The sequence below is a fragment of the Streptomyces sp. NBC_00726 genome, from assembly GCF_045161735.1.
Taxonomy (GTDB): Bacteria; Actinomycetota; Actinomycetes; order Streptomycetales; family Streptomycetaceae; genus Streptomyces.
Window position 1 is genome coordinate 5,942,158 of record NZ_CP108983.1, and the last position, 57,671, is coordinate 5,999,828.

Annotated in this window: 43 protein-coding genes and 1 tRNA gene (2 of these 44 only partly in view); 23 read left to right on the plus strand and 21 right to left on the minus strand. The window is 72.2% G+C overall.

The features are described from left to right. The 4 genes from ligA to secD all read left to right on the plus strand — a co-directional run. A protein-coding gene (ligA, locus tag OG338_RS26445) for an NAD-dependent DNA ligase LigA (protein ID WP_405939727.1) crosses the window boundary here: on the plus strand, nucleotides 1–766 show its 3' end. It extends 1,334 nt beyond the left edge of the window; the window shows 766 of its 2,100 coding nt (coding positions 1,335–2,100); its start codon lies beyond the left edge, outside the window; the stop codon is at nucleotides 764–766. A 155-nt stretch (nucleotides 767–921) separates the two neighbouring features. Then, nucleotides 922–1,713 (plus strand): rod shape-determining protein, encoded by a 792-nt coding sequence (locus OG338_RS26450; protein ID WP_405939728.1) that lies wholly within the window; start codon nucleotides 922–924, stop codon nucleotides 1,711–1,713. Then, on the plus strand, nucleotides 1,710–2,240 hold the full coding sequence (locus OG338_RS26455) for a hypothetical protein (RefSeq protein WP_405939729.1): 531 nt from the start codon (nucleotides 1,710–1,712) through the stop codon (nucleotides 2,238–2,240). Before OG338_RS26450 ends, OG338_RS26455 begins: the two co-directional genes overlap by 4 nt. Before the next feature lie 44 nt (nucleotides 2,241–2,284). Beyond that, a complete protein-coding gene (secD, locus tag OG338_RS26460; protein ID WP_405939730.1) occupies nucleotides 2,285–4,576 on the plus strand; it encodes a protein translocase subunit SecD in 2,292 nt (763 codons plus the stop codon). Nucleotides 4,577–4,627: 51 nt separating this feature from the next. On the opposite strand, the gene OG338_RS26465 is transcribed toward secD, so the two are convergent. Next, nucleotides 4,628–5,437, minus strand: coding sequence for a helix-turn-helix domain-containing protein (locus tag OG338_RS26465; RefSeq protein ID WP_405939731.1), 810 nt, complete (start codon nucleotides 5,435–5,437; stop codon nucleotides 4,628–4,630). Between the two features lie 63 nt (nucleotides 5,438–5,500). On the opposite strand from OG338_RS26465, the gene OG338_RS26470 reads away from it, so the two are divergent. Beyond that, nucleotides 5,501–5,806 carry a 4a-hydroxytetrahydrobiopterin dehydratase gene (locus tag OG338_RS26470; protein ID WP_405939732.1) on the plus strand — a complete coding sequence of 102 codons (306 nt, stop codon included), beginning with the start codon at nucleotides 5,501–5,503 and terminating at the stop codon, nucleotides 5,804–5,806. A 3-nt stretch (nucleotides 5,807–5,809) separates the two neighbouring features. Here the strand turns inward: OG338_RS26470 and OG338_RS26475 are convergent, their stop codons facing one another. Next, nucleotides 5,810–6,772, minus strand: coding sequence for a LysR family transcriptional regulator (locus OG338_RS26475; protein WP_405939733.1), 963 nt, complete (start codon nucleotides 6,770–6,772; stop codon nucleotides 5,810–5,812). Between the two features lie 317 nt (nucleotides 6,773–7,089). On the opposite strand from OG338_RS26475, the gene OG338_RS26480 reads away from it, so the two are divergent. Together OG338_RS26480 and OG338_RS26485 are read left to right on the plus strand one after the other, a co-directional pair. Continuing rightward, nucleotides 7,090–7,830 (plus strand): class I SAM-dependent methyltransferase, encoded by a 741-nt coding sequence (locus tag OG338_RS26480; RefSeq protein ID WP_405939734.1) that lies wholly within the window; start codon nucleotides 7,090–7,092, stop codon nucleotides 7,828–7,830. Nucleotides 7,831–7,943: 113 nt separating this feature from the next. Then, a complete protein-coding gene (locus tag OG338_RS26485; protein ID WP_405939735.1) occupies nucleotides 7,944–8,879 on the plus strand; it encodes a class I SAM-dependent methyltransferase in 936 nt (311 codons plus the stop codon). 77 nt (nucleotides 8,880–8,956) lie between these two features. Here the strand turns inward: OG338_RS26485 and OG338_RS26490 are convergent, their stop codons facing one another. From OG338_RS26490 to OG338_RS26500, 3 genes are all read right to left on the minus strand, one after another. Next, nucleotides 8,957–9,793: an aldo/keto reductase gene (locus tag OG338_RS26490; protein ID WP_405939736.1), complete on the minus strand. Its 837-nt coding sequence runs from the start codon at nucleotides 9,791–9,793 to the stop codon at nucleotides 8,957–8,959. A gap of 91 nt (nucleotides 9,794–9,884) precedes the next feature. Further along, nucleotides 9,885–11,684 carry an AMP-dependent synthetase/ligase gene (locus OG338_RS26495; protein ID WP_405939737.1) on the minus strand — a complete coding sequence of 600 codons (1,800 nt, stop codon included), beginning with the start codon at nucleotides 11,682–11,684 and terminating at the stop codon, nucleotides 9,885–9,887. 254 nt (nucleotides 11,685–11,938) lie between these two features. Continuing rightward, a complete protein-coding gene (locus OG338_RS26500) occupies nucleotides 11,939–12,823 on the minus strand; it encodes a LysR family transcriptional regulator (RefSeq protein ID WP_405939738.1) in 885 nt (294 codons plus the stop codon). 125 nt (nucleotides 12,824–12,948) lie between these two features. Here OG338_RS26500 and OG338_RS26505 point away from each other — a divergent pair, with 125 nt between their 5' ends. Beyond that, entirely contained in the window at nucleotides 12,949–13,959 is a 1,011-nt protein-coding gene (locus OG338_RS26505) for a bile acid:sodium symporter family protein (protein ID WP_405939739.1), read from the plus strand. Between the two features lie 31 nt (nucleotides 13,960–13,990). On the opposite strand, the gene fdhD is transcribed toward OG338_RS26505, so the two are convergent. Beyond that, entirely contained in the window at nucleotides 13,991–14,827 is an 837-nt protein-coding gene (gene fdhD, locus OG338_RS26510; RefSeq protein ID WP_405939740.1) for a formate dehydrogenase accessory sulfurtransferase FdhD, read from the minus strand. Between the two features lie 270 nt (nucleotides 14,828–15,097). On the opposite strand from fdhD, the gene OG338_RS26515 reads away from it, so the two are divergent. From OG338_RS26515 to OG338_RS26545, 7 genes are all read left to right on the plus strand, one after another. Further along, nucleotides 15,098–16,051 carry a beta-ketoacyl-ACP synthase III gene (locus OG338_RS26515; protein ID WP_405939741.1) on the plus strand — a complete coding sequence of 318 codons (954 nt, stop codon included), beginning with the start codon at nucleotides 15,098–15,100 and terminating at the stop codon, nucleotides 16,049–16,051. 144 nt (nucleotides 16,052–16,195) lie between these two features. Further along, nucleotides 16,196–17,377, plus strand: coding sequence for an ROK family protein (locus OG338_RS26520; RefSeq protein ID WP_405939742.1), 1,182 nt, complete (start codon nucleotides 16,196–16,198; stop codon nucleotides 17,375–17,377). A 61-nt stretch (nucleotides 17,378–17,438) separates the two neighbouring features. After that, the gene (locus OG338_RS26525; protein WP_405939743.1) at nucleotides 17,439–18,965 is read left to right on the plus strand and encodes a sugar ABC transporter ATP-binding protein; all 1,527 of its coding nucleotides are present in this window, start codon (nucleotides 17,439–17,441) and stop codon (nucleotides 18,963–18,965) included. Further along, nucleotides 18,962–19,996, plus strand: a complete 1,035-nt coding sequence (locus OG338_RS26530) for an ABC transporter permease (protein ID WP_405939744.1) — start codon at nucleotides 18,962–18,964, stop codon at nucleotides 19,994–19,996. The genes OG338_RS26525 and OG338_RS26530 overlap by 4 nt, the downstream gene beginning before the upstream one ends. Before the next feature lie 59 nt (nucleotides 19,997–20,055). Continuing rightward, on the plus strand, nucleotides 20,056–21,096 hold the full coding sequence (locus OG338_RS26535) for a substrate-binding domain-containing protein (RefSeq protein ID WP_405939745.1): 1,041 nt from the start codon (nucleotides 20,056–20,058) through the stop codon (nucleotides 21,094–21,096). A 50-nt stretch (nucleotides 21,097–21,146) separates the two neighbouring features. Then, nucleotides 21,147–22,361, plus strand: a complete 1,215-nt coding sequence (locus OG338_RS26540) for a Gfo/Idh/MocA family protein (protein WP_405939746.1) — start codon at nucleotides 21,147–21,149, stop codon at nucleotides 22,359–22,361. Between the two features lie 14 nt (nucleotides 22,362–22,375). Further along, entirely contained in the window at nucleotides 22,376–23,386 is a 1,011-nt protein-coding gene (locus OG338_RS26545; RefSeq protein ID WP_405939747.1) for a sugar phosphate isomerase/epimerase family protein, read from the plus strand. A gap of 25 nt (nucleotides 23,387–23,411) precedes the next feature. Here OG338_RS26545 and OG338_RS26550 read toward each other — a convergent pair whose 3' ends face one another. Beyond that, on the minus strand, nucleotides 23,412–24,716 hold the full coding sequence (locus OG338_RS26550; protein WP_405939748.1) for a DUF2254 domain-containing protein: 1,305 nt from the start codon (nucleotides 24,714–24,716) through the stop codon (nucleotides 23,412–23,414). A gap of 171 nt (nucleotides 24,717–24,887) precedes the next feature. Between OG338_RS26550 and OG338_RS26555 the strand changes: the two genes are divergently transcribed. Next, nucleotides 24,888–24,972: transfer RNA gene (locus OG338_RS26555), tRNA-Leu, on the plus strand. A gap of 110 nt (nucleotides 24,973–25,082) precedes the next feature. Next, complete coding sequence (locus OG338_RS26560; protein WP_405940534.1) at nucleotides 25,083–25,904, plus strand: RNA methyltransferase; 822 nt, start codon at nucleotides 25,083–25,085, stop codon at nucleotides 25,902–25,904. An 88-nt stretch (nucleotides 25,905–25,992) separates the two neighbouring features. Here the strand turns inward: OG338_RS26560 and OG338_RS26565 are convergent, their stop codons facing one another. The 3 genes from OG338_RS26565 to OG338_RS26575 form a co-directional block, all read right to left on the minus strand. Next, nucleotides 25,993–27,600 carry a protein kinase domain-containing protein gene (locus OG338_RS26565; protein ID WP_405939749.1) on the minus strand — a complete coding sequence of 536 codons (1,608 nt, stop codon included), beginning with the start codon at nucleotides 27,598–27,600 and terminating at the stop codon, nucleotides 25,993–25,995. A gap of 158 nt (nucleotides 27,601–27,758) precedes the next feature. Further along, nucleotides 27,759–27,968: an ATP-binding protein gene (locus tag OG338_RS26570; protein ID WP_405939750.1), complete on the minus strand. Its 210-nt coding sequence runs from the start codon at nucleotides 27,966–27,968 to the stop codon at nucleotides 27,759–27,761. A gap of 388 nt (nucleotides 27,969–28,356) precedes the next feature. Continuing rightward, nucleotides 28,357–28,581, minus strand: a complete 225-nt coding sequence (locus OG338_RS26575; protein ID WP_405939751.1) for a hypothetical protein — start codon at nucleotides 28,579–28,581, stop codon at nucleotides 28,357–28,359. Nucleotides 28,582–29,821: 1,240 nt separating this feature from the next. Between OG338_RS26575 and OG338_RS26580 the strand changes: the two genes are divergently transcribed. Then, complete coding sequence (locus tag OG338_RS26580; RefSeq protein ID WP_405939752.1) at nucleotides 29,822–30,940, plus strand: glycosyltransferase; 1,119 nt, start codon at nucleotides 29,822–29,824, stop codon at nucleotides 30,938–30,940. Nucleotides 30,941–31,095: 155 nt separating this feature from the next. Here OG338_RS26580 and OG338_RS26585 read toward each other — a convergent pair whose 3' ends face one another. The 9 genes from OG338_RS26585 to OG338_RS26625 all read right to left on the minus strand — a co-directional run bounded on the left by OG338_RS26585 (nucleotide 31,096) and on the right by OG338_RS26625 (nucleotide 45,765). After that, nucleotides 31,096–34,281 carry a type I restriction endonuclease subunit R gene (locus tag OG338_RS26585; protein WP_405939753.1) on the minus strand — a complete coding sequence of 1,062 codons (3,186 nt, stop codon included), beginning with the start codon at nucleotides 34,279–34,281 and terminating at the stop codon, nucleotides 31,096–31,098. Continuing rightward, the gene (locus tag OG338_RS26590; protein WP_405939754.1) at nucleotides 34,278–35,501 is read right to left on the minus strand and encodes a restriction endonuclease subunit S; all 1,224 of its coding nucleotides are present in this window, start codon (nucleotides 35,499–35,501) and stop codon (nucleotides 34,278–34,280) included. Before OG338_RS26590 ends, OG338_RS26585 begins: the two co-directional genes overlap by 4 nt. Then, nucleotides 35,498–37,615, minus strand: coding sequence for an N-6 DNA methylase (locus OG338_RS26595; RefSeq protein WP_405939755.1), 2,118 nt, complete (start codon nucleotides 37,613–37,615; stop codon nucleotides 35,498–35,500). The genes OG338_RS26590 and OG338_RS26595 overlap by 4 nt, the downstream gene beginning before the upstream one ends. Before the next feature lie 85 nt (nucleotides 37,616–37,700). Next, on the minus strand, nucleotides 37,701–39,863 hold the full coding sequence (locus tag OG338_RS26600) for an N-6 DNA methylase (RefSeq protein ID WP_405939756.1): 2,163 nt from the start codon (nucleotides 39,861–39,863) through the stop codon (nucleotides 37,701–37,703). A 149-nt stretch (nucleotides 39,864–40,012) separates the two neighbouring features. Beyond that, complete coding sequence (locus tag OG338_RS26605; protein ID WP_405939757.1) at nucleotides 40,013–40,609, minus strand: class F sortase; 597 nt, start codon at nucleotides 40,607–40,609, stop codon at nucleotides 40,013–40,015. Between the two features lie 89 nt (nucleotides 40,610–40,698). Beyond that, nucleotides 40,699–41,064, minus strand: a complete 366-nt coding sequence (locus OG338_RS26610) for a sortase-dependent protein (protein ID WP_405939758.1) — start codon at nucleotides 41,062–41,064, stop codon at nucleotides 40,699–40,701. 104 nt (nucleotides 41,065–41,168) lie between these two features. Then, on the minus strand, nucleotides 41,169–43,169 hold the full coding sequence (locus OG338_RS26615; RefSeq protein ID WP_405940535.1) for an ATP-binding protein: 2,001 nt from the start codon (nucleotides 43,167–43,169) through the stop codon (nucleotides 41,169–41,171). Between the two features lie 115 nt (nucleotides 43,170–43,284). Beyond that, entirely contained in the window at nucleotides 43,285–44,013 is a 729-nt protein-coding gene (locus tag OG338_RS26620; protein ID WP_405939759.1) for a response regulator transcription factor, read from the minus strand. 21 nt (nucleotides 44,014–44,034) lie between these two features. Further along, complete coding sequence (locus tag OG338_RS26625) at nucleotides 44,035–45,765, minus strand: AAA family ATPase (protein ID WP_405939760.1); 1,731 nt, start codon at nucleotides 45,763–45,765, stop codon at nucleotides 44,035–44,037. A gap of 219 nt (nucleotides 45,766–45,984) precedes the next feature. Here OG338_RS26625 and OG338_RS26630 point away from each other — a divergent pair, with 219 nt between their 5' ends. From OG338_RS26630 to OG338_RS26650, 5 genes are all read left to right on the plus strand, one after another. Continuing rightward, the gene (locus OG338_RS26630; RefSeq protein WP_405939761.1) at nucleotides 45,985–49,050 is read left to right on the plus strand and encodes an Eco57I restriction-modification methylase domain-containing protein; all 3,066 of its coding nucleotides are present in this window, start codon (nucleotides 45,985–45,987) and stop codon (nucleotides 49,048–49,050) included. A gap of 123 nt (nucleotides 49,051–49,173) precedes the next feature. Further along, the gene (locus tag OG338_RS26635) at nucleotides 49,174–51,240 is read left to right on the plus strand and encodes a phosphocholine-specific phospholipase C (protein WP_405939762.1); all 2,067 of its coding nucleotides are present in this window, start codon (nucleotides 49,174–49,176) and stop codon (nucleotides 51,238–51,240) included. Nucleotides 51,241–51,419: 179 nt separating this feature from the next. Further along, entirely contained in the window at nucleotides 51,420–52,715 is a 1,296-nt protein-coding gene (locus OG338_RS26640) for a cytochrome P450 (RefSeq protein WP_405939763.1), read from the plus strand. Continuing rightward, the gene (locus OG338_RS26645; protein ID WP_405939764.1) at nucleotides 52,712–53,965 is read left to right on the plus strand and encodes a cytochrome P450; all 1,254 of its coding nucleotides are present in this window, start codon (nucleotides 52,712–52,714) and stop codon (nucleotides 53,963–53,965) included. Before OG338_RS26640 ends, OG338_RS26645 begins: the two co-directional genes overlap by 4 nt. A 191-nt stretch (nucleotides 53,966–54,156) precedes the next feature. Next, the gene (locus OG338_RS26650; protein WP_405939765.1) at nucleotides 54,157–55,164 is read left to right on the plus strand and encodes a LacI family DNA-binding transcriptional regulator; all 1,008 of its coding nucleotides are present in this window, start codon (nucleotides 54,157–54,159) and stop codon (nucleotides 55,162–55,164) included. A 48-nt stretch (nucleotides 55,165–55,212) separates the two neighbouring features. On the opposite strand, the gene OG338_RS26655 is transcribed toward OG338_RS26650, so the two are convergent. Next, nucleotides 55,213–55,920 carry a glycoside hydrolase family 12 protein gene (locus OG338_RS26655; RefSeq protein ID WP_405939766.1) on the minus strand — a complete coding sequence of 236 codons (708 nt, stop codon included), beginning with the start codon at nucleotides 55,918–55,920 and terminating at the stop codon, nucleotides 55,213–55,215. Between the two features lie 31 nt (nucleotides 55,921–55,951). Further along, nucleotides 55,952–57,671 carry the 3' portion of a glycosyl hydrolase family 95 catalytic domain-containing protein gene (locus OG338_RS26660; RefSeq protein WP_405939767.1) on the minus strand. The gene runs 518 nt beyond the window's last position, so only the last 1,720 of its 2,238 coding nucleotides appear in the window; its start codon lies off the right edge, out of view — the gene reads right to left on this strand; its stop codon occupies nucleotides 55,952–55,954.

A 57,671-nucleotide genomic window follows, 5' to 3' on the forward strand; every position in this document is an offset into this window, starting at 1 on the left:
CTCCGTCTCGTACGCCGCCGGGCGCGACCAGCTCGACATCGAAGGGCTCGGCACGACCCGGGTCGTCCAGCTGGTCGACGCCGGTCTCGTCACCGACTTCGCGGACCTGTTCATGCTGGAACGCGAACAGCTGCTCACGCTCGACCGGATGGGGGAGACCAGCACCGACAATCTGCTCGCCGCGATCGACACGGCACGCTCGCAGCCGCTCTCCCGGGTCTTCTGCGCCCTCGGCGTGCGCGGCACCGGGCGCTCCATGTCCCGCCGGATCGCCCGCTACTTCGCGGAGATGGACCGGATCCGGGCCGCCGACGAGGAGGAGTTGCAGCGCGTCGACGGCATCGGCAAGGAGAAGGCGGCCGGAGTCGTCGCGGAGCTGGCCGAGCTCGCCCCGCTCATCGACAAGCTGGTCGCCGCCGGGCTGAACATGACCGAGCCGGGCGCGACCCCGCCGCCCCCGCCGGGCGAGGAGGCCGACGAGGAGACGGCCGCCGGTGCCGAGGGCGCTCCGCTGGCCGGGATGACCGTGGTGGTCACGGGGGCGATGACCGGCGCGCTGGAGAAGCTGTCGCGCAACCAGATGAACGAGCTGGTCGAGCGGGCCGGCGGCAAGTCCTCCTCCAGCGTCTCCAAGCGCACGACGCTGCTGGTGGCCGGCGAGAAGGCGGGCTCCAAGCGGACCAAGGCGGAGGGCCTGGGGGTGCGGATCGCGACGCCGGAGGAGTTCGCGGAGCTGATAGCGGAGTTCCTGCCGGTCGACGCGTGACGCGGGGCGCGTGACCGCGCGGGGTGAGTCCTTCGATTTTGGTGGGGAGTGGCTTTCTTTGCCTCCCTATTGCATAGTGAGGGCTCGGCCATGCCTCGCGATCAGCGGGTCACTGGGTGTGTACGGCCGCGGCTGCGTGCCGGGGGTGAGGGGCGATGCGTTCTTTGCGCGACGGACGGCGGCACTACCGGGGCGCCACCCGGGGCCTCGCCCTCGACCTCGGCAGTTCCCGCACCCGGGCCTGGGTCCCCGGCCGGGGCGTCGTCGCGGACACCGTCCACGGCACCGGTGAGTCCGGCCCCGGGCGGCCCGTCCGGCGCGGCCGCATCGTGGACCCGGAGTCGTGCGGCCGGATGCTGGCCCGCATCACCGGCCGGGCCCTGGGCGAGCGCCGCGAGGACGCGGTCATCGTGCTCAGCCACCCGGTGCTCGCCGGGCCCGGACACCGGGCCGCCGCCCGCGACCTGCTCCGTGCGCTCGGCCCCTCGGACGTCATCGTCCTGGACAGCGCCCGTGCCGCCGCCGCGTGCGCCGGGCCGGGGGACGGCGGTCCCCTCCTCGTCCTCGACATCGGCGCCGAGCTGACCGAGGCGACCCTGCTCGTGGACGGCCTGGTGCGCGACGCCCGCCTCGCCGAGACCGGGCTCAGCGACCTGGACCCGGGCGAGCCGCCCACCGCCGCCGTCCGCGCCGTCCTGGACATGGTCATGGCCATGTGGCGGCAGGACCCGCACGGCGCGCTGCTCGGCGCCCTGCGCAGGGGCCCGCTGCTCACCGGAGGCGGTGCGCTGCGCCCGGACGTAACCAACCGCATCGCGGTCCGCCTCGGCGTCCCGGTCCGGCGCACGGACGACCCGGCGACCACGGTCGTGCGCGGCGCCGGCCTGGTCCTCAGCTCCGTCCTCCGCCACGCCGAGGCGCCCGCCCTGCCCGGCCGCTCCCGATGACCCCGCTCCCGGGGAACGCGCACCCCGGCCGCCCGTCCGCCGCACCGCGGTACCTCGTCGCGCTGCTCCTCGCCGTGCTCGCCCTCGTCGGCGGCGCGCCCGCGACGGCCGGGACGGGCCTCCCCGTACGCGCGTCGGCGGCGCTTCCCACGACGACCGCGACGACCGCGCCCAGCATCCCCGTACAACAGGCGACCGCCGAGGCACCCCGGACCACTCCGCCGGCCCCGCCGCCCGCCACCGTCGACCGTGGCCCGGACACCACACCGTGGGCCGCCGCCGAGCACCCCCGTATCGCACACCAGTTGCCCCCGCCCGGCCCCGGCGGGCTCGTACCGTGCCCCGCGCGGGCCCCGCTTCCGCGTTCCGTCCCCTGGTCCGTCCGTACCGTCCCCGCCTCCGCCGTCCAGCGCCCGCGCGTGGCGCTGCCCGGCGTGCGCGGGCCTCCGAGTGCCGGTGTCCACCGGCCCGGGGACCGATCGCCGGTCCCGCAATCCATCAACGCCGTGCCGTTCCCGCCGTCCTGACCGGGTGAGGGGCGTGCCCGGCGCCCCCTCGGAGGAATCCCGCAATGACGCGCGCCACCACGGTGCGGGCGGTGCTGGCTGCGGCCGTGCTGCTCGTTTCCGTGTTCATCACGCTGACCATGTCACCCAGACTCGGCCTGGATCTCCAGGGCGGCACCCGTATGGTGCTCCAGGCCCAGGACTCCGACACCGCGAAGGCCGATCGCGAGAGCACCGACCGCACCCTGGAGGTGCTGCGCGGGCGCATCGACTCACTCGGGGTGACGGAGCCGACTCTGACCCGGTCCGGTGAGGACCGGATCATCGTGGAGCTTCCGGATGTCCAGGACCCGCGCAAGGCGGCCGAGGTCATCGGCAAGACCGCTCAGCTGACGTTCCACGCCGTCCAGGGCCCGGGCGAACCGGGCGAGGACGGCAAGGGACTGACGCTGCCCGACGAGCAGGGCCGCGAGCTGGCCCTCGGGCCCGTCGCGCTCTCCGGTGCCGGGGTCAAGGAGGCGTCCGCGTCCTTCGACGCCCAGCAGGGCGCCGGCTGGACCGTGTCGCTCGACTTCCACAAGGACGCCGGGCGGGACTGGACCCGGCTGACCGGTGAGGCGGCCTGCCACCCGGTGCAGGACGAGCGGCGCCGGGTCGCCATCGTGCTCGACAAGCGGGTGATCTCCTCGCCCCAGGTCTCGCCGACCGTCTCCTGCGGTTCGGGCCTGCCGTCCGGCTCCACCCAGATCACCGGCTCGTTCAGCGCGGACGAGGCCCGCGAACTCGCCCTGCTGATCGAGGGCGGCGCGCTGCCCGTGCCCGTCGAGATCGTGGAGCAGCGGACGGTCGGCCCGACGCTCGGTGCCGCCGCCATCGACGCCAGCGCGCGGGCCGCCCTGATCGGCGCGGCGGCCACCGCGCTGTTCATCATCGTGATCTACCGCCTGTTCGGCGCCCTCGCCGCCGTGGCGCTCGCGGCGTACGGAGTGATCTCGTACGCGGCCCTCGTCGCCCTCGGCGTCACGCTGACCCTGCCCGGGCTCGCCGGTTTCGTGCTGGCGATCGGCATGGCGGTCGACGCGAACGTGCTGGTCTTCGAACGGGCCAGGGAGGAGTACGCCGGGCGGCCCGGGAAGAGCCTGCGGTCCTCGCTCGCCGCCGGGTTCAAGGGCGCCTGGACAGCCGTCGCCGATTCCAACGTGACGACGCTCATCGCGGCCGGGCTGCTGTTCTTCCTCGGCTCCGGACCGGTCAAGGGGTTCGGTGTCACGCTCGCCATCGGTGTCCTGGCGTCGATGTTCTCCGCGCTGGTCATCGCCCGCGCCCTCACCGAGATCGCGGCGCACTCGCGGTTCGTCGCGGACTACCGGGGCGTCAACGGCATCGCGATCCCGGGCCGGGTGCGGACCTGGCTCACCCGGCGCGACCCGCAGCCGATGCGCTTCCCGCGCCGCTGGCTGACGGTCTCCGCCGTCCTGATCGCGGTGGCCGTCGCCGGCATCGTGGTGCGCGGGGTCAATCTGGGCGTCGAGTTCACCGGCGGCCGGCTGGTCGAGTACTCCACCAGCCGCCCCGTGGACGTCGAGACCGCGCGCACCGCCCTCGCGGGCGCCGGGTTCGGGGACGCCGAGGTCACCACGGCCGGTGCGGGTGACATCTCCGTGCGCACCGGAGACCTCGACAACGACGGCGAACACGCGCTGCGGGCCGCCCTGGCCGAGGAGGGCGGCGAGACCACCAAGGTCCGCGACGAGCTGATCGGCCCCAGCCTCGGCGACGAACTGCGGCGCAACGCCCTGATCGCCCTGGCCATCGCCGTACTCGTGCAGCTGGCCTATCTGGCGGTCCGGTTCCGCTGGACGTTCGCCGTCGCCTCGGTCGCGGCGCTCGTGCACGACGTGATCATCCTGATCGGGGTGTTCGCCTGGCTGGGGCGCACCGTCGACGGCATCTTCCTGGCGGCGCTCCTCACCGTCATCGGGTACTCCGTCAACGACTCGGTCGTGGTCTTCGACCGGGTGCGGGAGCTGTGGGCGAAGGCCCGCCGCAAGCCCCTGGCGGAGGTGGCGAACCGGGCGGTCCTGCAAACCGTGCCCCGGACGGTGAACACCGGGATGGGCGCGCTGTTCATCCTCGCCTCCCTCGCCGTGCTCGGCGGCGACTCGCTGGAGGACTTCGCGCTCGCCCTGCTGATCGGCATCGTCGTCGGCACGTACTCCTCGGTGATGACCGCCGTACCGGCCGCGCTGCTGCTGGAACGCACCAGCAAGGTCCCGCCGCCCGCCCGCACCCGGGCCCCGCGCGCCCGGCAGCGCGCCGGACGCCGTGACCCGCACGACAACGGGGCGCGGGTGTAGCCGCCACGGGCCCGTGCCGGCCGAACCGGCGGGCACGGGCCCGGTCCGTCCTCAGGGCGTCAGCGAGCGCAGATACCCGGCGGTGTCCGCGTCGGCCGGCAGCAGCGTCTCGATGGCCAGCTCGGCCACCGTCACGTCCATCGGCGTGTTGAACGTGGCGATCGAGGCGACGAACGACAGCACATGCCCCTCGTGCTCGATGACCAGCGGCAGGGCGAACGGCACCGACGTCGAGGGCGGCTGCCAGTCCTCGCCCCCGGCCGTTCCGGCCGGCAGCGGATATCCCGCCACCTCCTCGTACAGCTCACGCAGCTCCGGCGAACGGACCAGCGCGATCTGGCGTTCCATCTGGGCGAGGAGGTCCGCCCGCCAGGCGCGGAGGTTCCGGATGCGTGGGGCCAGGCCCTCCGGGTGCAGGGTGAGCCGCATCGCGTTGAGCGGCGGGGCCAGGAGGCGTTCCGGGACGCCGGTGAGCAGCCGGGTCATCCCCTGATTGGCCGCCACCACGTCGTACGTGCCGTTCACGACGAACGCCGGATACGGTTCGTAGCCCCGCAGCAGCCGGTCGAGGCCGTCCCGGAGCGCCCCCATCGCCGGGTCGTCGAGCGCGGTCTCCGCGTAGTGCGGGGCGTAACCGGCCATCACCAGCAGGGCGTTGCGTTCCCGTACGGGCACGTCCAGGTGCTCGGCGAGCCTCAGCACCATCTCCTCGCTGGGGCGCGAGCGCCCCGTTTCGATGAACGAGATGTGCCGGGCCGACGAGCCGGCCCGCAGCGCGAGCTCCAGCTGACTGACCCGGCGCCGCTCCCGCCAGCTGCGCAGCAGCGGCCCTACCCCCGTGTCGAGCGCGACAGTTGTCATACCGAGACCGTAACGTCACCGGCACCGCCGACCGGCATCACCCACCAGTGAGGGAGCCGCCCCATGTCCGCCGCACCGCTGCCGCAGCACGAGATCGAGGACCGGCTGCGCGAACTGCCCGGCTGGTCCCTTGAAGGGGACCGGATCGCCCGGACCTACCGGCTGCCCTCGCACTTCGCGGCCGCCGCGTTCGCGATGCACATCGCCGCGATCCAGGACGAGCTGAACCATCACAGCGATCTGACGCTCGGCTACAACACCGTCGCCCTCGCCGTGAACTCGCACGACGCGGGCGGCAAGGTCACGGAGAAGGACCTCGGCCTCGCCGCCCGGGTCGCGGCGGTGGCACCCGGCCACGGGGCGGAATAGCCGTCAGGCCGCGGCACCGAACCGGGGGTGCGTGGCGAGCCAGCGCGTGTAGCTCTCGCTGCGTTCCACCGCCTGGGCGTACGCCGCCCGGGTGTGCCCGCTCACCGCACCGGCCGCCGCCGAAGCGGCGGCCGAGCGCGGGTGCCAGCCCAGCAGGTGGCGCCAGCTGAGCGGCGCCCCGGTGACCGGCAGCGTCACCACCCCCGGCGTCGGCGGGAACGTCGCCCGGCACAGCCCCACCGCGCGCCCCACCTGGACGAGATGGACGACGGACGAGGTGTCCGTCTCGTACACCGACACCGGCCGGAAGCCGGCCCGCGCGCACGCCGCCACGAAACAGTCCGCGAAGCAGCCGTCGCCCGGCACGTCCGCCCAGCACTCGTCCGACAGCTCGGACAGCTCCAACTCGCCCCGTCCGGCCAGCGGATGGGTCTCCGGCAGCATCACGAAGACCGGATCGACCCCGACCACCTGCCACTCCAGCCGGTCCGCGTCCGGCGGGGCGCTCTCGCCGCAGGTCCCGATGAGCGCGAAGTCCAGCCGCCCGTCCACCAGTTGCGAGGCGACCTCGGCCACCGACCAGGAGGTGTACGTGGACACCGGTGCCGCCGGGTGCGCTTCGGCCAGCCGGTCCACGAGGCCGCCGAGGAGCGGGCCGTGCGTGCCGCCCAGCCGGAACCGCTCCATGGTCCCCATCGCGTTGGCGAACCGGACGGCCTCCTCCTGGAGTTCGCTGACGGCGGGCAGCACGATCCGGGCCCGCTCCAGGACCAGTTCGCCCAGCGGCGTGGCCCGCGCGCCCGTGTGGTCGCGCTCGAACAGCGGGCCGCCGAGCGCCTTCTCGATCCGCCGCAGCTGTGCGCTGAGCGCGGGCTGAGCGAGGCCCAGCGCGGTGGCGGCCTTCGTCAGGCTGCCCGTTTCGGCGATGGCACGTACGGTTCGCAGATGGCGCAACTCCAGCTCCATCACCGCACGTTATGGCCCCCGTGGCCGCACGGCAATACATCGGTGGTACAGACCTCTGGTTCGCACCCATGACTGGCGGACATGGCTAGGGCGTGTCCGCAAAGTCCCGTCTGGCCCGTGACGCCTGGCACGCACTCTCGCCGCACCGGCCGCAATCCCTAGTACATCCAGTACGAGGGATTGCGGCCGGCACGCCGAGGAGTGGGGTCTCCCCTGTTCGAGCGAAGCCGAGAACTTGGGGATGCGCCATGCGCCGCAGGCCACGCCCTTCGGGCGTACGACGGGACTTTGCGGACACGCCCTAGAATCGCCTCCCGATGCTCGATTACAGCCAAGAGGCCACGGTCTACGACGCCACGCGCGGCGGACTGCCCCGCGCCGAGGCGGCGGCGGCCGCCGTGCTCGGCCTGATCCCGGATACCGCGCGCTCCCTGCTGGACATCGGCTGCGGTACGGGACTGGTCACCGGCCGCATCGCCGCCGGCCGCCCCGGGCTGCGGGTGACCGGCTCCGACGCCGCGCACGGTATGGCCGTCGTCGCCCGGCAGCGCGTCGGCGCCGTCGTGCTCGCCGACGCCCGGCGGCTGCCGCTGCCCGACGCGGCGGTGGACGCGGTCAGCGCCGTCTGGCTGCTGCATCTGCTGCGCGAACCGGGCGCGGTCCGGGCGGTGGTGGCCGAGGCGGCGCGTGTGCTGCGGCCGGGCGGGGTGTTCGTCACCACCGTCGACAAGGACGCCGCGCACGACGTGGGCAGCGACATCGACGCCGCGTTCGCCCCGTATCTGGCGCCGACCCCCGCCGACGGCACGGACCTGGTCGTCGCCCACGCGGCGGAGGGCGGTCTCGATGTGGCGGGCGACGCGTTCTTCACCGGACACGGGCAGGGCCGGTCGCCGGTGAGCGCGGCACGCGGGGTCCGGCGGGGCTACTACACCTCCCGGCTGGTCCTGCCGGGGGACACCGCCGAACAGCTCGTCCGGAGCCTGGCCGCCCTGCCGGACCAGGACCGCGGGCGGGCGGACCCGGAGTACCGGCTGCTGGCCTTCCGGCGCGGATAGCGGGCCCGCCGGCCGCCGCCCACCGGCCTTCCGGTGAAGGTGGCCCACCCGGACGGCTTGCCGGAACGGCAAGGATGTTTGCCTGAGCCGCCGCGTCTGGTGACCCTGGTGCCATGAGCAACCACTCCACCCACGGCCACCACCACGACGCCCACCAGGGCCTGCACCATGAGCCCTCCGCGCACGGGCACCACCACGGCGGGGCCGAACCCGACTGGGACGTTATGGCCCCGCTCCTGGAGCGCAACGCCGAGCTCAGCAGCGCGCAGTACACCGAGGCGGCCCGCTGGATCGCCGCCCTGCCCACCGCCCCGAAGGTCCGCCGGGTCCTCGACGTCGGCGCCGGACCCGGGGTGGTCGCCTGCCTGCTCGCCGAGGTCTTCCCGGACGCCGAGGTCGTCGCCGTCGACGGCACCCCCGCCCTCCTCGAACGCACCCGGGACCGGGCGCGCCGGCTCGGGCTCGACGGCCGCGTCACCACCCTGCACGCCACCCTCCCCGACGAGCTGCCCGCCCTGGGCGAGGCCGACCTGATCTGGGCCGGCAACACCCTGCACCACATGGGCGACCAGCACGCCGCGCTCGCCGGACTCGGCGGGCTGCTGCGCCCCGGCGGCACCGTCGCCCTGGTCGAGGGCGGGCTCCAGGCCCGGCAGCTCCCGCGCGACCTGGGCTTCGGCAGGCCCGGGATCGAGGCCCGGATGGAGGCCGCCGAGGCGGAACTCTTCCAGGAGATGCGCGCCGAGCTGCCCGACGCCCGGCGCGAGGTCGAGGACTGGGCGGCCCTGTTCGGCGCGGCGGGACTCACCCCGCAGGGCACCCGCAGCTTCCTGCTCGACCTGCCCGCGCCCCTCGGAGACGCGGCCCGCGAACAGGTGATCGCCGACTTCACCCGCCGCAGCGGCGGGCTGCGCGACCACCTGGACGCCGAGGACCTTGCCGTGCTCGACCGGCTCCTGGACCCCGAGGACCCGGCATCCCTGCACCACCGCCCGGACGTTTTCCTGCTTCTGGCCCGCACCCTGCACCTGGGCCGGCGCGCCGCCTGAGCCATCCCCGTAACGACGAAACCGCCGCCCCCGGTCACGTACGAGCGGGGGGCGGCGGTTCCGTAAAACCGTGGCGGTCAGGCGCCGGCGTTGAACTCGCCCGGGTTCGGGCCGAGCCGCTTGCCCTCGTCCAGCGCCGCGAACGCGGCCAGGTCGTCGGCGTCCAGCTCGAAGTCGAACACGTCGATGTTCTCCGCGATCCGTGACGGGGTCACGGACTTCGGGATCACCACGTTGCCCGTCTGGAGGTGCCAGCGGAGCACCGCCTGGGCGGGCGTGCGGTTGTGCTTGCGGGCGACCGCGAGGACCGTCGGGACCTCCAGCAGGCCCTTGCCGGAACCGAGCGGCGACCATGCCTCGGTGAGGATGCCGTGCTTGGCGTGCAGGGCACGGGACTCGGCCTGCTGGAGCTGCGGGTGCAGCTCGATCTGGTTGAGCACCGGCACCACGGAGGTCTCGCCGAGCAGCCGCTCCAGGTGCTCCGGGAGGAAGTTCGACACGCCGATGGCCTTCGCCCGGCCGTCGGCGTGGATCTTCTCGAACGCCCGGTAGGTGTCGACGTACGCGTCCTTGGCCGGTACCGGCCAGTGGATCAGATACAGGTCCACGTAGTCGAGGCCCAGCTTCTCCAGCGAGGCGTCGAAGGCGCGCAGCGTCGAGTCGTGGCCCTGGTCGCTGTTCCACAGCTTGGTGGTCACGAACAGCTCGTCGCGGGCGACGCCCGAGGCGGCGATGGCCTTGCCCGTGCCCACCTCGTTCTGGTAGATCGCGGCGGTGTCGATGCTGCGGTACCCGGACTCGATGGCGGTGGCGACCGCCTTCGTCGCCTCGTCGTCCGGCACCTGCCAGACTCCGAACCCGAGCTGGGGCATCTCGACGCCGTTGTTGAGGGTGAGGGAGGGGACCTGGCTCACGAGCTGAGCATCCTTACGTTGAGGGGTGGGACTCCCAGGGTCAACGGTCGGGAACGCGTACGCATTCCCGACCGCCCCGATCCGTCCCCGCTCAGCGGTACAGCGCCTCCACCTCGGTCTCGTACGCCGCCTCGATCGCCTTGCGCTTCAGCTTCAGCGACGGGGTGAGCAGACCGTGCTGCTCGCTGAACTGGTGCGCCAGGATGCGGAACGTACGGATGGACTCGGCCTGCGAGACCGCGGTGTTCGCCGCCACCACCGCCCGGCGCACCTCCATCTCCAGGTCCGGATCGCGCACCAGCTCGCCCGGGGTCAGCTGCTGCCGGCCCCGCATCGTCAGCCAGTGCTCCACGGCCTCCTGGTCGACGGTGACCAGCGCCGCCACATAGGGCCGGTCGTTGCCGACGACGATGCACTGCGCCACCAGCGGATGCGCCCGCACCCGCTCCTCCAGGGCGGCCGGCGACACGCTCTTGCCGCCGGACGTCACCAGGATCTCCTTCTTCCGCCCGGTGATCGTCAGATAGCCGTCCTCGTCCAGCGACCCCAGGTCCCCGGTGGCCAGCCAGCCGTCGTTGAGGACCGCGTCGGTCGCCTTCGGGTCGCCGAGATACCCGCCGAACACATGGCCCCCGTGCACCCACACCTCCCCGTCCTCCGCGATGTGCACCGTGCTGCCGGGGATCGGCTGCCCCACCGTGCCGTACCGGGTGCGCTCCGGCGGATTGGCGGTGGCCGCCGCCGTCGTCTCGGTCAGCCCGTACCCCTCGTACACCGTCACCCCGGCGCCCGCGAAGAACAGGCCGAGGCCGCGCTCCATGCCCGAGCCGCCCGACATGGCGTGCCGGATGCGGCCGCCCATCGCCTCGCGGACCTTCTTGTACACGACCTTGTCGAAGAACTGGTGCTGCATCCGCAGCCCGGCCGAGGGCCCCGGGCCGGTGCCGAAGACGCGGGCCTCCATCGCCTCCGCGTACTTCACCGCGATGTCGACGGCCTTGTCGAACGGCCCCGCCCTGCCCTCCGCCTCCGCCCTGCGCCGGGCCGCGTTGAAGACCTTCTCGAAGATGTACGGCACCGCCAGGATGAACGTCGGCCGGAACGAGACCAGGTCCGGCATCAGGGCCTTCGCCGACAGCTCCGGCTGGTGCCCCAGCTTGACCCGGCCCCGGATCGCGGTGACCTCCACCATTCGCCCGAAGACGTGCGCCAGCGGCAGGAACAGCAGCGTCACCGCCTCGTCGCCCGGCCGGGAGTGGAACACCGACTCCCAGCGCGACGCCATGGTGTCCGCCTCGAACATGAAGTTGGCGTGCGTGAGGACGCAGCCCTTGGGGCGGCCCGTGGTGCCCGAGGTGTAGATGACGGTCGCCACCGACTCCGGGGTCACCGCCCGCCGGTGCCGGTGCACCACCTCGTCCTCGACGTGCCCACCCGCCTCGACCAGCTCCGCGACCGCTCCCGCGTCCAGCTGCCACAGCCGCTTCAGCTGCGGCAGCCGGTCGATGACCGAGGCCACCGTCATCGCGTGGTCCTCGTGCTCCACCATCACCGCCGACACCTCGGCGTCGTGCAGCATCCACAGCACCTGCTCGGCCGACGACGTCGGGTAGACCGGCACCGACTGGGCGCCCACCGCCCACAGCGCGAAGTCGAACAGGGTCCACTCGTAGCGTGTACGCGACATCAGGGCGACCCGGTCGCCGAACCGCACCCCGTGCGCGATCAGCCCCTTGGCCAGCGCCAGCACCTCGTCACGGAACGCGGCCGACGTCACGTCCTGCCAGTTCCCGTCCGCGTCTTTCCGGCCGAGCGCGATCCGGTGCGGTTCCTCGTCGGCATGGTCGAACACCACATCGGCGAGGCCGCCCACGAGGGGTGCGGCCGCCATGGGCGGGACAGTGAATTCGCGCAATGACCTGCTCCTTGAGGTGCTCCGCACAGCGCCGCGACGCTACCCCACCGGGCGTTGGCGCGGGAGGGTCCGGAACGGTCCGTACCACTTGGTATATGCACAGGTCAGGGGCCGAAATCCGGCCAGATGGGCAAGGCTCGGGCGCGCTTGGGACCGCGGGGTAAGCGGCTCGCGCGGGAATCTCCACCGAATCTGTACGCCGCGATCATTCTCCCCGGCGGAGCGGCCGGTCATGCCGGTTCACGCCCACGAACCGCGCGGATCAGCCGGTCGCCGCCCGCCAGGATCGCCTGCGCCAGCGCGTCCGCCGCCTGCTGCGCGCCGCCCCCGCGCCTGCCGTGCAGCAGCACGAAGCCGACCCCGCCCAGCTCCGGCAGCCCCGCCCGGGCCGGCACCGGCTCCAGACCGGGCGGCACCAGGCCCCGGGTGTGCGCCATCACGCCGAGCCCCGCGTGCGCGGCCGCCACCAGCCCGCTGAGGCTGCCGCTCGTGCACGCGATCCGCCAGGAGCGGCCCTGCTCCTCCAGCACTTCCAGGGCCCGCGCCCGGGTGATGCCCGGCGGCGGGAAGACGACCAGCGGCACCGGACGGTCCGGGTCGAGCCGCAGCTCCGGCGCGCCGATCCAGACCAGGGCGTCCTGCCAGACCAGCTGCCCGTGGGTGTCCCCGGCCCGCCGCTTGGCCAGCACCAGATCGAGCCGGCCCGCCGCCAGCTGCCGGTGCAGGGTCCCGGACAGCTCCACGGTCAGCTCAAGCTCGACCTCCGGATGGTCGCGCCGGAACGTCTGAAGGATCTCGGGCAGCCGGGTCTGCACGAAGTCCTCCGATGCGCCGAACCGCAGCCGCCCGCGCAGCCGCGTCCCGGTGAAATAGGCCGACGCCCGCTCGTGCGCCGCCAGGATCGTCCGGGCGAAGCCGAGCATCGCCTCGCCGTCCGCCGTGAGATCGACGCGGTGGGTGTCCCGGGTGAACAGCTGCCGCCCGGTCGCGTCCTCCAGCCGCCGCACATGCTGGCTCACCGTCGACTGCCGCACCCCGAGCCGGCGGGCGGCGGCGGTGAACGACAGCGTCTGGGCGACGGCCAGAAAGGTACGCAGCTGCGCGGGGTCGTACATGCCGGGCAGGCTATCGCTGAACGTGATGACAGTCAGAGCGGTGTACGTGTTTCCCGATCGGAGGGCGTCCGAGCAGGATGGGTCCCCGGGCACGCCCGACCCTCACCGAGAGAAACGTGGAGCACATGAGCCGCCGCATCCCGCAGCCGCCGTCCTGGCTGCCGGTCGACCCGTACATAGCGGCGCTGATCGGCACCGTCGTCCTCGCGGCGCTGCTGCCGGCCTCGGGCCCGGCCGCCGAGGTGGCCGGCGGGGCCTCCACGGGCGCGGTCGCGCTCCTTTTCTTCCTGTACGGGGCGCGCCTGTCCACGGCCGAGGCACTGGACGGGCTCCGCCACTGGCGGCTCCACCTCACGGTCCTGGCCTGCACCTTCGTCGTCTTCCCGCTGCTGGGGCTGGCGAGCGCGGGCCTCGTGCCGTACGTCCTGTCGCCGCAGCTCCAGAGCGGCTTCCTCTTCCTGTGCCTGGTCCCCTCGACCATCCAGTCGTCGATCGCCTTCACCTCGATCGCCCGGGGCAACGTCCCCGCCGCGATCTGCGCCGGGTCCTTCTCCTCGATCGCCGGGATCTTCCTCACCCCGCTCCTGGCCGCCGCGCTGCTCGGCGGCAGCGGGGGCGGGTTCTCCGGCGACGCCCTGCTGAAGATCGGCGTCCAGCTGCTGCTGCCGTTCGCCCTGGGCCAGCTGCTGCGCCGCCGCATCGGGGGCTTCCTCGCCCGCCACCGCAAGGTCCTCGGCCTGGTCGACCGGGGCTCGATCCTGCTCGTCGTCTACACCGCGTTCAGCGAGGGCATGGTCGCCGGCATCTGGCACCAGGTGACCCCGGCCCGGCTCGGCGCGCTCCTCGCCGCCGAGGCGGTCCTGCTCGCGCTGATGCTCACCGTGACCTGGTACGGCGCGAAGCGCCTCGGCTTCGGCCGGGCGGACCGCGTCGCGATCCAGTTCGCCGGGTCCAAGAAGAGCCTGGCCTCCGGGCTGCCCATGGCCAGCGTCCTCTTCGGCGCCCAGGCGAGCCTGGCGGTGCTGCCGCTGATGCTCTTCCACCAGATGCAGCTGATGGTCTGCGCGGTCATCGCCAAGCGGCGCGCCCGCGACGGCCGGGACGCCGTGTCGCCCGAAACGGTGCCGGTGTCCTAGCCCGAGTCCGCCGCGAAGCCGTGCCGGTGGCTCAGCCCGCGTCCAGCGCGATGCGGTGCTCTCCCGCGTACACGTTCATCGACGGCCCCCGTAGGAAGCCGACCAGGGTCAGGCCCGTCTCGGCGGCCAGGTCGACGGCGAGGGACGAGGGCGCCGAGACGGCCGCCAGTACGGGTATCCCGGCCATCACCGCCTTCTGCGCCAGCTCGAACGAGGCCCGCCCCGACACCAGCAGGACCGACCGGGACAGCGGCAGCCGCCCGTCCGTCAGCGCCCGGCCCACCAGCTTGTCGACCGCGTTGTGCCGCCCGACGTCCTCCCGTACGTCCATCAGCTCGCCGGTCTCCGAGAAGAGCGCCGCCGCGTGCAGGCCCCCGGTCCGGTCGAAGACCCGTTGAGCGGCCCGCAGCCGGTCCGGCAGCCCGGCCAGCAGCGCGGGCGGCAGCAGCAGCGGGGGCGTGTCGGCGACGGGGTGCCGGGTCGTGGTGCGGACGGCGTCCAGGCTCGCCTTGCCGCACAGCCCGCAGGACGACGTGGTGTAGACGTTGCGCTCCAGCGTGATGTCGGGGACCTCGACGCCCGGGGCGAGCCCGACGTCCACCACGTTGTACGTGTTGACCCCTTCTGCGGTCGCGCCGGCGCAGTACACGATCGACCGCACATCGCCCTGGTCACCGATCACGCCCTCGCTGACCAGGAAGCCCGCGGCGAGGGCGAAGTCGTCGCCCGGCGTGCGCATGGTGATGGCGAGCGGCTTCCCGTTCAGCCGGATCTCCAGCGGCTCCTCGGCGACGAGGGTGTCGGGGCGGGCGGAGACGGCCCCGTCCCGGATGCGGATGGTGCGGCGGCGCTCGGTGACCCGTCCCATGACCGTTGAACCTGATTTCTGTAGGCGAGGGGGCCGGTATTTCCGTGGTGTTTCCGTGGTTGAAGGGGCCCGGTACGCCCCGACGCCGCCATTCTCCCGCACCGGCGACACGGCGGCGCAACCGGATGGCCGGGTCCCGGATCACCGGGGGCTGCTGCCGAGCCCTCCAAGCCGGAGCCGGGATTCCTGTGGGATCACCTGCCCCCGTACCGGGCGGTAGCGACCAAGACTGGTTGGTTCCTGACAGATGGAGCGAGGGGACCCCGTTTTATGACCGGCTCACGTGTCGTGGCGCTCGGCCACTACCAGCCCGCCAAGGTGCTCACCAACCATGACCTGGCGGCCATGGTCGACACCAGTGACGAGTGGATCACCAGCCGCGTCGGCATCAGGACCCGCCACATCGGCGGCCCCGACGAGCCGGTGGACGAGCTGGCCGCGCACGCGGCCGCCAAGGCACTCGCCGCGGCGGGTCTCCAGCCGGCCGACATCGACCTGGTGCTGGTCGCCACCTCCACCGCCATCGACCGCTCCCCGAGCATGTCGGCCCGGGTCGCCGCCCGGCTCGGCATGGAGGCGCCCGCGGTCATGGACATCAACGTGGTCTGCTCCGGCTTCACCCACGCCCTCGCCACCGCCGACCACGCACTGCGCGCCGGTGCCGCCACCCGCGCCCTGGTCATCGGCGCCGACAAGATGGGCGACATCGTCGACTGGACGGATCGTTCCAGCTGTGTGCTGATGGGGGACGGCGCCGGAGCGGCCGTCGTCGTCGCCGACGAAACGCCTGACCCGGAGCGCCCCGGCATCGGACCGGTGCTGTGGGGGTCGGTCCCCGCCATGGGGGACGCGGTCCGCATCGAGGGCACGCCGCCGCGCTTCGCGCAGGAGGGCCAGTCCGTCTACCGCTGGGCCACCACCCAGCTGCCGCCCATCGCCCGCAAGGTGTGCGAGAAGGCGGGCCTCACCCCGGAGGACCTGGCCGCCGTCGTCCTCCACCAGGCCAACCTGCGGATCATCGAGCCGGTCGCCCGGAAGATCGGCGCGGTCAACGCCGTCGTCGCGCGCGACGTGGTCGACTCCGGCAACACCTCCGCCGCCTCCATCCCCATGGCCCTGTCCAAGCTGGTCGAACGCGGCGAGATCCCCGGCGGAGCGCCGGTCCTCCTCTTCGGTTTCGGCGGCAACCTCAGCTACGCGGGACAGGTGATCAGCTGCCCGTAGGCCCCGGGCGGCACCTTTGTCCTCGGAGTGGCGAAAGTCCGCCGGATTTCCGCGCGACTTCTTCCCAGCCCCGGCAACCGCTGCTACGTTCCCCTCCCAAGCCCGGCGGACAGGCCGACGAGGCGGGAGGGGCGCGTGAGACGTATGACGGCACGACCCGCGAACGCCCACCAGGCGCGCCTGCTCAAGCTGTTGCGCGACGGTGGGCCCAACTCCCGGGCGAAGCTGGGCGATCGGGTCGACCTCTCCCGGTCCAAGCTGGCCGTCGAGGTCGACCGGCTGCTGGAGACCGGACTCGTCGTCGCCGACGGGCTCGCCGCGTCCCGGGGCGGCCGCCGCTCGCACAACATCCGGCTCGCCCCGCACCTGCGCTTCCTCGGCGTCGACATCGGCGCCACCTCCGTCGACGTGGCGGTCACCAACGCGGAGCTGGAGGTCCTGGGACACCTCAACCACCCCATGGACGTACGCGAAGGGCCCGTCGCCGTCTTCGAGCAGGTGCTGTCCGTGGCGGCGAAGCTCCGGGACGCCGGGCTCGCCGACAGCTTCGACGGCGCCGGGATCGGCGTCCCCGGACCGGTCCGCTTCCCCGAGGGCGTCCCCGTCGCACCCCCGATCATGCCCGGCTGGGACGGCTTCCCGGTCCGCGAGGCACTCAGCCAGGAGCTGGGCTGCCCGGTCATGGTCGACAACGACGTGAACCTGATGGCCCTGGGGGAGCAGCAGGCGGGCGTCGCCCGCTCCGTCGGCGACTTCCTCTGCGTCAAGATCGGTACGGGCATCGGCTGCGGCATCGTCGTCGGCTCCACCGTCCACCGGGGCGCGACGGGCAGCGCCGGCGACATCGGCCACATCCAGGTCGAACCCGGGGGCCGGCTCTGTGCCTGCGGCAACCGGGGCTGCCTGGAAGCCCACTTCAGCGGCGCCGCGCTGGCCCGCGACGCCGAGGACGCGGCCCGCGCCGGCCGGTCCGAGGAGCTCGCGGCCCGGCTGGCGGCGTCCGGCCGGCTCACCGCCGCCGATGTGGCCGCCGCCGCGGCCGCCGGGGACGCCACCTCACTCGTCCTGATCCGCGAGGGCGGCAATCGCGTCGGCCAGGTCATCGCGGGCCTCGTCAGCTTCTTCAACCCCGCCCTGGTGGTGATCGGCGGCGGGGTGACCGGACTCGGCCACACCCTGCTGGCCGCCGTCCGGGCCCAGGTCTACCGGCGCTCCCTGCCGCTGGCCACCGGCAACCTACCGATCGTCCTGGGCGAGCTGGGACCCGCCGCCGGAGTCACCGGCGGCGCCAGGCTCATCAGCGACCACCTGTTCTCACCCGCCTGACCCGCCCGGCCGCCCACACGGCCCCCACATACCCACACCTCGTCCGCCGAGGGGATTCGTCATGGCTCCGCAACCACCGCTGCTCACCATGTCCGGCATCACCAAGTCCTTCCCCGGTGTCCGTGCCCTCGACGGCGTCGACCTGGAGGTCCAGGCCGGCGAAGTCCACTGCCTCCTCGGCCAGAACGGGGCCGGCAAGTCCACCCTCATCAAGGTCCTCGCCGGCGCCCACCAGCCCGACGACGGCGAGATCACCTGGCGCGGCGCCCCCGCCGAACTCCGGTCCCCGCCGGCCGCGATGCGCCTCGGCATCGCCACCATCTACCAGGAACTCGACCTGGTCCGGGGCCTGTCGGTCGCCGAGAACGTCTTCCTGGGCCACGAGTTCACCAGCGCCGGATTCGTCGTCCGCGCCCGCCGCGCCCGCACCGAGGCCGCCGCCCTGCTGGCCCGGCTCGGGCACCCGGAGATCGACCCGGCCCGCCCAGCCGGTGAACTCTCCGCCGCCCAGCAGCAGATCGTCTCCATGGCCCGGGCGCTCTCGCGCGACGTACGGCTCATCGTGATGGACGAGCCGTCCGCCGCGCTCGATCCCGACGAGGTCGGCAACCTCTTCCGGATCATCGCCTCGCTGACCGCCGAGGGCGTCGCCGTCGTCTACATCTCGCACCGCCTGGAGGAGATCCGCCGCATCGGCGACCGGGTGACGGTGCTCAAGGACGGCCGGGCCGTCGCCGCCGGGCTGCCCGCCGAGACCACCCCGACGCACGACATCGTGGCGCTGATGACGGGCCGCAAGGTGGAGTACGTCTTCCCGCCCCGCACCCCGCCACCCTCCGGACGCGCCGGGGCCGCCCCCGTACTCACCGTCGAAGGGCTGGCCAGGGACGGGGAGTTCGCCCCGGTCGACCTGGAGGTGCGGCCCGGGGAGATCGTCGGCCTCGCCGGGCTCGTCGGGTCCGGGCGTTCCGAGATCCTGGAGACGGTCTACGGAGTGCGCCGGGCCACCTCGGGGCGGGTCACCGTCGACGGGAAGGCGCTGCGGCCCGGGAGTGTGCGCTCCGCCGTCGCCGCCGGCATCGGCCTCGCCCCCGAGGAGCGCAAGGCCCAGGCCCTGCTGATGCTCGAATCCGTCACCCGTAACGTCTCGCTGTCCACCGTGTCCCGCTACTCCAGGGCAGGTTGGCTGGACCGCGGTGCGGAACGCGAGGCGGCCGGCGAGGCCACCCGCGTCCTGTCGCTGCACCCCGACAACCCGGACACCCCCGTCCGCACCCTCTCCGGCGGCAACCAGCAGAAGGCGGTCCTGGCCCGCTGGCTTCTGCGCGGCTGCCGGGTGCTGCTGCTGGACGAACCGACCCGTGGCGTCGACGTCGGCGCCCGCGCCGAGCTGTACGCCGTGATCCGCCGGCTGGCCGACGAAGGGCTGGCCGTCCTGCTCGTCTCCAGCGAAGTGCCCGAAGTCCTGGGCCTCGCCGACCGGGTGCTCGTCCTGCGCGAAGGGCGGGTGATGCACACCGCCGACGCCACGGACCTGGACGAGCACCGCGTACTCGACCTCGTGATGGAAGGGAGCCCGACGCCATGACCCACCCCGTTCCCACGGCGCGGCAGAGCGGGCCGGACCGGGGCCCCGCCCCGGTGACCCTGAAGAAGTACGGACCCCGGCGCACCCTCGGGCGGCGGCCCGACCTGCACATCCTGTCCCTGCTCGGCATCCTCGCCGTGCTGGTGGCCGTCGGCGGATTCACCGAACCCGACGCCTTCCTGGACACCGGAAACCTCCAACTCGTCCTGACCCAGGCATCGGTGATCGGTGTCGTCACCGTCGGCGTCACCTTCGTCATCACCTCGGGCGGCATCGACCTCTCGGTCGGCGCCATGGTCGCCCTGGCCTCCGTCTGGGCGAGCACCGTCGCCACCCAGGAATACGGGCTCGCGGGCATCCTGTTCACCGCCGTGCTCGTCGGCCTCGGCGCCGGTCTGGTCAACGGGGTGCTCATCGCGTACGGGAGGGTGGTGCCGTTCATCGCGACGCTGGCGATGCTCGCATCGGCGCGCGGCGTCGCCCTCATGATCACCGACGGCAGGACCCAGATCGTCACCGTCGACGCGGTCCTGGACCTCGGCCTGCCCGGCTCCTACGTCCTCGGCATCCCGCCGCTCGTCCTGATCTTCGCGGCGGTCACCGTCGCCGGCCGGCTGCTGCTGAACCGTACGACCTTCGGCCGCCGCACCGTCGCCGTCGGCGGCAACGCCGAAGCGGCCCGGCTCGCCGGCATCGACGTCCGCCGCCAGCGGCTCTACCTCTATCTGCTGTCCGGGCTCTGCTGCGGCATCGCCGCCTTCATGCTGATCATCCTGTCGGGCTCCGGCCAGAACACCGCCGGCAACCTCTACGAACTCGACGCCATCGCCGCCGCGATCATCGGCGGCACCCTCCTCAGCGGCGGACGCGGCACCATCACCGGCTCCGTCCTCGGCGTGCTGATCTTCACCACGATCACCAACATCTTCGCGCTCAACAACCTCCAGAGCGACGTCCAGCAGATCGCCAAGGGCGCGATCATCGTCGCCGCCGTCCTCGTCCAGAGCCGCACCGCCCGCACCGAGACCTGACCCGCCCGGCCCGTTCATACCCCCGCACACCCACCCACCGGATGAAGGGTTCCACAGCCATGCCGCAAACCAGTCGCAGAGGGCTCCTGTTCGGCACCGCAGCCGTCTCCGCCGGCGCCCTCCTCACCGCCTGCACCAGCAACGAGCCCAAGGAGAAGGACGCCCCCGCGCAGAGCGGGGCGCCCGCCGCCGACGACAAGCCGGGCAAGCCCGTCACCATAGGCTTCGCCGGACCCCAGGCCGACCACGGCTGGCTCAACGCCATCAACGAGAACGCCAGGTCCCGGGCGAAGAAATACTCCGAGGTCACCCTGGAGACCACCGAGGGCTCCAACGACACCGCCGCCCAGATCGGCCAGGTCAAGACCCTCATCAACAAGAAGGTCGACGTCCTGGTCGTCCTGCCCGCCGACGGCAAGGCCCTCACCCAGGTCGGCCTGGAAGCCATGCGCGCGGGCATCCCCGTCATCAACCTCGACCGCGTCTTCGCCTCGCCGCAGGCATACCGCTGCTGGGTCGGCGGCGACAACTACGGCATGGGCCTCAACGCCGGTACGTACATCGGCGAACAGCTCAAGGGCAAGCAGAACGCCAAGGTGGTCGAACTCGCCGGGATCGACAACCTGGAACTCACCAAGCAGCGCAGCAAGGGCTTCGCGGACGCGCTGAAGAACTACCCCAACATCGAGCTGGTGGCCCGTCAGGCGGCTGAATTCACCGTGGAGTCGGGCCAGGCGAAGATGGCGCAGCTCCTCCAGGCGCAGAAGAAGTTCGACGCCCTGTGGAATCACGACGACGACCAGGGCGTCGGCGCACTCCGCGCGATCCAGCAGGCCGGGCGCGACGAGTTCCTGATGGTCGGCGGCGCCGGGGCCAAGTCCGCGATGGACGCCATCAAGGCCGACAACACCGTCCTGAAGGCCACCGTCCTCTACCCGCCGACCATGGCCGCGTCCGCCATCGACCTGGCCCGCGCCCTCGGCCAGTCCAAGGGCGTGTCCGGCCTCGCCGAACTGGAGATCCCCACCAGCCTCACCCTGTACTCCGCCGTCGTCACCAAGGACAACGCCGACCAGTACCTGCCGACGGGCTTCAACTGAGCCGCACCGCCGCCGCACCCGCCGAACCACCGACGAGGAGGAAGCCCCGGATGGCCCAGAGGGATCAGACCCGGCAGGAGACGGCAGCGCCGCCGACGCTCGGGATCGGCATGATCGGATACGCGTTCATGGGCGCCGCCCACTCCCAGGGATGGCGCACCGCCGGACACGTCTTCGACCTGCCCATGCGACCGGTCCTCGCCGCGGTCTGCGGCCGCGACCGCACCGCGGTCCGGGCCGCGGCCGGCCGGCACGGCTGGGCCGCCGCCGAGACCGACTGGCGCGCCCTGATCGCCCGCGACGATGTGCAGCTGGTCGACATCTGCACCCCCGGCGACAGCCACGCGGAGATCGCGGTCGCCGCCCTGAACGCCGGCAAGCACGTCCTCTGCGAGAAGCCGCTCGCCAACACCGTGGCCGAGGCGGAGGCCATGACGGCGGCGGCCGGGCGCGCCGCCGCCCGGGGCCGGTCCGCCTTCGTCGGCTTCAACTACCGCCGGGTGCCCGCCCTCGCCCACGCCCGCCGGCTCATCGCCGACGGCCGCCTCGGCACCCTCCGCCACGTCCGCGCCGTCTACCTCCAGGACTGGCTGACCGACCCCGCGTCCCCGCTCACCTGGCGCCTCGACAAGGACCGCGCGGGCTCCGGCGCGCTCGGGGACCTAGGGGCCCATGTGGTGGACCTGACGCAGTACCTCGCGGGGGAGCGGCTGGTCGCGGTGTCGGCGCTGACCGAGACCTTCGTACGCGAACGCCCCCGGCCCGCCGGACCGGCCGGGGGACTCGGCGGCGGGGCGGCGGCCGGGGACACCGGCCCGGTCACCGTGGACGACGCCGCCGCCTTCACCGGCCGGCTCGCCTCCGGCGCCCTGGCGTCCGTCGAGGTGACCCGGATGGCGGCCGGCCGCAAGAACGCCCTGCGCCTGGAGATCAACGGCGAGCGCGGCTCGCTCGCCTTCGACCTGGAGCGCCTCAACGAACTGTCCTTCCACGACCACACCGAACCCGCCGCCACGGCCGGCTTCCGGCGCATCCTCGTCACCGAGCCCGAGCACCCCTACCTGGCGGCGTGGTGGCCGCCCGGGCACACCCTCGGCTACGAGCACACCTTCGTCCACCAGGCCCGGGACGTGGTGTGCGCCCTCGCGGGCGGCGACGCCCCGCCGGTCCCGACCTTCGCGGACGGCCTCCAGGTGCAGCGCGTGCTGGCCGCGGTGGAGGAGAGCGCCGCGAAGAACTCCGTCCTCACCCCCGTAACCCTCTAGGAGGTCCCGCCCCCATGTCCCGTCCCTTCACCCTCTTCACCGGCCAGTGGGCCGACCTCCCGCTGGAGGAGGTCTGCCGGTACGCCCGCGACTTCGGGTACGACGGCCTCGAACTCGCCTGCTGGGGCGACCACTTCGAGGTGGACAAGGCGCTTGCCGACCCCGCCTATCTGGACGGCCGCCGGGCCCTGCTCGACAAGTACGGCCTGAAGTGCTGGGCGGTCTCCAACCACCTGGTGGGCCAGGCCGTCTGCGACCACCCCATCGACGAACGCCACCAGGGCATCCTGCCCGCCCGCATCTGGGGCGATGGCGAGCCCGAGGGGGTGCGCCGGCGGGCCGCCGCCGAGCTGGCGGACACCGCCCGGGCGGCCGCCGCCTTCGGCGTGGACACCGTCATCGGCTTCACCGGCTCGTCCATCTGGCACCTGGTCGCGATGTTCCCGCCGGTCCCGCCGCACATGATCGAGCGCGGCTACCAGGACTTCGCGGAACGCTGGAACCCGGTCCTGGACGTCTTCGACACGGAGGGCGTCCGCTTCGCCCACGAGGTGCACCCCAGTGAGATCGCGTACGACTACTGGACCACGCACCGCGCGCTCGAAGCGGTGGACCACCGTCCGGCCTTCGGGCTCAACTTCGACCCGAGCCACTTCGTCTGGCAGGACCTGGACCCGGTCGGCTTCCTGTACGACTTCCGGGACCGGATCTACCACGTGGACTGCAAGGAGGCCCGCACACGCCTCGACGGTCGCAACGGCCGCCTCGGCTCCCATCTGCCCTGGGGCGACCCCCGCCGGGGCTGGGACTTCGTCTCCGCCGGACACGGCGATGTGCCCTGGGAGGACGTCTTCCGGATGCTGCGGTCCATCGGCTACGAGGGCCCGGTCTCGGTGGAGTGGGAGGACGCCGGCATGGACCGGCTGGCGGGCGCACCGGAGGCGCTGGCCGCCCTGAAGCGGTACGACTTCGACCCGCCGAGCGCGTCCTTCGACGCGGCGTTCGGCGGCAAGGACAAGGACTGAGGAAACGGGGACCGGACCGGACCGCTCAGCCGATGCCCTGCCGGTCGGGCAGCAGCGAGAACTCCCGCTCGGCGGCGTCCGGCACCGCGTGCTCCACCGCCTGTACGGTGAGGGCGCGGTGCCGGACGAGCGGGCCCCGGCGGTCCGGCCCGGCCAGCGGCATCAGGTCGTCGATCCCGGCGAGCAGCCGCCGCGTCACCTGCGGAACCCCCGCCGCACACCGGCGTACCTCCTCGAAACCCAGGTCCACCAGGTCCTCCCACGACGGAACCTCCTGCACCAGCCGGACCGCGCCCTTGCGGTCCCGGTGGTGCACGGTGCCCAGCGGCAGCCGCACCGCCGCCGCCAGGAACTGCACGATCCGGTCCAGGCACTGCACGGCCGTCGTCGGGTCGTTCGTCGCGGCGGACAGCGCCCGCAGCGCGATGTCCGACAGCTGGCGCAGCCCGAACGCCAGGTCCTGGTGCAGGGTGCGTTCCACGCCCACCGAGACCGTGTACCGCAGGGCGTGCCGGGCCGGCGCCGCCCCGCCGTGCACGGCGAGCACCGGCGTCCCCGGCACCACGAAGTCCCCGAGCCGGGGGACCAGCCGGAGCACCACCCCCTGGCGCCGGGCGGCCCGGACCAGCCGGGCCACATTGACATCGCGGAGGACCCCGGCCCGGCCCTCGTACAGGATCTGCCCGGTCTCCTCGGGCAGCGGCTCCCCGCCCGGGCGTCCTGCGGGCATCCGGCCGAGCACCCGGGAGGTGTCCCGGGTGATGTGGTCGAGGACCGGTCCGATCTGCATCAGGCGCAGCGTGGAGCTCACGTACGCGATGAAGAGGAGCAGGCTCAGCCCGACGAGCAGGGCGGTCAGCACGCTCTGCACGAACGGCAGCGAGGTGACCCGGCGCGGGTCGGTCTCGCTCTCGTACGAGCTGAGGACCAGCAGCGAGAACACGAACGTCGCGAGGAACACCGACAGGGTCAGCTTGCTGATCCGGCTCCGTACGAAGATCCGCACCACCCGGGGTGTGAGCTGGCCGCTCGCCATCTGCACCGCGACCAGCGAGATGCTGAAGACCACACCGATGAAGGTCATCATCGCCGAGCTGACCGTGACGACGATCTGCTTGGTGTCCTCGGCGACCTTCACCAGATCCTGGATCTCGTCGTACGCCTGCTCGTCGCGCAGATACGAGACGATCTGCTCGTCCAGCGCCGAGGCGGCGAACCAGAGCAGGCAGGCGACGACGAGCGTCATGGCCGGGGCGAACCAGAAGGTCTCGCGCAGATGCTCGCGCAGCGGCGACAGCGCACGGGGAGGACGGGAGCCGCGATCACTCATGGTGGCGAACGTAACCCGCCCCGCCCGGCCGCCGGTGGAACCCGCCGCCGACCCTCCGGCGGCACGGTCCGTACGTATGCGCGGGCCGACCACCAGATATGCAGGTGAGAGGCATGACGAATGGCTGGTATTGTTTTCTTGTCGCCGCGGGAAACCGGGGCGGATCACCTGGTCCGGGTGGCGGAATGGCAGACGCGCTAGCTTGAGGTGCTAGTGCCCTTTATCGGGCGTGGGGGTTCAAGTCCCCCCTCGGACACTCATCCAGTTCCCACGGTTCATCGCGAACCGTGGGAATTTCTGGTTTCCGGGGCGGCCCCGCGCCGCCGCCGGAGAAGCCGATCACCCCTTGGAGGACCCCCGGTGGCTGTGCAGCGGATCACGACCCGCAACGCCCGCTTTCAGCAGTTCCAGACGCTGCTCACCAACCGGACCAAGCGCGGCCGCGCCCGCGAGTTCATCGTCCAGGGCGTCCGGCCGATCACCATGGCCGTCGAGCACGGCTGGACGATCCGCTCCCTCCTCTACGACGCGAGCCGCCCGCTCTCCCGCTGGGCGGAGGAGCTGGTGCGCGGCATCAGCACGGAACGCATCGCCATGGCCCCCGACCTGCTCGCGGAGCTGAGCGAGAAGGCGGAGGGCGCCCCGGAGGTGCTGGCCGTGGTCGAGATGGAGCCGGACGACCTGTCCCGCATCCGCGTCGACGAGGGCTTCCTCGGCCTCGTCTTCGACCGCCCCACCCAGCCCGGCAACATCGGCAGCATTGTCCGCTCCGCCGACGCCTTCGGCGCCCGCGGCCTGATCGTCACAGGCCACGCTGCCGACCCGTACGACCCGAAGGCGGTCCGCGCCACCACCGGCTCCTTCTTCGCTCTCCCCGTCGTCCGCACCCCTTCCCACCACGAGGTCGGCGCCTGGCTCGACGAGGAACGCGACCGAGGGCGCCCCGTGGTCGTCGTCGGCACCGACGAGGACGGCGAGTGCGACGCCTCGGAATTCGACCTGACCCAGCCCGTCCTGCTGCTCATCGGCAACGAGACGGCGGGTCTGAGCAGCGCCTGGCGCGACCGCTGCGACCACGTCATCAGCATCCCGATGACGGGCTCGGCCAGCTCGCTGAACGCGTCGAACGCGGCGTCGATCGTGCTGTACGAGGCGCGCCGACAGCGGTTGGCGAAGCGCGGGGGCTGAGCGCGGCCGGTGACCCTACCGGCTCCGCCCCAGCCCCGCCTCCACCAGGAACGCACTCGGCGCCCCCGACCACGACACGTACAGCCCGTCACGCGCCCGGGTGCAGGCGACGAACAGCCGGTCCGTCGAGACCTAGGCCGATCAGGGCCAGCGCCTCGGCCACCTCCTCGCTCAGCTCGTCCTCGGGGCCGAAGACCACGCACAGGTCCTCGTGCAGTGGCCGCAGGATCCGGTCCGCCTCGGCCGCCTGCCCCTGGGCGAGCAGCAGCATCCCGATGTCACGGCGGAGCTCGACCGCCTCCTCGCTCAGGTCGCCGTCGACGGACCGTACGACGGCCAGCAGGGTGCGCAGTTCGGCGAGCGCGTCGGTGGCCCGCCCGAGCTCGGCGCGGCAGCGGGCGGCCTGGGCGCGACAGGCACGCGCCGACGCGCCGGCCGGCCCTTCCGTACGCGCGTACGCGTCGGCCAGCGCATCGAACTCGGGCAGCGCCGCCCGGTAGTCCCCGCCGAGGAGCTGGACCGCCGCCCGGTTCCTGCGCAGCGCCAGCACCCGCTTGCTCTCCGCGCCCAGGGCCCGTGCGGCGGGCTCGATGACCTCGCCGAGCACCTCCGCGGCCTGCGCGAACCGCTCCTCCTCCAGGAGGGCGTCGGAATGGGCGTAGGCCGCGTCGATCTCCTCGCGCAGCCGCGCCGGTACGGGGACGGCGACGGGCGCCTCCGGGGCGTTCGCCGGTGCGGTGGCGCGCCCGCTCCCGGCCCGTGCCCGTGGCGCGTACGGATCGCGGAAGATCCGCGTCGGATCGGGCACACCCGCCGGCCCGGCGTCCCCCGGCGCAGGGCTCTCGCCCGGCGGCGGCAGGAACGGCCGCAGCCGCTCGTACACCTCCTGCACATCGGCCGGACGTGCCTCCGGCGATTTCAGCAGCAGCTGGAGAACCAGCTCCTCCAGGGCCTGCGGCACCTCCGGGCGCAGCACCCGCAGCGGGGTGGGCGCGGCGTTCACATGCTGGTACATCACCAGGTACTCGCTGTCCGCGCTGAACAGCACACGGCCGCTGAGCAGTTCGTGCAGCACACAGCCGAGCGCGTAGAGGTCGGTCTGCGGCGAGATCCGTCCGCCCCGCACCTGCTCCGGCGCCATGTACTGGTAGGTGCCGACCGGGCTCCCGGTCGCGGTCAGCTTGGTGACATCGGTGCGCAGTATGGCGGCGATCCCGAAGTCGAGGACCTTCACCGTCCCGTCGCGCGCGACCAGGATGTTGCCCGGCTTCAGGTCGCGGTGGATGACCGGAACCTCGTGTGCGTGCGACAACACGGTGGCGACCTGCGCCGCCACGGCGACCGCCCAGCCGACCGGGAGCGGCCGGTCCGGGTGGATGCAGGCGGACAGCGGCAGGCCGTCCACCAGCTCCATCACGAGGAACAGCCGGTCGTGGCCGGCGTCGAGCACCGCGTCGTACACCTGCGGCACGCCAGGGTGCTGGATGCGCGCGGTGATCCGCGCCTCGCGCCGGAACCGCTTGGCGAACTCGTCGGCCAGCGTCGGCGAGTCGGCGACGGCCTGCGGCCTGATCCGCTTCACCGCGACGGGCCGGTCCAGCACGGTGTCGTAGCCGCGCCACACGTCGCCCATGCCGCCGTTGGCGAGCGGTTCGATGAGGTCGTACCGGCCTGCGACCGACTGCTGCTGCGGCACATTGCCCCCGGGTGTGCGTACGTGCGGGTGCGGGGCCGGGCACGCGCGGCGCGTGCGGACGGCCCCGGCTCCGGCATCGTCGGGAGTTAGTCTCCCCGGAAGGGTGATCGCCGGTCCAGCGGCGACGGCGTCGGTCGTCGCGGAGGGCCGCTTTCCGGTCACAGGGCGCTGTCCTGCACGGAAAGCGCCTCCACCACGGCCCAGACCGTCTTGCCGGGCCCGTCCGCGCACGGGAACCAGCCCCAGCGATCAGTCAGCGCCGCCACCAGGAGCAGCCCCCTGCCCTCGTTACCGTCCCCGTCCACGTCGCCCCTGGCATCCGGCGGTTCGGCGGCCGGCCGGACGGGGAGGGGCGTGTTACTGGTCATGCTCCTACGCTTTCGCGGTGTCGCTCACGGTGACCAGGGGTGGCGTGCGGTCGCGAGGTGGTTGTACGCGCGGGGGACAGGGAGTGTGGCGAGGTGGCCGAAAGAGACAGGGCCCTGCCGGAGCTGCCCTCACGGATACGTCCGATGGCACGAGGTATCCCTGGCCTCCAGTGGACGTCGGGCAGCCGTCTGCGGGTGTTGTCCGCTCCGAGGCCCGCGGCCGGTCGGTGGCCACATTGCACAGGGGCCATCGACCGGCCGCGAAGCCGGTGCTGCGGAGTGGCCGACGCGGCTGGCGAGTCGACTCTCGTGCGTGGCGTTGCCGCAATGAGTTGAGTCCCCGCCGGAAGACCGGCGGGGACTCAACGCGGAGACGTGAGGTGTGCGGTCAGCTACAGATCGCGTAGACCGTAATGGTGGTGAGAGCGCCCGCCGTCGCGGTCACGGTCCAGTGGTCTCCGTTCGGGTAGGACTGCCCGAGGACGGTGGTGAGGCCGCCGGCAGACAGACCTCCGGAGATGGGAGTGGTGCCTGCCGGGCATGCAGGGGAGTCGTAGGACGCGTTGACGCCCAACAGGACGTCGTAGTCCTGGGAGACGATCTGTGCATCCACCGGTCCGGCGGGTCCGGCGGGTCCGGTGGCGCCAGTCGCACCCGCGGGTCCGGTGGGTCCGGTTGCGCCGTCGGTGCCGTCTGCGCCGGCGGGTCCGGTGGGTCCGGTTGCGCCGTCGGTGCCGTCTGCGCCGGCGGGTCCGGTGGGTCCGGTTGCGCCGTCGGTGCCGTCTGCGCCGGCGGGTCCGGTGGGTCCGGTTGCGCCGTCGGTGCCGTCTGCGCCGGCGGGTCCGGTGGGTCCGGTTGCGCCGTCGGTGCCGTCTGCGCCGGCGGGTCCGGTGGGTCCGGTTGCGCCGTCGGTGCCGTCTGCGCCGGCGGGTCCGGTGGGTCCGGTTGCGCCGTCGGTGCCGTCTGCGCCGGCGGGTCCGGTGGGTCCGGTTGCGCCGTCGGTGCCGTCTGCGCCGGCGGGTCCGGTGGGTCCGGTTGCGCCGTCGGTGCCGTCTGCGCCGGCGGGTCCGGTGGGTCCGGTTGCGCCGTCGACACCGTCAGCGCCGGCCGGTCCGGTGGCACCGGTTGCGCCGTCGACACCGTCAGCACCCGTCGGGCCGGTCGCACCCGTCGGCCCCGTGGGACCCGTCGACCCCGTGGGGCCCGTGGGACCCGTCGGCCCCGTGGGACCCGCCGGCCCCGTCGGGCCGGTCTGGCCCTCGTGGCCGTTATCGCCCTCGTGGCCGTTATCGCCCTCGTGGCCGTTGTCGCCCTTGTGGCCCTTGTGGCCCTGCTCGCAGTGGCTCTGGCCCTCTCGGCACCCTTCGCCACCCGGGTCGGTAGCCGAGGCTATGCTTCCGACGGTCTTGGTGCGCTCCATTGCGAGAGCTGGGCTGGCCATGCCCGTGAGCACGAGAGCGATGGATGCGAGGCTACTGCCCGCAACCCACGCGCTCCGGCCGGGAAGCGGAAGCGGTCCGAGTGAGGAACGTGTCCTGGGGTCAGGACTCATGCGGTTCTCCTGATTTCGCGAAGCCGAATGGTCACGTCGCCCCGGAAGGGGCAACACCCTCATCATTACCATCTGCAACGCTTTGCGCACGTTGTGTGAAGCGAGTGGCTTCGCTCGCACTGCCCGCCGTCGATCGTAATGCGCATGTCATTTCCTGACCCAGGTCGCTCATAACAAGAACCGGCGTTGCGTCGACAATCCTTGGTGTCGAAGTGTCTAAAGTGATTGCGGCGACTTCCTCCACGCGATTCAGGCTTTTATCGGCATGCTCGATTGGGAACTCGAAGGTAGGGCCAGGACAATGAAACCGACCATCTGCCTGTGCATGATCGTGAAGAACGAGTCGGCCGTAATTGAGCGGTGTATCGCCTCGGTGCGTGACATCGTCGACACCTGGATCATCTCTGACACGGGCTCGACGGACGGGACCCAGGATTTGATTCGCAAATCCTTCGATGGCGTCCCTGGTGAGCTGCACGATGACCCCTGGGTTGACTTCGGGACAAATCGTACGCTGAACATCCAACGCGCCCGAGGGAAAGCCGACTACCTGCTTCTGATCGACGCCGACATGACCATTCGGCTAGAAGGGCCATTGCCTCCTCTGACCTGTGCGTCCTACATGATCCGGCACGCCGGCAGCCTCGCCTACCGGATCAAGCGTCTTGTCCGTGGCGATTTGCACTGGCGCTACGAGGGTGTGACGCACGAGTACCTGACAGCCGACGAGGTGCACGACGAGGAGAACCTCGACGCCCTCGTGATCGAGCACTTCGCCGACGGCGGCTCCCGGCACGACAAGTTCGAGCGGGACGTGGCCCTGCTCAGCTCGGAGCTCGAACGCGATCCCGCGAACGCGCGCAGCACGTTCTACCTGGCCCAGACCATGCGTGACATGGGCCGCGTCGAGGAGGCGATCGCCCTTTACGAACGCCGTGCGGAGATGGGCGGCTGGGGAGAGGAGGTCTATTACTCGCTCCTGCAGTCAGGAATCCTCAAGGATGAGTCCGGTGACTGGCCGGGAGCCATGGATACCCTCTCGCGGGCATGGGAGCAGCGGCCGCAGCGTCTGGAAGCGTGCTTCGAGTTGGTTTCACGGCTGCGGAAGCGTGGAAACTATCGCGCCGGTCATGCCTTTGCGTGTGCGGGGATCAATCGCACGGAGCCTGACGATATCCTCTTCACTCACCCATGGGTCTATAAGTGGGGGCTGCTCTTCGAATATTCCATCGTTTCCTACTGGGCAGGGGATGTGGAGGGTTCCCTCGATGCGTGCGACCGTCTCCTGGCCATTCCTGACCTGCCGGAAGCGCATCGCACGCAAACACTGCGGAATCGCGATTTCGCCCTCGCTCGTCAAGCCGAAAAATCGAACAGCATCGAGGGGGAGGCGTCCGGGCGGCCCGCGGCCGAAATTTAGCCTCGCCCGCGGACTCGAAGTCAACCTCGATCACCGCGAACTGCGGCGCGAGGCCGACGCTGCGCCCGGGCGCGTGGTGGGTCAGCGGAAGCTCAGGGAGAAGGAGCCGGGTTCGGCGGTGATCGAACTGGGGCCCTCCCACACCCCCAGGCGGACTACTCGTCCACACCCTCGTCGCGGCGGATCATCCGCCACGCCGCCCGCCGCGCACTGCGGTCGAGGCTGGAGCGGAAGCTCTTGTCGGGGCCGAAGTACTGGCGCCCTATGCCGGCCGTCGTCTCGATGTGGTCGGCCATGTTGTCGGCGAAGGCGCGGTCGAAGACCTTGCCGAAGTTCTGCTCGTCGTTGACGACGGCGGCGGCCCGGACCTTCGGGTCCTCGGTCGTCTTCCTGAACGGTGCGCGGACGTCGTCCTCGGTGAACTCCGTGCCGAACTTCGCGTTGAACGCCTCGATCAGCTCCGACAGCAGCGACTTCTCCGGCTCGGCCGCGCCGCCCGTACCGTCCCCGAAGCCGGGCAGCTCGGCCGGTCCATCGGGGGAGAGCGACACGTCGTACTCGCCGGTCCTCTCCACCCGCAGGTGGCTGAGGTCGATCTCGCCTATGTCGACGCCGCCGTCCGCCCGGCGGGGGAGGCGGTTGAGGAGGTAGCGGCCGTAGAGGTGCAGCCGTTCCAGCTCCGGGTCGCGGTACGGGACGATCTGGGCGAGGAAGCCGTACTTCCGTACGTAGTCGTTGAGGTTCGCCCGGAAGTCCTCGGCCGTCTCGACGTCGTCCTCCTCCTCGCTCTCCAGCAGGGGCGTGAAGCGGGCGACGGCGGGGGAGAGCAGCCGGTACAGCTCGGCGTGCAGCTTCTCCCACTTCGCCTGCGAGCCGGCCGCCTTCTCCTTCGCCGCGAAGTACGCGGCGGCGAACCCGTCCATCTCCGGCTCGGAGATGACCGGCGCCGACATGACCCGGCTCTGCGCGGTGTAGAGCAGGTTCGGGTCGGAGGGAAGGGTGTTCGCCTCCTCGAAGTACGGGCGGAACGCGTCCTGGACGTCCTCGGCGTCGTTCGCGAAGTCCAGGACCGCCAGGTCGGCCTGCGTCTTGCGGTCGGCGGTGCGGTTGAGGCGGGAGAGCGTCTGGACGGCCGAGATGCCGGTGAGCTTCTTGTTGACGTACATGGTGGTCAACAACGGCTGGTCGAAGCCGGTCTGGTACTTCTCGGCGACCACCAGGATCTTGTACTCCTGCTGCCCCCGCCCGCCCGCGCCGGCCGTCTTGTCGTCGGCCCGGGTGTACGCGAACGCCTTCGGCAGCGCGCTCTCCGCGATGCCGCCGTTCTCCTTCGACTCGGTCGTCTCGTCCTCGTCGTCATCGGTCTTCAGCGAGCCGGAGAACGCCACGAGGACGCCCAGGTCCGGGTACTTGGTGTGGTAGTCCCGGTCCTGGATGTAGCTCCGGATCGCCCGGGCCGTCGCCACGGCCGACTTGCGGGAGGCCGTGACCACCATGGACTTGGCGCGTCCGCCGAGCCGGCCCCGGGAGTGTGCCACGAAGTGCTCCACGATCACCTGGGCGTGCTGGGAGACGGTGGACTCGTGAGTGAGCGCGAACCGGGCGAGGAGGCCGTTGGCCTTCGAGGGGTCCACCTCGCGCTCGTCCGGGTTGCCGTTCACCAGCTTCCAGTACGTGTTGTACGTGACGTAGTTCCGCAGCGGGTCGAGGATGAACCCTTCCTCGATGGCCTGGCGCATGGAGTACGTGTGGAAGGGGCGGTAGACCGCCTTCCCGTTCACGGTGTCCTCCGTGCCGAAGAGTTCGAGCGTCTTCGCCTTCGGTGTGGCGGTGAACGCGAAGTAGGAGAGGTTGGCGGCCTTCGAGCGCTCCGCGGCCTTCTGCTTCAGCTTCTCGTACACGGTCAGGGTGCTCGCGCCCTTGTCCTCGGAGTCCGCGTCCAGACCGAGGTCCCGCAGGGCGGCCTTGACGGCCGTGGAGGCGTCACCGGACTGCGAGGAATGGGCCTCGTCGATGACGATCGCGAAGTTGGTGCCCTTGATCTCCGTCGGGTTGCGCTCGATGTAGTCGATGAGCGCGGGGAACGAGTGGAGGGTGACCGTCACGATCTTGCCCGTGTCGCGGGACAGCGCGCGGGCGAGCTGCTCGCTCTTCGCACCGTGCTTCTCGTCCACCTTCACGACCAGGCCCTCGGTCTGCGAGAAGCTGCCCACCGTTTCGCGGAGCTGGGCGTCGAGGTTGCGGCGGTCCGTGATGACGATGACCTTGTCGAACACGGGTGAGCCCGGCTTGATCCGCCCGGCCGCGAGGGCATCGGGGTCGAGCGCGCGGGGGTCGGTGCCGGCGTGCAGGTCGCTCAGCCGGTGGGCGAGCCAGCCGATGGTGTTCGACTTGCCGGAGCCGGCGGAGGCCATGACGAGGTAGTTCTGCCCCACGCCGTGGAAGGAGGTGTGCGCGGTCAGCCGCCTGACGACGTCCCACTGGTGGAAGCGCGGAAAGATCGTGGACTTGGTGGTCCCGCCGCCCGGGGTCCTCGTCTTCTGCTGGTGCACATAACGCTGAAGCAGGTCCAGCCAGTTGTCCCGCGCCCAGACCTGCTCCCACAGGTAGGAGGAGGCGTACGTGCCATACGCGGTCGGGGCCGGGTTTCCGGCGCCGCCGGGGAGGCCGGCGCCGTTCGATCCGGTGTTGAACGGCAGGAAGCGGGTGTTCTTGCCCCGGAGCTGGGTGGCCACGAAGACGAGGTCCGGGTCCACCGCGAAGTTCGCGACGACCCGCCGGGTGAAGATCAGCTCGGTGGGGTCGCGGTCGGTGCGGTACTGCTCCTTCGCGTGCTCGACACCCTGCCGGGTGAGCGGATTCTTCAGCTCGGCGGTGGCGACCGGGATGCCGTTCAGGAACAGGGCCAGGTCGAGCTTGTTGCCCCAGTCGGCCTGCTTGGTCGCGTAGACGAGTTCGCGTACGACGGTGAGCCGGTTGGCGCGGTAGCCGTCGAGTACGGAGTCGTCGGCGACCAGGTTCGGCTTGAAATAGGCCACGCGGAGGCGGACGCCCCGGTCCTTGACGCCGTTCCGGAGGACGTTGAGGAGACCGTCCTCGCTGATCGCCTTGTCGAGGCGCTGGGCGAAGCCGCGCTGGGCGGCGTTGAGGTCCTTGCCGTAGACGGAGAGGAGTTCGGCCCACTCGCGGGGCTGGCTCTCGCTGAGGAAGGTGTACAACTCGTTGGTGTCCAGGCCGAGGTCGGCCTGATAGTCCCCGGCCCGGGCTTCACGCCAGCCGCGCTCGGCCATGGCCGCGACGATGGCGTCCCCGAAGGCGGACTCGCTGTGGATGGGGCTCATACGGTCGGCACTCCGTCCGTTACGTTGCGGCCGCCGGCGGTGGACACGTCGAACTGGCCGGTTACTGCGGCGGTGATGAGGGCCCGGCGGCGTTCGGCGAGGAGGGTGACCTGCCGGTTCGTCAGGCGAGCGACCTGCTCCGAGAAACTCAGCGCCTCTGCGACCTTGTCGACCACGCGACGCTGCTTCTCCACTGAGGGAAGCGACGCGTACACCTGCGAAAGGTGAGTCGGGCCGAAGTGCTGCATGGCAGCCCCGGTCTTCAGCGTATCGATTTGCCGCAAGAAACGTGAAGATTTCAGGAATGCTTCAACATAGTCCATCTCCACGCCGGATCGAGCCGGGCGGAGAATCATAAGGCCAGTGTAGGGAATCGATCCGACGACTTCGGGGTCATCGACAAGGGAGACCGACCCCATTGTTGCGCTTCCGCTGATAAGGCGATCACCGAGTTGCAGCCGAAAGTGCTGCCATTGACGGGCCACCTTTTCCGGGTCCAGGAAGTTGCATCCCCGCAACGTCACCTTCCCTTCCTGGAGGCCGGAGATGCGGATGAGTGGAACGCCTTCCTGATGGAAATCAACAGCCATGATGCCAGGCCCCTCTCGGAACCTGATGATGTAGCGAAGCGGAGTATCGAGGGGCTCTCGGTCAATTTCTGCATCGATCATGGTCTGCGCGCGTTCCGAGGCGAGGCTCTTTACGCGATCGTAGGCTCTGACCAGTGCGTCGATTCGGGTGGTCTCGGCGTCGAGGAAGTCGGCGATGCGGCGTTGTTCATGTGGAGGGGGCACACTGACAGGGAACGACGCGAGCTTTTCCGACGAAAGTTCTGCGAATGTCGTCCCGAGCCCTTCCGCCCGGATGCTGTCCGCCCGTGCTTCCAGCTGATATCCGAAGAAGCGGGGGTCGCAGGGGATTCGAGGGACAAGAGCCCGGCACCCTTGATTGAATGCCATGTCCTCGCGAGCGAGCGCCACGTAGCCGATTGGTGCACGGGTGGACACCAGAATCGATCCTGACGGTGCGACAGTGGAGCCTGTGGCCGCGCCGACAGGTGTCAGACTCCTCCGTGTGGCACTGAGGTGTGAAAACTGGGCTCCGAAGTCGGCCGGGGTGGCCCAGGGAATACGTCCGTTCCAGTTCGCCTCATCGGCCGTGGGGGTTCCCCCATTGACTACCTTGAAAACACGGCGGATGGGGAGTGCTGAGAAGCTCACTCGGTCACCTCGCCCAGCAGCGCCTGGATCTCCGCCTCAAGCGCCTTCAGCTCCGCGTCGATCTCCGCCAACGGCCGCGGCGGCTCGTACACGTAGAAGTGCCGGGTGAACGGGATCTCGTAGCCCACCTTCGTCTTCGCGTGGTCGATCCACGCGTCCGGCACGTGCGGGTGCACCTCCCGCTTCAGGTACTCCTCCACGTCCTCGCCCAGCGGCACGTTCTCGTAGTCCCGCAGCTCCGCGTCCGGTTCCTTCGCGTCGCCCTTCAGGAGCTGCACCTCCCCCTCCGGGTCGCGCACCCCCACCGCATCCCGCAACGCCTTCGCGAACGGCGCCCCCGTCGGCCCCGGCACGCCGGCCTCCGCCATCGCGGTCCGCACCGCCACCTGGGTCTCCGACTTGGTCGTCCACTCCGAGCCCAGCAGCGGGCTCAACGCGTCCCGGAGCACCGCCACCTCCGCATCGGCCAGCTTCCGGAACCGGGTCTCCTCGTCCTCCGTCAGCTTCCGCCGGGCCTTCGTCTTCGCGGCCAGCTCCGGCTCGCGCGGCAGGAAGCGTTCCTCCGCCCACTTCTGCACCGGCTTCGACGCGAGCAGGGCGGCAAGCGTCTCCTCCGTCAGTTCGAAGCGCAGCTTCAGCGGGCGCTCCACCGTGACGCGCTGGTAGCCGAACGCCGTGTTGTCGAAGACCTTCACGTTGGCGTGCATCGGGTGGTCCGGGTTCGCGGCCGCGTCCACCGCTTCCCCGTACAGGCGGGTGATGTCGCCGATGTGGTTCGGCTTGCCGCCCGTGCCGTCGCCGAGTTCCTTGCGCTTGTCGCCGAGCGACTTCCGCATCTTGATCCACTGGTCGCGCGCGTCCAGCAGCACGACCTTGCCCTTGTGCTGGGCGTCCTTGCGGTTGGTCAGAATCCAGAAGTACGTGGAGATACCGGTGTTGTAGAACAGCTGGTCCGGCAGCGCGACGATCGCCTCCAGCCAGTCGTTCTCCAGGATCCAGCGGCGGATTTCCGACTCGCCGGAGCCGGCCGCGCCGGTGAAGAGGGGGGAGCCGTTGAAGACGATCGCGATGCGCGAACCGCCCTTGGCGTTCACGTCCACCGGCTTCATCTTGGAAATCATGTGCTGGAGGAAGAGGAGCGAGCCGTCGTTGATGCGGGGGAGACCCGCGCCGAAGCGGCCGGAGTCGCCGAGGTGGTCGTGCTCGTACTCGACGGCCCCCTTGACCTTCTTCCACTCCACGCCGAACGGCGGGTTCGCCAGCAGGTAGTCGAAGGTCTCCCGCGCGTGGCCGTCGTCCGAGAAGGAGTTGCCGAACGCGATGTTCTCCGGGTCCTGCTCCTTGATCATCAGGTCGGACCGGCAGATCGCCCAGGACTCCGGGTTGAGCTCCTGTCCGTACACCTCGACGGTGGCGTCCTCGTTGTACGACTTGATGTGCTCTTCGGCCGCGCTGAGCATGCCGCCCGTGCCGCAGGCCGGGTCCATGACCGTGCGGACGACACCCGGCAGGCTGAGCGCGTCGCCGTCCGGGGCGATCAGCAGGTTGACCATCAGTTTGATGACTTCGCGCGGGGTGAAGTGCTCGCCCGCGGTCTCGTTCGACTGCTCGGAGAAGCGGCGGATCAGCTCCTCGAAGATGTAGCCCATGTTGTGGTTGGGCACGGTCTCCGGGCGCAGGTCCAGGTCCGTGAACTTGCCGATGACCTGATAGAGCAGGTTCGCACCGTCCAGCTTGCGGACCTGCTGGGCGAACTCGTACTTCTCCATGACCTCGCGGGCGTTGGGGGAGAAGGCCCCGATGTACACCTGGAGGTTCGCGGCCGCGTTGCTCGCGTCGCCCGCGATCTTCTTCAGGGTCAGGCTGCTCGTGTTGTAGAAGGTGTGGCCCGAGGCCCGGCGCAGGAAGTGATCCGTGTCGATGTCCTGGCGCTCGAACCGGGCGGCCGTCTCCGCGACCTTGTCCCGCGTCGGCTCCAGTACGCATTCGAGGCGGCGCAGTACCAGGAACGGAAGGATCACCTTCCCGTAGTCCGACTGCTTGTAATCGCCGCGCAGAAGATCGGCGACGGACCAGGCGTGGTTCGCCAGCTCCGTGTGCTTGCTGCTGTTCAAGTCGTTCCCCGGTTCCCTGTCGATCCCGCTCCGCCGGAGCGGGTACGGGCAAGTGTGGTGGTTACGTGAAGGGCGTGGCGCCGGTTCAGGCCGATTCGGCGCCCGCTGTCCTGTCGTTCGCGGCCGGCGGCGGTGACGGGATCAGGCCGCCACCGGTGAGGCCGCTCGCCAGCAGCCGGGCCGTCGCGTCGGCCAGCTCCGTGGCGCGCGCGGCCTCCGCGCGCAGCGTGTGCACGCGGCGGAAGGCTTCGCCGTACCGTCTCTGCTCCTCCAGCGGCAGCAAGGGCACCCGGAGCCGGCCCGGGCTGACGTGCACGACGGTGCTGCCCGTCGAGGCGGCGGCGATGTTCTCCGCGGATCCCAGGAATCCGGCGAGGAACCACGCGTCGAGCCGGGCCGGGTCCGGGTGGAACAGGTGGACCTGGGGGCCGAGCAGCGCCCCCGCGTCCGTCTCGTCGGCCACCCGGGACATCGCGCCGCTGCCTCCGGCGACCGCCCGGACCAGGACATCACCGGTCGCGATCACCGGCGCCGAGTCCGTCCGCAGGGTGCCCGGGTCGCCGGACGGGGCCGTGCCCCGGGCGATGTCCTGGCCGGTGAGCACGGGTGGCGCGGCCGTCGCCGCCGCGCCCGCGGTCTCCCGTGTCTCCGGGGCCGTACGCAGCAGCGTCAGCGCACCGCCTCGTGCCAGGTCGGCCGCGGTGGCCGTGCGCCACTCGCGGGGCTCCGGGCCGGCCGCGCCCCAGTCCGTGTAGCGCGCGGCCTCGCCCAGCGACGCGGCGCCGGCGATCAGCCGGCGGCGCACCTCCTCCGTCTCGCGGGCCAGCTCAGCCGGGGCGATGTCCGTGCGGGAGGCGCGGACATGGCGGGCGGGCGTGAGGTCGACGAGGTCGTCCAGAAGGTCGACCACCGGCACCGCCCGCACTGTTCCCGGCTCGTCCGTGAACGCGTCCGGGGCGCCGGCGAACGCCGACCACTGGCCCACGGCGGCCTCCGTGAGCGACGGCCAGTCCGGGGCGGAGCGGCCACCACGCGTACCGGCCGCGGCGCCCGCCGAGGCCGGAGCGCCCGCGCCCGCCGCCCCGGCCGTGTCGATGAAGAGGACAGCCTTCCGCTCCGGGCCCGCCGGCTCGGGGCGTTGCAGCACCCAGACCTGAAGCCCCACGTGGAGGGGTGCCGCCGCGCCCGGGGGCAGCGCGATGACCGCGCGGACGGCTCCGCTGCGTACCAAGTCCATGCGCACACGACGGCCCGAGGCGCGGGACGCCGTGGCGGGCGGCAGGAGCACCACGGCGTGGCCCCCCGGCATCAGATGGGCCAACGCATGCTGGACCCAAGCGAGTTCGGACTCGGCGCGGGGCGGGACGCCGTACGCCCAGCGCGAGTCGTACGCCAGCTCGTCGTGGCCCCAGTCGCGGTCACCGTACGGCGGATTGCACAGGACGGCGTCGACGGTGAGGCCGGCGAAGGCGTCGGCGCGGAGACTGTCGCCGACCCGCACCTCGACGTCCGCCTCGGGCGCGGCCAGCAGCAGGCTCACCGCGCTGCGCTGCGCCTGCACCGTAACGGCGTCCTGGCCGTACAGCGCCCCCGCACCGAGCCGCGCCGCCGCCGCGAGCAGTGATCCGCTTCCGCACGCCGGGTCGAGCACTCGCCCGTACGGACCCGGTACGAGCCGGGCCATGAGGTCCGCGAGGGGGGCCGGGGTCCGGTACGTACCCCCGATCGCGCTGTCCTCCAGCTCGCGTTCCGCCAGTACGGCCAGTGCGGCGTCACCGGTGCCGTCGTCCTGTACGCAGCGGAGGAGCGCTCGCAGCACATCGACGTCCTCCCCGGCGAAGCGCACCGCCTCCGCCCCCGGGACGAGATCCGCGGCATCGGCCGACGCCCCCTCGGCGCGGACGATCAGGCTCGGGTCCGACAGGCCGGCGAGCGCCGTGCGCTCCTCGGGCGTGCACTGGGCGGCCGCCAGCACCAGCGGCAGCAGCACACCGGTCGGGCCGCCGGCCGCCTGGCGCAGGCGCAGCGCGGTGCGCAGTTCCTCCGCCGGGTCGGCCGTCGCCGCACGGCCGCGGGCGCCGAGCCAGGTCCGTACGTCCACGAGGTCGTACAGGGGGCTGGAGTCCGTGCCCCCCGAAGGGGCCGGGAAGTCGTCGTGCCTGCGACGCCAGTTGCTGACCGTGGCGCGCGTGACTCCCGCGATGCGTGAGATCTCGGCGGCGGTCACCTGGGCGGATGGCTGTGGCATGGCGGGAGTCCTGAGCCTCTCGGGAGTGAGCAGCTCAAAAGCTACACCAGTCGTCAAACCGATGGAAGCGATTTGACAATGCTTTCACGTCTTTTCTTCTCTGGGCTCGCTTCCGGGGGAACCTCACCGGTTGAGCCCCGTCACGCCCGTCACTTCCGCTTCGCGTACACGATCAGGTTGTCCACCGGGTGGCCGGCCGGGTCGAAGGCGCCGTCGCAGGTGATCAGGCGTAGGGCCCGTTCCGTGGTGCGGCCGTAGACGCGGGCTGTGGGGAAGGCGTGCTTGCTCACCGTCTCGCGGGCGGTGACCTCGAAGTGGATGTTCTTGCCCCGGGCGTCGCGGACCACGATGTCCGCGCCCTTGGTGATCTTGCGCAGGTCATGGAAGACGGCACGGCCGAAGCGGGTGTCGTTGTGGCCGATGAGGACCGCCGCGCCGGGGGCGCCGGGGACGGCGCTGCCCGTGTACCAGCCGGTGGTCATGCCCTTGTCGGCCGGTGGGACCTCGACCGTGCGGTCGGGGTTGAGGCCGAGCCGCATGATGTCGCTGTCCACGCCCAGGGACGGGATGGAGAGGTGGGCGGGGGGCTCGGCGGTGGCGGGGGCCGTGGCGGCGGGGGTCTCGGGGGTCGCCGCCGGTGCGGGAGTCTCCGAGGGCTGCGGGGCGGGGGCGCCGGAGCAGCCGGCCAGGGCGGCGAGCGCGGCGAGGGCCAGGGCGGCCGCGAGCGGAAGGCGGGTGCGGGGCATGGGACAGGGCTCCAGGGATCGTACGTACGGCAGTGGCGCCGCCCGGTCGGTGGGGCGGCGCCACTGCGGCTCATCGGGTGCGGGACGGGTCAGCCGTCACGGCGGGCGGTGCGGCGGCGCACGACGACCGTGCCGGCGCCGCCCAGCAGCAGCGCGGCGGCCGCGGAGCCCGCGAGGACGGTCGTGCCGCTGTCCGGACCGGCGGGCTGTTCACCGGCGGCGACGCCGCCGCGCGGCGCCTCGGACGGGACCGCCGTGGGCGGCTCCGACGGCACGGCGGACGGTTCGTCCGACGGGGCCACGGTCGGCTCGGCGGACTGCTCCGACGGCGGCTCGGTCGCCGAGGCCGACGGCCGGGGCGAGGAGTCGGCGAAGGCCGCGGTGGCCGGTACGCAGACCGCGCCGGCCGCGACGGCGGCGAGGAGGGCGGTACGCAGGGTGGTGCGCAGGGGCATGGGCAGGGCTCCGTTCCGGATCGGCCTCAGGGGCGGCCGCGGTGCGGGTGCGCACCGCGGCGCGAGGCGTGCGGACAGGGTCGCGCCAAGTTGTGAGGAAGCTGTCAGATCGTTGTGTTCATCGCATCAGGGTCGTCGGCGGCACCAAGGGGCGGGGCGCCGGCCGGAAGGCGGAGCGTGAACACCGAGCCCTCGCCGGGAGTGCTCACCGCCGTCGCCGTACCGCCGTGCGCCTCCGCCAGCTTCCGTACGATCGCCAGTCCGAGCCCGCTGCCGCCCGTCCGGCGCGACCGGGACTTCTCGCCGCGCCAGAACCGGTCGAAGACACGGGCCAGGTCATCGGCCGGGATGCCGCTGCCCGTGTCGGCGACGTCCACGAGCACCGCGTCCCCGTCCTCGGAGCCGTAGGCCCACAGCGTGACCGACCCGCCCGCCGGGGTGTGACGCACGGCGTTCGACACCAGGTTGCCCACCGCCTGCCGCAGCCGGACCGGGTCGGCCGTCAGCGCCGGCAGCGGGCGGTCCGGCGGCCGGACGCCCAGCGCGACGCCCGCCGCGTCGGCCCGGGCCTGGTGCGCGGCCGCGACCTGCCCCAACAGCTCGGCCACGGCCACCGGTTCGGGGTGCAGCCGCAGCGCACCCGCGTCCGCCTGCGCCAGGTCCTGGAGGTCGTCGATGATGTGCTGGAGCTGGACCGCCTCGGTGTGCAGGAAGGCGATGAACTCCGGGTCCGGGTCGGCCACCCCGTCCTGGGCAGCCTCCAGCCAGCCCCGGATGTTGCTGAGCGGGGTGCGCAGTTCGTGGGCGACGTCGCTCACCATCGCCTTGCGCTGCGCCTCCAGGCGGGCGCGGTGGGCGGACATGTCGTTGAACGTGGCGGCGAGGCGCCCGATCTCGTTGTCCGCGGCCACCACCACCGGCGCGGTGTCCTCCCCGTCACGCATCCGCTGGGCGGCGCCCGTCAGCGCCCGCAGCGGGCGTACGAGGCGGGCGCCGACGAGCACCGACGCGCCCACGGTCAGGGCCAGCACCAGGGCCGCCGCGCCCGCGATCCGCGCGGTGTTCGCCGGTGAGAGGTCGAAGCCGGGCACGGTCGCGCCGCCCGGGTCGCCGATGAAGAGCAGGGCGGGCGAGGCCACGTACGAACTCAGCTGCTCCCGGCGGGCCGTGCCCACACAGGAGGCGACGGCCCGGTCGTTCTCACCGGTGGCCGCCGCCTGCTGGTCGCCGGGGCCCGGCACCGCGCTGGGTGAGGCGCTCGGCTCCTCGCGGGGGACCTCGGTCGGCACCGCGCTCGGCTCGACGGCCGGGGGCAGCGTCGCCATCGGCGCCGCGGGCACCGGCACCGCCTCCGCCGGAACGGGCTCGGCCGCCTGGCCCCAGGACAGGCCGAGCCTGAGGTGGACGCCGTCGCGGCCCTGGCGCTCCAGACAGGCGTCGGCCAGCTGGTTGAGCGCCTTCAGCGCCTTCCGCTCCGTCGCCGTCGGGGTGTCCAGCGCGTCCACGGCGCACCGCGTGCCCTGGATGCGCTCGGGGTCGTTGCCGCCCACCACCTGGATCAGCGGGCGGCCGCTCGCACCGGCCACCACATCGGCGGCGATCCCGAAGTCGCCCAGGCAGGCCACGCCCCGGTCCGCGATCTTCCGCAGCCGGGTCCGCTCCGCCGCGGGCAGCCGGAACGGGCCCACCGCGCGCGGGTCGACCCGGTCCGTGGTGGTGCCGCCCGTCGCCCCGGCGCCCGTCGACAGCGCGGTGTCCACCGACAGCGGATCGACCACCGCCGACGCCTGGGCCGGGAGCGCCGCCGCGTCCCCGGCCGCCGAGTCGGCCAGCGGGGCGCGGCCCTGGGTCGTCAGCGCGATCCGCCGCCCGGACTGCTCCGCCAGCTCGCGCACCGTGGCCCCGACGCCGTCCCAGGTCGGATGAGCCGCCGCGTAACCGAGCAGCCGGTGGTAGATCCGGGCGTCGGCCGCCAGATTCTGGCCCTGCTCCTGCCGGATCGCGCCCGAGGTCGTCTGCACGGCGAGCCAGGCGGTCGCCGCCACCGAACAGGCCGCGACGAGGGCGGAGACCGCAAGCAGCCGGGCGAACAGGCTCTTGCGCAGGGGCACGGTCCGCCGCGCACCGGCACCGGGGGAGCGGGGCGCGTTACGAAGCCGGGACTCGCCGCGCGACCGGGGCGCCCCCCGAAGCCGCCGCCCGCCGAGAAGCCGCCGCACCTTACGAAGCCGCCGCACCGGCCCCCGCCTTCGCCGGGTCCGTCAGTTTGTAGCCGACGCCGAAGACGGTGAGCAGCCGGACGGGCCGGCGCGGGGCCGGTTCGATCTTCTTGCGCAGGTTCATCACATGCACATCGACGGTCCGGTCGCTGATGTAGCGGTCGAAGCCGTGCAGTTCGCCGAGGAGCTGCTGCCGGGAGAACACCCGGTCCGGCTCGGCGGCCAGCGCGGCCAGGATGCGGAACTCGCCCGGCGTGCACTCCACGGCCCGCCCCTCCACCGCCACCACATGCCGGACCGGATCGACCACCAGCGCCCCCACCCGCAGCACCCCGGCATCCTCCGGTTCGCCGCCCGCGCCCCGCCGGCTGCGGCGCAGCAGCGTACGCACCCGGGCCATCAGCTCGCGCGGGCTGTACGGCTTGGTCATGTAGTCGTCGGCGCCCAGATCGAGGCCGAGCAGCAGATCGTCCTCCGTGGTGCGGGCGGTGAGCATCAGCACCGGCAGCTCCCGGTGCTCCGCGCGCAGTACGCGTACCACGTCGAGACCGTCGGCCCGGGGCATCATCACATCGAGGACCAGCAGATCGGGCTCCCGGTGCCGGACCGCGTCGAGCGCCGCGAGGCCGTCGGGCGCCACGGTCACCCGGTGGCCCTCGCGTTCGAGATAGCGGCGGAGCAGCTCGGCCTGATTCTCGTCGTCTTCGGCAACGATCACATGTGCGCACACACGATCGATCGTAGACAGGTGTTACGCCGTGCCCGCGTCCCGGTGCGACTCCATCAGCTCGTCGTGCGCGGCGACGACGTCCCGGGCGAGGACGGTGACCATCTCCGCGCGGGTCGGCGTGGAGTCGGTGTGCGCGGAGTACAGCCGCAGATCGCGCTGTGCCGACGCCTTCCCGCACAGCTCGCGGGCGAACCGGGCGTTGCCCACCAGATCGGCCTTGCCGTCGTCCACGACCGCCGTGCACAGCGAGGTCAGGACGTCGAGCGCGCCCGCGTCCGGCTCGTCGCCCTGCGAGGCCAGCACGGACCGGGCGATCAGGACGAGTTCCTCGGCGGCGTACGAGGGGAAGTCGACGCGGGTGTTGAACCGGGAGACCAGTCCGGGGTTGGTGGCGAGCAGCTCCGACATCTCGTCCCGGTAGCCGGCGAGCACCACGACGAGCCGGTCCCGGTCGTCCTCGGCCCGCTTCAGCAGCACCTGGACCGCCTCCTTGCCGAAGGCGTCGCCGCCGTTGAGCCCGGTGATGTTGAGCGAGTACGCCTCGTCGACGAACAGCACCCCGTTCAGCGCCGAGTCGATGACCTCGTTCGTCTTGAGGGCCGTCGAGCCCAGGTGCTGCCCGACCAGGTCGGCGCGCTGGGCCTCCACCACATGGCCCGAACTCAGCAGCCCGAGCCCGGCGAAGACCTGGCCGATGATGCGGGCCACGGTCGTCTTGCCGGTGCCGGGCGGCCCCGCGAAGACGAAGTGCCGGGGACGGGCCCCGCCGGGCAGCCCCTGCTCCTCGCGCAGCGCGGACATCCGCAACTGCGCGAGCAGCGTCTGCACCTGGCGCTTCACCGGCTGCAACCCGATCATGGCGTCGAGCGCCCGCTGGGCCTCGGCGAGCACCTGGGCCCGCTCCTCGGCGGACAGCCCGCCGTCGTCGCCGGCGGCGGCCTGCGAAGGACCCCCGCCCGACGTGGCCGTGACCGGGGCGGCGGGCGCCTGGACGGTCTTGCGCACCGGGCGGGCCTGGGCGCGCGACTCCACGTCGAGCAGGTCGGGCGCGCAGCGGAACGCGTACTGATACCGCTTCAGCGCCTCCTCCTCGCGGCCCAGCGCCTCCAGCGACCGCCCCATGAAGTACTTCACCTCGGCGTCGAACCTGCTGCCCGCGCCCAGCTTCCCCGGCAGCGCGGACAGCACGTTCAGCGACTCATGGCAGACCCCTTGCGCGAACAGCGCGCAGCCCACGTACAACTGCGCCTCGTCGCGCAGGAAGGCGTCCTTGATCCCGGGCGCGTACCTCAGGACGAGCGGCCAGTCCTCCTTCAGGAACGCGTACCGGGTGCAGACGAACCGGGTCTCGTCGCAGTCCAGCAGCGCCGTGGACAGCCCTTTCCACGCCTCGTCCACCCGCCGGTCGTCCAGGAACGCCGACATGGCCGCCAGCCACAGATCGCGGGAGGTCTCCAGCCGGAAGGTGACGTAGTGGCCGATCTGGAAGGTGGACCGGAGCGGCGACTGGTACTTCGACCGCAGGGCCCCGAACTGCGCCGAGGTGCGCAGCATGCCGTCCAGTGCCGCCTTCTGGTCCGGGCCCGTCACATGCAGCCCCAGCCAGGCGTCGGCGGCGCTCGGGTCGTGCTGTGCGGCGAGCGCGAACTGCGCCGCGGCGCCCGCGTTGTCCCCCTGCCGCATGAGGACCATCCCCTGGTTCCACGCCTGCTCGGCCTTCCTGGCCGAACCCCGGCTCGTGGCACCCTGCACGTGACTCTCCCCTCGCCGGGCGCGCCGTCCGCGCCCGTGGCCCCCCGGCCGCCCGTGATCACACCCGCAACGGTCGTCAGGATAGCCAACGCCGGGCGCGCGGCCTCCCGGACGCGGACCGCCTCGGCTACGATTTCGCTCCCCGATCTCCGCTCCCCAGTCTCCCCGATCTCCGCTCGCGTCCCCGTTCCCCACCGTCACCGCCGGGAAGTCCGTCTGATGTCCGCGATCCCCAGCAGCCGGACCCCGGACCGGCTCCGCACAGGGGTGCGCGCCGCGCTCACCACCCTCGGCACCGGCTTCCTGCGCCACCCCGCCAACACCGCCCTGCGCGCGCACGCGGACGCCGCCGCCCTGCACACCGCCCTGCTGCGCCTCGTCTTCCGGCTGCTCTTCCTCTTCGTCACCGAGGACCGCGGCGCCCTGCTGTCCCCGGCCGCGACCGCCGGGGCCAGGGCACGGTACGCGGCGCACTTCTCGACGGCCCGCCTCCGCGCCCGTGCGCGCGGCGCCATGGAACGCGGTGAGTTCTACGCGGCGCTGCGCGCCGTACTCGACGCCCTCGGAGACCCGGCCGGGGACCAGCGCCTCGGCCTGCCCGGACTCGGCGGAATCTTCACCCCCACGGAGGCCGACGCCCCGCTGCACGGGCTCGCCCTGCCCGACGAGGACCTGCTCACCGCGGTGCGCCTGCTGTCCGAGGCCCCGGACCCGGGCACCCGGCGCGCCCGGCCGGTCGACTTCGGCCGCCTCGACGCGGAGGAGCTGGGCTCCGTCCATGAATCGCTGCTCCAGCTCGTCCCCCGGATCGACGCGGCGGACCGCGCCTTCACGCTGGTCGCACTCCCCGGCAACGCCCGTAAGACCTCGGGCTCCTACTACACCCCGGCCGCCCTGGTGGAGTGCCTGCTCGACGCCGCGCTCGACCCGGTCCTGGATGCCGCCGTCGCACGCGGCGGGACAGCGGGCGCCGCCGCCCGGGAGCTGCTGGCCCTCACCGTCTGCGACCCGGCCTGCGGCTCCGGCCACTTCCTGGTGGCGGCGGCCCGCCGCATCGCCCGGCGCCTCGCGGACGTGCGCGGAGGCACGACGGAGCCGTACCGCGACGCCCTTCGCGAGGTCGTCGCGCACTGCGTGCACGGTGTGGACCTGGACCCGATGGCCGTCGAACTGGCCAGGATGGCGCTGTGGCTGGAGGCCCCGGAGCCCGGCCGGCCGCTCACCTTCCTGGACGCCCGCGTCAAGCACGGCAACGCCCTGATCGGCGCGGCGCCGGACCTGCTGCGGGGTGGTGTCCCGGACGCGGCGTTCACCCCCACGGCGGGCGACGACCGCGCGCACGCCAGGGCCCTGAAGAAGCGGAACAGGGCCGAGCGGAGGGCCTGCGGCCAGGGCGTCGAACCGGGGCGCGAGGCGGCCGACGCCTGGTGCGCCGCGTTCCTGTGGCGCAGGACGGCGGACGCCCCGCCCGCGGTGACCGACGCGGTCCTCCGCGACCTGCCGGGTGCGCCCGGGGCCACCCGCGAGGAGATCGCGCGGCTGCGGGACCGGTACCGGTTCTTCCACTGGCACCTGGAGTTCCCCGAGGTCTTCGGCCCCGGTGGCCCCGGCGGTTTCGACTGCGTCCTCGGCAACCCGCCCTGGGAGCGCATCAAGCTCCAGGAGCAGGAGTTCTTCGCCCAGCACGACGCGGAGATCGCCGCCGCGAAGACGGCCGCCGCCCGCAAACGCCTGATCGCCGCGCTGAAGGAGGCCCCGGACCGGGCCGCCCTGCACACCGCGTTCGAGGCGGCCAAGCGCACGGCCGAGGGGACGAGCCACTTTCTGCGCGACGGCGGACGGTATCCGCTCACCGGGCGCGGTGACATCAACACGTACGCCGTGTTCGCCGAGGCGGGCCGGGCGCTGACCGGCCCGCGCGGCCGGATGGGCATGATCGTGCCGACCGGCATCGCCACGGACGCGACGACCCGCTTCTACTTCAAGGACCTGGTCGACAGGGGCGCGCTCGCCGCCCTGTACGACTTCGAGAACGCCGCGCCCGTCTTCCCGGACGTCCACCGCTCGTTCAAGTTCAGCATCCTGTCCCTGACCGGCCGTGCCCTGAGCGAACCCGCCGCCCGGTTCGCCTTCTTCCTCCGGGACCCGGCAGAACTCGCCGGCGAGGGGCGGGTGTTCGCCCTCACGCCCGAGGAGATCGCGCTCCTCAACCCCAACACCGGCACCTGCCCGGTCTTCCGGACTCGCCGCGACGCCGAGATCACCCTCGGCATCTACGCACGGCTCCCCGTCCTCATCAAGGAGGGCGACCCGGACGGCAATCCGTGGGGCGTCACCTTCGGCACGATGTTCCACATGGCCAACGACTCGCACCGGTTCCGCACCCGCGAGGAGCTGACGGCCACCGGCTGGCAGGCGGCCGGAAACCACTACGTCAACGGCGACCGGGTCATGCTTCCGCTGTACGAGGCCAAGATGGTCGACGCCTACAACCACCGCGCGGCCGACGTGGTCAAGAGCGCCACCGCCGTCAAACGGCAGAACCAGCCCGCCTATCTGACGGCCGCCGCCTGGGCCACCGCGTCCCGCCTGGCCGTCCCGGGCCACTGGGTGGACCGCGCCGAGACCCCGCCCGGCACCCCGCCCGGCCGCCTCGCCTTCCTCCGTATCAGCAGCCCCACCAACCAGCGCACCATGATCTCCGCGATCCTGCCCCCGGCCGCGATCGGCGACTCCGTCTTCCTGCTGCACACCGGGAACTCACAGGACAGCGCGGCCCTGGTGGCCCACTTCAACTCCTTCGTCTACGACTACGTCACCCGCCAGAAGGCCGCGGGGCTCAACCTCAGCTTCTTCTACATCCGCCAACTCCCCGTCCTGCCCCCGGAGACCGTCCGCCGCCACACCGGATTCCTGATCCCGCGCGTCCTCGAACTCACCTGCACCGCCCACGACATGGGCCCCTTCGCCGCCGATCTGGGCGACACCGGAGGACCGTTCCGCTGGGACGAGGACCGCCGCCGCCGGATCCGCGCGGAACTCGACGCGTTCTTCTTCCACCTGTACGGGATCGGCCGTGCCGACACCGCGTACATCCTGGACACCTTCCCCGTCGTCCGGCGCAAGGACGAGGCCCGGTACGGCGGTTACCGCACCAAGGACCTCATCCTGACCGCGTACGACCTGATGGCCGCCGCGGGGATCGCGACGGGCGGCACCTACACCTCACCGCTCAGCCCGCCACCGGGCGACGGGCCCCGGCATGGACCCGGTCCCGGTGGGTAGGTTCGCCGGCTGTTCCGCCCGGCGTCACTCCGTGCACACGACAAGGGCCTTACGCGGGGGCCGGCGGGTCTGGAACACTCCAGTCGCTCTCCACCCCATATCCCCCCACCGCGAAGGCTTCCCATGGCAGACATCGACCGCCGCCGGCTCCTGAAGCTCGCCGGGGGCTCCGTCGCCCTCACCGCCCTGTCGAGCAGCATCGCCCGCGCCGCGTCCCTTCCCGCCCGGGGGCGTACGGGCACCATCGAGGACGTCGAGCACATCGTCGTCCTGATGCAGGAGAACCGTTCCTTCGACCACTACTTCGGGACGATGAAGGGCGTACGGGGCTACGGCGACCCGCGCCCCGTCACCCTGCCCAGCGGCAAACCGGTGTGGCACCAGGCGGACGCGGCGGGCAAGGAGGTGCTGCCGTTCCGGCCGCCGGCCGACGCGCTCGGGATGCAGTTCCTCCAGGACCTGAACCACGACTGGGCGGGCGGCCACCGGGCGTTCAACAAGGGCGCCTACGACCAGTGGGTGCCCGCCAAGACGGCGACCACGATGGCCCACCTCACCCGGGACGACATCCCGTTCCACCACGCGCTCGCCGACGCGTTCACCCTCTGCGACGCCTACCACTGCTCGTTCATCGGCTCGACCGACCCCAACCGCTACTACCTGTGGAGCGGTTGCACCGGCAACGACGGCGCCGGCGGCGGGCCCGAGCTGGGCAACGACGAGCGCGGATACGGCTGGACGACCTACCCGGAGCGGCTTGAGGAGGCCGGGGTTTCGTGGAAGGTGTACCAGGACATCGGCGACGGGCTCGACGCCGCCGGGTCCTGGGGCTGGATCGGCGACGCCTACCGGGGCACCTACGGCGACAACTCACTGCTGTACTTCAACAGTTACCGCGACGCCCAGCCCGGCGACGCACTGTACGACAAGGCCCGCACCGGCAGCGACCTGAAGAGCGGGGGCGGCCTGCTGGACGACCTCAAGGCCGACATCGCGGCCGGGACGCTTCCCTCGGTGTCCTGGATCGTGGCGCCCGAGGCGTACAGCGAACACCCCAACTGGCCCGCGAACTACGGCGCCTGGTACATCGCACAGGTGCTGGACGCGCTCACCGCGGACTCGGAGGTCTGGGGGCGCACCGCCCTGTTCATCACGTACGACGAGAACGACGGGTTCTTCGACCACGTCGTGCCGCCGTACGTCCCGTCCGGGCCCGCGCAGGGGCTGTCCACCGTGGACACCGCCGCCGACTACTTCCCGGGCGACCCGCGGTACGCGGCGGGTCCCTACGGGCTCGGCCAGCGGGTGCCGATGACCGTGGTGTCGCCCTGGAGCACCGGCGGCTACGCCTGCTCGGAGGTCTTCGACCACACCTCCGTCATCCGGTTCATGGAGCGCCGTTTCGGGGTGCGCGAGCCGAACATCTCGCCCTGGCGGCGGGCCGTCTGCGGCGACCTCACCTCCGCCTTCGACTTCGGCCGCACGGACCCCGCCGCGCCCGGACTGCCGTCCACCGCCGCCTACGAGCCCCCGGACCGCGACCGGCATCCCGACTACCGGCCCGTGCCGCCCGCCACCGGAGCGGTGCCGCGGCAGGAGCCCGGCTCACGGCCCACCCGCCCGCTGCCCTACGCGCCGCTGGTGGACGGCACCGCCGACCCGGCCGCAGGCACCTTCCGGCTCACCTTCGGCGGCGGGCCGGCGGCCGGCGCGCACTTCCTCGTGACGTCCGGCAACCGCACAGACGGCCCCTGGACCTACACCACGCACGCGGGCGCCTCGGTCGCCGACACCTGGAACACCGTGTACTCCCAGGGCGTCACCGACCTCACCGTGCACGGCCCGAACGGCTTCCTGCGCTCCTTCCGCAACCCCGGCAAGGCCGCGGGCCCCGAGGTGACGGCCCGTCATGACACCGCGACGGGCAACCTCGAACTCACCCTCACCCACTCCGGCACCGGCTCCGTCCGGCTGACCCTGCGCAGCGCCGCCGCCTACGGGGGAGAGGTACGGACGGTCACCGTGCGTCCGGGGCAGACCGTCCGGCGGACGCTCGACCTGCGCCGCAGCAAGCGCTGGTACGACGTCACCGTCACGGGCGACGCGGACGACACCTTCCTGCGGCGCTTCGCCGGGCACGTCGAGACGGGCGAGCCCGGGGCGAGCGACCCGGGGCTGCGGACGGGCTGAGACCCCGCGCGGACCGGCCGGGGACGGCGACCGGCGCGCCCCGAGCGACCGGAGCTACCGTCCAAGGTTTGGAATTGATCGTGAATGACCATCCTGTCGCACATAAAATCCTTATAGTGAGCGAGTGTTGACCGCGTGATCTTGACGCGTGCCGTCGTTCGCCACAGGAGTCAGGATTCATGACGCGCCCCTCCCCGGCCGAGTCCGCGCCGGTGTCCCCGGACGCCCCTTCCGGCTGCCCGGCGCACGCCGGCGCCGTGCCGCTCTGGGGGCCCGGCTTCCAGGCCGAGCCGCAGAGCGTCTACCGCGCGATGCGCCGCGAGTACGGGCCGGTCGTCCCCGTCGAACTGCTCGGCGGCTTCCCGGCCTGGCTGGTCATCGGCTACCGGGAGCTCCACCGGGTCACCACCGACGGCGAGCTGTTCCCGCGCGACGTCGGCCTGTGGAACCAGTGGCCGAACGTCCCCGACGACTGGCCCCTGCTGCCGATGGTCGGGCGGCCCATGCCGTCCATCTACTTCAGCGCGGGCCAGGAGCACCTGCGGCACGCCCGCATGGTCACCCCCGCCCTCGAAGGCGCCGACCCGTTCCGCATCCGGGCGCACTGCGAGCAGCTGGCCGACCGGCTGATCGACGCGATGTGCTCCCGGGGCACCGCCGACCTCGTCGCTGAATTCTGCGAACCGCTGCCCGTGCTCGTCCTCGCCCGGCTCGTCGGCTTCCCCGACGGGGAGGGCGCCGACATCGCACGCGTACTGAAGGACCTCGCGGACGGCGGTCCCGAGGCGCAGAGCGCCCACCAGCGGTTCGGCGAGCACATGGCCCGGCTGCTCGCCTCGAAGCGGGCCGAGCCGGGGGACGACGTGACCTCCCGGATGCTCGACTACCCCGAGGAGTTCACGGACGAGGAGTACACCCTCGACCTGATGGCCATCACGGCCGCCGGACACCTCCCGACCGCCGACTGGATCAGCAACTCGGTCCGGCTGATGCTCACCGAGGACGAGTTCGCCGACTCCATGGCCGGCGGCCGGCGCAGCATCGGCGAGGCCATGAACGAGGTGCTGTGGGAGGACACCCCCACCCAGATCCTGGCCGGCCGCTGGGCCGCCCGCGACACCCAGCTGGGCGGGCAGCGCGTCAAGGCCGGCGACATGCTGCTCCTCGGGCTCGGCGCCGCCAACACCGACCCGCTGATCCGCCAGGGCGTCTCCGGCGGACCGGGCCCCGCCCAGGGAGGCAACGGCGCGCACCTCGCCTTCAGCCACGGTGAGTACCGGTGCCCGTTCCCCGCCCAGGAGATCGCAGAGATCATCGCCAGGACCGGCATCGAGGTGCTGCTCGACCGGCTGCCCGACCTCCGGCTCGACGTCGCCGTCGAGGACCTGGTCCGTCGGCCCTCCCCCTTCCTGCGCGGCAACACCACGCTCCCCGTCCGGTTCACCCCCGTACGCACGACAGGAGAATTCTCGTGACCTGCCCCCATGCCGCCCAGGCCGCGGCCGATCCGGGTGCCACCGTCGTCATCGACCCCATGGTCCGGGACCTCGACGGCGAGACCGCGCGGCTGCGCGACGCCGGACCGCTGGCCCGCATCGAACTCCTCGGTGTGCCCGCGTGGACCCTCACCCGGCACGCGGACGCCCGGCGGCTCCTGGTCGACCCGCGCCTGGTCAAGGACATCAACGCCTGGGGGCTCTGGCAGAGCGGCGAGGTGACCCACGCCTGGCCGCTCATCGGCATGATCGACGCCGGACGGTCCATGTTCACCGTCGACGGCGCGGAGCACCGCAGGCTGCGCACCAAGACCTCCCAGGCGCTCACACCCCGCCGCCTGGAGGCGATACGCCCCGACATCGAGAAGTTCACCGCCGAGCTGCTGGACGCGCTGGCGGAGGGCGGCCGGGACGGGGCCGTCGTGGACCTCAAGTCGGTGTTCGCCCAGCCGCTGCCCATGCGGGTCGTCGGCATGCTGATGGGGGTCGACCCGGCGGAGAACGCCATGCTGACCCGTCAGTACAAGAAGTTCTTCTCCATGCTGACCCCGCAGGACGAACGGCTCGCGCTCCTCGCAGACCTGGACGTCTTCTACGCCGGACTCGTACGCGAGAAGACCGCGCACCCCACCGACGACCTGACCTCCGCGCTGATCCTGGCCGAGGAAGGCGGTGAGCCGCTGACCGAGGAGGAGGTCATCGGCAACCTCAAGGCCATGGTCGCCGCCGGCCACGAGACCACGATCGGGCTCATCCTCAACGCGGTACGCGCCCTGCTCGCCCACCCCGACCAGCTGCGGATGGTCCTCGACGGCGAGGTCTCCTGGGACACCGTGATCGAGGAGACCCTGCGCTTCGACACCCCGACCACCCATCTGCTGATGCGGTTCGCCACCGAGGACATCGAGGTCGGCGACTCCGTCGTCGCCAAGGGCGAGGGCGTGGTGATCTCGTACCGGGTGATCGGCCGCGACCCCGAGCAGCACGGCCCGGACGCCGACGCCTTCGACATCACGCGCTCCACCCCGATCCGGCACATGACCTTCGGGCACGGCCCGCACATCTGCCCCGGCGCGGCGCTCTCCCGGGTCGAGGCGGGCATCGCCCTGCCGGCGCTCTTCGCGCGCTTCCCGGACCTGCGGCTCGCGATCCCCGACGCCGAGCTGCGCAACCTCCCGGTGATGACGCAGAACGACATGGAGTCCTTCCCGGTCCTCCTCGGCGGCTGATCCGGTGTGACGGGGAGGCGGCCGGCGGGCATATCGTTGCGGTAGCCGGAAGCCTCCCCGTGTGTCGAAGCGCTTCGACAGTGGTCTGGACATGCCGTCACGGCAGGGCTAGGCTCGCGCTGTCTCTCCACGTCACGGCTGGAGAGAGCGGAGTCGAAGCGCTTCGCCACATCCGACCGTGAGGGAGAGCCGTGGTCACCCTGGCCGAGGTCGCACAGCACGCCGGAGTCTCCGCGAGCACGGTGAGCTACGTCCTCAGCGGGAAGCGGTCCATCTCCGTCGCCACCCGTGAACGCGTCGAGCGGAGCATCCAGCAGCTCGGCTACCACCCCAACGCCGGGGCCCGGGCGCTCGCCAGCAGCCGGTCGAACATCATCGCGCTGATGGTGCCGCTGCGCACCGACATGTACGTGCCCGTGATGATGGAGATCGCCATCGCGGTCGCCACCACCGCCCGCACCCACGGCTACGACGTCCTCCTCCTCACCGGCGAGGAGGGGCCCGCGGCGGTGCGCCGGATCGCCGGCAGCTCGCTGGCCGACGCGATGATCCTGATGGACGTCGAACTGCACGACGAGCGCCTTCCGTTGCTGCGCGAGACCGACCGGGCCGCCGTCCTCATCGGACTGCCCGCCGACACCGCAGGACTGACCTGCGTGGACCTCGACTTCGAGGCGACCGGGGCGCTCTGCGTGGAGCATCTGGCCGGTCTCGGCCACCGCGAGATCGCCGTCATCGGCGAGGCCGCCGCGGTCTACGAGCGGCACACCGGCTTCGCCGAGCGGACCGTCGACGGTGTACGCGCCAAGGCGCGGGAGACCGGTGCGCGCGTCCTGCACCGTCCCTGCGAGGGCGGCTACGCGGCGATGGCCCAGACCCTGTCCCGGATATTCGACGAGCGCCCCGGCACCACCGGCTTCATCGTGCAGAACGAGGCGGCGGTGGAACCGCTGCTCAACCTGCTGCGCCAGCAGGGCAGGGCCGTCCCCGAGGACGTGTCGGTGGTGGCGATCTGCCCCGAGCAGGTGGCCACCCAGGCATCGGTGCGGCTGACCTCCGTCGCCATACCGGCGCAGGAGATGGGCCGCCGCTCCGTCGAGCACGTCGTCGCCAAGCTGTCCGGCCGGGACGCCGGCGAAGTCGAGCTGCTGGCACCGGAACTGACGGTACGTGAGAGCACCGGGCCCGCTCCCCGGTGACCGCGTGAGCCGGCCCCCGCGCGGGGGCCGGCTCCTCAGGTGCGCGGGTCAGCTCGCGGAGACGCCGAATCCGTTCGTACGGAAGTCGAGCCCGCCGGCCGACGAGGTGATCTCGTAGCCGAACTGGACGTCGCCGATGGTCTCATTGCCCCACCAGCCCTTGGTGTCCTTGATCCACTTCAGGATCGGCAGGATGTCCACCGTCCCCGAGGTGGAGTCCGAGGTGCGCAGGAACGAGAAGACCTGGTTGGACCCGTTGTCGCCCTTGTACACGGTCCAGGTGTGCCCGCCCAGCGTCAGATTGCCCTGCGGGGTGCCCAACGGCCCCACGGCGCCGTGGTGGTTGACCCAGAGCATGACCTCGTAGTCGTAGTCGCTGTCCCAGATGTCGTACGAGGTGTTGTACGCGCCGGACGACGGGACGGTGACGTTGTACGTGCTGGTGAGCGACGACAGCGAGCCGATCGGCTTGTTCACCACCTTCTTGGCGTTCGGGTACGACTTGATGCCGCCGGTGTCCGGGTGGTCCGCCCAGACGCCCCAGTCCGAGGAGGAGTTGACCCAGATCGACTGGGCGCCCGCGCCGGAGCCCCAGATGTTGTTGTAGAGGGTGTAGTTGTCGGAGGTGGTGTACGTGCCCCACTGGTCCGACGAGGACCAGACGGCCGCCTGGGCCGGGGCGGAGGCGAAGCCGACGAGGGCCGCCAGGGCCACCGCCGGGGTCAGGGCGATCCTGCTGAGGGTGCGTCGTGCCATGGTCGTCCTTCCATGGTGGGTGGGGGGAGTGCTACCGCGCCCGGAGTTCCAGGACGCGGTCCACGCCGGCCGTCAGCTCCAGAGGAGCCGAGGGGGAGCCGGCGGAGGCTTCGGTACGGGTGTGGGCCTCGCCCGTACGGATGTCGACCCGGGCGTCACGCGTCGGGCGCAGCACCGCCGTCGCGGTGCCGTCCGCCGACCAGCGCAGGTCCACGGACGCGCCGAACCGCGTAAGCACACCGCGCAGTTCACCGCCCGGGCAGCCCGCTGGCGGAGCGGGCAGCAGGACCAGCCGGTGCGGGGTCGACTGCACCAGCGACTCGATCACGGCCGCGGGCAGCGCGTGCGCCGCGTCCGCGTTGTACACATCGCGGCCCGGGTAGTGGGCGCTCATCAGCGAGTCGTGGAAGAAGTCGCCCGCGAGCACCGACCGGACCGCCGCCGAGGCCCGGGCCCCGTCGCGCAGCCGGGCCGCGATCAGCGTGTGGTGCAGATGGCCGTGCGCCGAGTCGTTCTCCGCGCCCCGCAGTTCGAGCGCCCGGTGCGCGGCGGCGGCCAGCTCCGGCGTGTCGTACGGATTGACCGCGTCCAGTGGCCACACCGGGTACAGGTGGCTGAGATGGCGGTGGTCGTATGTCTCCGCCAGCCCCGGCCACGCCCACTCGGCGAGCGCGCCGTCCTCGTTCACCCGGTAGTCGGCGAGCCGGTCCGCCAGCGCCCGGCGGCGCCCGGCGACCAGGGTATCGGGGCAGCGGTCGGCCGACGCGGTGAGCGCGTGCCGGGCCGCCGCCAGGTCCATCGTCGCGTCGACCGTGCCCCAGCTCGCGTTGGCCGGACGGTTCTCCGGTGAGTACGAGGGCACCACGGCCACTCGCCCGTCCGGGCCGGTCCGGGTCAGGAAGTCCTCGTAGAACAGGGCCGTTTCATGCAGGGCGGCGGTCAGCCGGGGGTCCTCGGTCCCCGTCGTCTCCGCGTGCTCGATCAGCGGCTCCAGGAGCCAGTCCGCGCCCGCCGTCCACAGATGCAGCGGGTAGGCGCGCTGGTAGTGCCGGGTGTGCCCGGACTCGCCGTCCGTGTGCGACGGGGCCACGATCCCGCGCGCCCCGAAGATGGCCCGCGCGTTGTCCCGCCAGTCCGCGAGCTGCCCGTACACCAGCGCCGCATGGGCCTCGGACACCTCCGGCAGTGCCGCCGCCGCGGCCGAGGCGACCTGGAGATTCAGATTGGCGTTCGTCGTGAACGCCCCCGACCAGGCGGTGTCCCAGTCGCCCGTCCAGAGCCCGGTCAGCCGGGGCGGCAGGGCCCCGGACGCGGACAGCAGGTGGTAGCGGCCCGCCGCGCACAGCCGCTCAAGCAGCGCCGGGCTGTCCGGTCGACGGAGCAACTCCGAGCCGGGCAGCGTCCGTTCGGCCGGGTCCGCGTCCAGGGTGAGCGCCGCCCGCTCGAAGGCGGGCCGGTGCAGCGCCACATGCCGGGCCAGCAGCGCGGCATACCCGTCACCCGGCAGCGCGGCGCACTCCGCCGCCAGGTCCAGGTGTCCGGTGTGCCGGCGCACCCGGGTCAGCAGCAACAGGCTCCGCGCGCCCTCGACGCGGACACCCTCGCCCGCCACCGACACCCGGCCGCCCTCCGTGCGGAGCACCGTCGCACCGGTGTACGCGAGCTCGCTGTCCGGGTAGCCCGCGCGCAGCGACAGCCGGGCCCCGTCCGGGGTGAGCACGGTGCTCCGGCCGACGGCCAGCCGGGGCGGG

What these genes read in the sequence shown, in the direction of transcription:
- OG338_RS26450 (WP_405939728.1), top strand. Translation starts at nt 922, where the DNA reads ATGCGTTCTTTGCGCGACGGACGGCGGCACTACCGGGGCGCCACCCGG.
- OG338_RS26455 (WP_405939729.1), top strand. Translation starts at nt 1,710, where the DNA reads ATGACCCCGCTCCCGGGGAACGCGCACCCCGGCCGCCCGTCCGCCGCA.
- secD (WP_405939730.1), top strand. Translation starts at nt 2,285, where the DNA reads ATGACGCGCGCCACCACGGTGCGGGCGGTGCTGGCTGCGGCCGTGCTG.
- OG338_RS26465 (WP_405939731.1), bottom strand. Translation starts at nt 5,437, where the DNA reads ATGACAACTGTCGCGCTCGACACGGGGGTAGGGCCGCTGCTGCGCAGC.
- OG338_RS26470 (WP_405939732.1), top strand. Translation starts at nt 5,501, where the DNA reads ATGTCCGCCGCACCGCTGCCGCAGCACGAGATCGAGGACCGGCTGCGC.
- OG338_RS26475 (WP_405939733.1), bottom strand. Translation starts at nt 6,772, where the DNA reads ATGGAGCTGGAGTTGCGCCATCTGCGAACCGTACGTGCCATCGCCGAA.
- OG338_RS26480 (WP_405939734.1), top strand. Translation starts at nt 7,090, where the DNA reads ATGCTCGATTACAGCCAAGAGGCCACGGTCTACGACGCCACGCGCGGC.
- OG338_RS26485 (WP_405939735.1), top strand. Translation starts at nt 7,944, where the DNA reads ATGAGCAACCACTCCACCCACGGCCACCACCACGACGCCCACCAGGGC.
- OG338_RS26495 (WP_405939737.1), bottom strand. Translation starts at nt 11,684, where the DNA reads ATGGCGGCCGCACCCCTCGTGGGCGGCCTCGCCGATGTGGTGTTCGAC.
- OG338_RS26500 (WP_405939738.1), bottom strand. Translation starts at nt 12,823, where the DNA reads ATGTACGACCCCGCGCAGCTGCGTACCTTTCTGGCCGTCGCCCAGACG.
- OG338_RS26505 (WP_405939739.1), top strand. Translation starts at nt 12,949, where the DNA reads ATGAGCCGCCGCATCCCGCAGCCGCCGTCCTGGCTGCCGGTCGACCCG.
- fdhD (WP_405939740.1), bottom strand. Translation starts at nt 14,827, where the DNA reads ATGGGACGGGTCACCGAGCGCCGCCGCACCATCCGCATCCGGGACGGG.
- OG338_RS26515 (WP_405939741.1), top strand. Translation starts at nt 15,098, where the DNA reads ATGACCGGCTCACGTGTCGTGGCGCTCGGCCACTACCAGCCCGCCAAG.
- OG338_RS26520 (WP_405939742.1), top strand. Translation starts at nt 16,196, where the DNA reads ATGACGGCACGACCCGCGAACGCCCACCAGGCGCGCCTGCTCAAGCTG.
- OG338_RS26525 (WP_405939743.1), top strand. Translation starts at nt 17,439, where the DNA reads ATGGCTCCGCAACCACCGCTGCTCACCATGTCCGGCATCACCAAGTCC.
- OG338_RS26530 (WP_405939744.1), top strand. Translation starts at nt 18,962, where the DNA reads ATGACCCACCCCGTTCCCACGGCGCGGCAGAGCGGGCCGGACCGGGGC.
- OG338_RS26535 (WP_405939745.1), top strand. Translation starts at nt 20,056, where the DNA reads ATGCCGCAAACCAGTCGCAGAGGGCTCCTGTTCGGCACCGCAGCCGTC.
- OG338_RS26540 (WP_405939746.1), top strand. Translation starts at nt 21,147, where the DNA reads ATGGCCCAGAGGGATCAGACCCGGCAGGAGACGGCAGCGCCGCCGACG.
- OG338_RS26545 (WP_405939747.1), top strand. Translation starts at nt 22,376, where the DNA reads ATGTCCCGTCCCTTCACCCTCTTCACCGGCCAGTGGGCCGACCTCCCG.
- OG338_RS26550 (WP_405939748.1), bottom strand. Translation starts at nt 24,716, where the DNA reads ATGAGTGATCGCGGCTCCCGTCCTCCCCGTGCGCTGTCGCCGCTGCGC.
- OG338_RS26570 (WP_405939750.1), bottom strand. Translation starts at nt 27,968, where the DNA reads ATGACCAGTAACACGCCCCTCCCCGTCCGGCCGGCCGCCGAACCGCCG.
- OG338_RS26580 (WP_405939752.1), top strand. Translation starts at nt 29,822, where the DNA reads ATGAAACCGACCATCTGCCTGTGCATGATCGTGAAGAACGAGTCGGCC.
- OG338_RS26585 (WP_405939753.1), bottom strand. Translation starts at nt 34,281, where the DNA reads ATGAGCCCCATCCACAGCGAGTCCGCCTTCGGGGACGCCATCGTCGCG.
- OG338_RS26600 (WP_405939756.1), bottom strand. Translation starts at nt 39,863, where the DNA reads ATGCCACAGCCATCCGCCCAGGTGACCGCCGCCGAGATCTCACGCATC.
- OG338_RS26605 (WP_405939757.1), bottom strand. Translation starts at nt 40,609, where the DNA reads ATGCCCCGCACCCGCCTTCCGCTCGCGGCCGCCCTGGCCCTCGCCGCG.
- OG338_RS26610 (WP_405939758.1), bottom strand. Translation starts at nt 41,064, where the DNA reads ATGCCCCTGCGCACCACCCTGCGTACCGCCCTCCTCGCCGCCGTCGCG.
- OG338_RS26630 (WP_405939761.1), top strand. Translation starts at nt 45,985, where the DNA reads ATGTCCGCGATCCCCAGCAGCCGGACCCCGGACCGGCTCCGCACAGGG.
- OG338_RS26635 (WP_405939762.1), top strand. Translation starts at nt 49,174, where the DNA reads ATGGCAGACATCGACCGCCGCCGGCTCCTGAAGCTCGCCGGGGGCTCC.
- OG338_RS26640 (WP_405939763.1), top strand. Translation starts at nt 51,420, where the DNA reads ATGACGCGCCCCTCCCCGGCCGAGTCCGCGCCGGTGTCCCCGGACGCC.
- OG338_RS26655 (WP_405939766.1), bottom strand. Translation starts at nt 55,920, where the DNA reads ATGGCACGACGCACCCTCAGCAGGATCGCCCTGACCCCGGCGGTGGCC.